This window comes from Kribbella sp. NPDC051770, assembly GCF_040681455.1.
Lineage (GTDB): Bacteria > Actinomycetota > Actinomycetes > Propionibacteriales > Kribbellaceae > Kribbella.
Genome location: NZ_JBFAYT010000003.1, coordinates 57303 through 113327 on the forward strand (window position 1 = coordinate 57303; position 56025 = coordinate 113327).

General features: G+C 69.4%; 53 protein-coding genes and 1 pseudogene (2 of these 54 running past the window's edge). 34 read left to right on the plus strand and 20 right to left on the minus strand.

All coding sequences use genetic code 11. The features are described 5' to 3' along the window. Window positions 1-1295, plus strand: the 3' portion of a protein-coding gene (locus AB0M01_RS11665) for an FAD-binding oxidoreductase (RefSeq protein ID WP_363668229.1). 76 nt of this gene lie to the left of the window's left edge; the window shows 1295 of its 1371 coding nt (coding positions 77-1371); the start codon falls outside the window, past its left edge; the stop codon is at window positions 1293-1295. Here AB0M01_RS11665 and AB0M01_RS11670 read toward each other — a convergent pair. From AB0M01_RS11670 to AB0M01_RS11680, 3 genes are all read right to left on the minus strand, one after another. Next, window positions 1292-1966: a methyltransferase domain-containing protein gene (locus tag AB0M01_RS11670; protein ID WP_363668231.1), complete on the minus strand. Its 675-nt coding sequence runs from the start codon at window positions 1964-1966 to the stop codon at window positions 1292-1294. The two genes, AB0M01_RS11665 and AB0M01_RS11670, sit on opposite strands and share 4 nt — an antisense overlap. A 95-nt stretch (window positions 1967-2061) precedes the next feature. Beyond that, window positions 2062-2601 carry a dihydrofolate reductase family protein gene (locus tag AB0M01_RS11675; protein ID WP_363668233.1) on the minus strand — a complete coding sequence of 180 codons (540 nt, stop codon included), beginning with the start codon at window positions 2599-2601 and terminating at the stop codon, window positions 2062-2064. Between the two features lie 15 nt (window positions 2602-2616). After that, window positions 2617-3186, minus strand: a complete 570-nt coding sequence (locus AB0M01_RS11680; protein WP_363668235.1) for an NAD(P)H-dependent oxidoreductase — start codon at window positions 3184-3186, stop codon at window positions 2617-2619. A gap of 118 nt (window positions 3187-3304) precedes the next feature. On the opposite strand from AB0M01_RS11680, the gene AB0M01_RS11685 reads away from it, so the two are divergent. Then, window positions 3305-6331 (plus strand): BTAD domain-containing putative transcriptional regulator, encoded by a 3027-nt coding sequence (locus AB0M01_RS11685; RefSeq protein WP_363668237.1) that lies wholly within the window; start codon window positions 3305-3307, stop codon window positions 6329-6331. Here AB0M01_RS11685 and AB0M01_RS11690 read toward each other — a convergent pair. Further along, on the minus strand, window positions 6320-7237 hold the full coding sequence (locus AB0M01_RS11690) for a cysteine synthase family protein (RefSeq protein WP_363668239.1): 918 nt from the start codon (window positions 7235-7237) through the stop codon (window positions 6320-6322). The genes AB0M01_RS11685 and AB0M01_RS11690 overlap by 12 nt on opposite strands. Before the next feature lie 4 nt (window positions 7238-7241). Next, window positions 7242-7673 carry a MarR family transcriptional regulator gene (locus AB0M01_RS11695; RefSeq protein WP_363668242.1) on the minus strand — a complete coding sequence of 144 codons (432 nt, stop codon included), beginning with the start codon at window positions 7671-7673 and terminating at the stop codon, window positions 7242-7244. Window positions 7674-7766: 93 nt separating this feature from the next. Between AB0M01_RS11695 and AB0M01_RS11700 the strand changes: the two genes are divergently transcribed. Then, window positions 7767-9281: an LLM class flavin-dependent oxidoreductase gene (locus tag AB0M01_RS11700; RefSeq protein WP_363668244.1), complete on the plus strand. Its 1515-nt coding sequence runs from the start codon at window positions 7767-7769 to the stop codon at window positions 9279-9281. A gap of 21 nt (window positions 9282-9302) precedes the next feature. Here the strand turns inward: AB0M01_RS11700 and AB0M01_RS11705 are convergent, their stop codons facing one another. Continuing rightward, window positions 9303-9929: a DUF6308 family protein gene (locus AB0M01_RS11705; protein WP_363668246.1), complete on the minus strand. Its 627-nt coding sequence runs from the start codon at window positions 9927-9929 to the stop codon at window positions 9303-9305. 225 nt (window positions 9930-10154) lie between these two features. Here AB0M01_RS11705 and AB0M01_RS11710 point away from each other — a divergent pair, with 225 nt between their 5' ends. The 3 genes from AB0M01_RS11710 to AB0M01_RS11720 all read left to right on the plus strand — a co-directional run bounded on the left by AB0M01_RS11710 (window position 10155) and on the right by AB0M01_RS11720 (window position 15775). Further along, entirely contained in the window at window positions 10155-14297 is a 4143-nt protein-coding gene (locus AB0M01_RS11710) for a DUF6531 domain-containing protein (RefSeq protein WP_363668248.1), read from the plus strand. Continuing rightward, window positions 14276-14674 carry a hypothetical protein gene (locus tag AB0M01_RS11715; RefSeq protein WP_363668250.1) on the plus strand — a complete coding sequence of 133 codons (399 nt, stop codon included), beginning with the start codon at window positions 14276-14278 and terminating at the stop codon, window positions 14672-14674. Before AB0M01_RS11710 ends, AB0M01_RS11715 begins: the two co-directional genes overlap by 22 nt. Window positions 14675-15418: 744 nt before the next feature. Beyond that, window positions 15419-15775: a hypothetical protein gene (locus tag AB0M01_RS11720; protein ID WP_363668251.1), complete on the plus strand. Its 357-nt coding sequence runs from the start codon at window positions 15419-15421 to the stop codon at window positions 15773-15775. Between the two features lie 121 nt (window positions 15776-15896). On the opposite strand, the gene AB0M01_RS11725 is transcribed toward AB0M01_RS11720, so the two are convergent. From AB0M01_RS11725 to AB0M01_RS11735, 3 genes are all read right to left on the minus strand, one after another. After that, window positions 15897-16520, minus strand: a complete 624-nt coding sequence (locus AB0M01_RS11725; RefSeq protein WP_363668253.1) for a LysE family transporter — start codon at window positions 16518-16520, stop codon at window positions 15897-15899. A gap of 318 nt (window positions 16521-16838) precedes the next feature. Continuing rightward, window positions 16839-21080 carry a UvrD-helicase domain-containing protein gene (locus AB0M01_RS11730; RefSeq protein WP_363668255.1) on the minus strand — a complete coding sequence of 1414 codons (4242 nt, stop codon included), beginning with the start codon at window positions 21078-21080 and terminating at the stop codon, window positions 16839-16841. Between the two features lie 84 nt (window positions 21081-21164). Then, window positions 21165-24260, minus strand: coding sequence for a PD-(D/E)XK nuclease family protein (locus AB0M01_RS11735; RefSeq protein ID WP_363668257.1), 3096 nt, complete (start codon window positions 24258-24260; stop codon window positions 21165-21167). 222 nt (window positions 24261-24482) lie between these two features. On the opposite strand from AB0M01_RS11735, the gene AB0M01_RS11740 reads away from it, so the two are divergent. The 11 genes from AB0M01_RS11740 (at window position 24483) to AB0M01_RS11790 (ending at window position 32687) form a co-directional block, all read left to right on the plus strand. Next, on the plus strand, window positions 24483-24680 hold the full coding sequence (locus tag AB0M01_RS11740) for a hypothetical protein (protein WP_363668259.1): 198 nt from the start codon (window positions 24483-24485) through the stop codon (window positions 24678-24680). 7 nt (window positions 24681-24687) lie between these two features. Beyond that, a complete protein-coding gene (locus AB0M01_RS11745; protein WP_363668261.1) occupies window positions 24688-25083 on the plus strand; it encodes a VOC family protein in 396 nt (131 codons plus the stop codon). Between the two features lie 124 nt (window positions 25084-25207). After that, on the plus strand, window positions 25208-27958 hold the full coding sequence (locus AB0M01_RS11750) for an FtsK/SpoIIIE domain-containing protein (RefSeq protein ID WP_363668263.1): 2751 nt from the start codon (window positions 25208-25210) through the stop codon (window positions 27956-27958). Beyond that, entirely contained in the window at window positions 27955-28632 is a 678-nt protein-coding gene (locus AB0M01_RS11755; protein ID WP_363668265.1) for a hypothetical protein, read from the plus strand. Before AB0M01_RS11750 ends, AB0M01_RS11755 begins: the two co-directional genes overlap by 4 nt. Before the next feature lie 16 nt (window positions 28633-28648). Next, window positions 28649-28909, plus strand: coding sequence for a hypothetical protein (locus tag AB0M01_RS11760; protein ID WP_012922179.1), 261 nt, complete (start codon window positions 28649-28651; stop codon window positions 28907-28909). Between the two features lie 10 nt (window positions 28910-28919). Beyond that, the gene (locus tag AB0M01_RS11765; RefSeq protein WP_363668267.1) at window positions 28920-30254 is read left to right on the plus strand and encodes a hypothetical protein; all 1335 of its coding nucleotides are present in this window, start codon (window positions 28920-28922) and stop codon (window positions 30252-30254) included. After that, a complete protein-coding gene (locus AB0M01_RS11770) occupies window positions 30254-30721 on the plus strand; it encodes a hypothetical protein (protein WP_363668269.1) in 468 nt (155 codons plus the stop codon). The genes AB0M01_RS11765 and AB0M01_RS11770 overlap by 1 nt, the downstream gene beginning before the upstream one ends. A gap of 3 nt (window positions 30722-30724) precedes the next feature. Continuing rightward, a complete protein-coding gene (locus tag AB0M01_RS11775; protein ID WP_363668272.1) occupies window positions 30725-31186 on the plus strand; it encodes a hypothetical protein in 462 nt (153 codons plus the stop codon). Window positions 31187-31188: 2 nt separating this feature from the next. Further along, a complete protein-coding gene (locus AB0M01_RS11780) occupies window positions 31189-31647 on the plus strand; it encodes a hypothetical protein (protein ID WP_363668274.1) in 459 nt (152 codons plus the stop codon). Window positions 31648-31851: 204 nt separating this feature from the next. Then, entirely contained in the window at window positions 31852-32079 is a 228-nt protein-coding gene (locus AB0M01_RS11785; RefSeq protein WP_363668276.1) for a hypothetical protein, read from the plus strand. Beyond that, entirely contained in the window at window positions 32076-32687 is a 612-nt protein-coding gene (locus AB0M01_RS11790; RefSeq protein WP_363668277.1) for a hypothetical protein, read from the plus strand. The genes AB0M01_RS11785 and AB0M01_RS11790 overlap by 4 nt, the downstream gene beginning before the upstream one ends. A gap of 96 nt (window positions 32688-32783) precedes the next feature. On the opposite strand, the gene AB0M01_RS11795 is transcribed toward AB0M01_RS11790, so the two are convergent. Then, window positions 32784-33098 (minus strand): hypothetical protein, encoded by a 315-nt coding sequence (locus AB0M01_RS11795; RefSeq protein WP_363668279.1) that lies wholly within the window; start codon window positions 33096-33098, stop codon window positions 32784-32786. Window positions 33099-33259: 161 nt separating this feature from the next. Here AB0M01_RS11795 and AB0M01_RS11800 point away from each other — a divergent pair, with 161 nt between their 5' ends. Beyond that, window positions 33260-34252 carry an NAD-dependent epimerase/dehydratase family protein gene (locus tag AB0M01_RS11800; RefSeq protein ID WP_363668281.1) on the plus strand — a complete coding sequence of 331 codons (993 nt, stop codon included), beginning with the start codon at window positions 33260-33262 and terminating at the stop codon, window positions 34250-34252. Between the two features lie 4 nt (window positions 34253-34256). Next, on the plus strand, window positions 34257-34748 hold the full coding sequence (locus tag AB0M01_RS11805; RefSeq protein WP_363668283.1) for a metallophosphoesterase: 492 nt from the start codon (window positions 34257-34259) through the stop codon (window positions 34746-34748). Here AB0M01_RS11805 and AB0M01_RS11810 read toward each other — a convergent pair. Next, window positions 34745-34900, minus strand: a complete 156-nt coding sequence (locus AB0M01_RS11810; RefSeq protein ID WP_344182890.1) for a hypothetical protein — start codon at window positions 34898-34900, stop codon at window positions 34745-34747. The genes AB0M01_RS11805 and AB0M01_RS11810 overlap by 4 nt on opposite strands. Before the next feature lie 18 nt (window positions 34901-34918). Here AB0M01_RS11810 and AB0M01_RS11815 point away from each other — a divergent pair, with 18 nt between their 5' ends. The 3 genes from AB0M01_RS11815 to pyrE all read left to right on the plus strand — a co-directional run bounded on the left by AB0M01_RS11815 (window position 34919) and on the right by pyrE (window position 37691). Then, on the plus strand, window positions 34919-35551 hold the full coding sequence (locus AB0M01_RS11815) for a hypothetical protein (protein ID WP_363668285.1): 633 nt from the start codon (window positions 34919-34921) through the stop codon (window positions 35549-35551). An 84-nt stretch (window positions 35552-35635) separates the two neighbouring features. Next, window positions 35636-36868, plus strand: a complete 1233-nt coding sequence (locus AB0M01_RS11820; protein ID WP_363668287.1) for an exonuclease domain-containing protein — start codon at window positions 35636-35638, stop codon at window positions 36866-36868. 304 nt (window positions 36869-37172) lie between these two features. Next, window positions 37173-37691 carry an orotate phosphoribosyltransferase gene (gene pyrE / locus AB0M01_RS11825; protein ID WP_363668289.1) on the plus strand — a complete coding sequence of 173 codons (519 nt, stop codon included), beginning with the start codon at window positions 37173-37175 and terminating at the stop codon, window positions 37689-37691. Window positions 37692-37794: 103 nt separating this feature from the next. Here the strand turns inward: pyrE and AB0M01_RS11830 are convergent. The 3 genes and pseudogenes from AB0M01_RS11830 to AB0M01_RS11840 all read right to left on the minus strand — a co-directional run. After that, window positions 37795-38433, minus strand: a pseudogene (locus AB0M01_RS11830) (DUF429 domain-containing protein); the annotation flags it as partial. 32 nt (window positions 38434-38465) lie between these two features. Beyond that, the gene (locus AB0M01_RS11835) at window positions 38466-38720 is read right to left on the minus strand and encodes a hypothetical protein (RefSeq protein ID WP_363668291.1); all 255 of its coding nucleotides are present in this window, start codon (window positions 38718-38720) and stop codon (window positions 38466-38468) included. Window positions 38721-38805: 85 nt separating this feature from the next. Continuing rightward, window positions 38806-39294 carry an FBP domain-containing protein gene (locus tag AB0M01_RS11840; RefSeq protein ID WP_363668293.1) on the minus strand — a complete coding sequence of 163 codons (489 nt, stop codon included), beginning with the start codon at window positions 39292-39294 and terminating at the stop codon, window positions 38806-38808. Between the two features lie 181 nt (window positions 39295-39475). Here AB0M01_RS11840 and AB0M01_RS11845 point away from each other — a divergent pair, with 181 nt between their 5' ends. The 4 genes from AB0M01_RS11845 (at window position 39476) to AB0M01_RS11860 (ending at window position 43426) form a co-directional block, all read left to right on the plus strand. Beyond that, window positions 39476-40030 carry a YceI family protein gene (locus AB0M01_RS11845; RefSeq protein WP_363668295.1) on the plus strand — a complete coding sequence of 185 codons (555 nt, stop codon included), beginning with the start codon at window positions 39476-39478 and terminating at the stop codon, window positions 40028-40030. 164 nt (window positions 40031-40194) lie between these two features. Beyond that, window positions 40195-40701, plus strand: a complete 507-nt coding sequence (locus AB0M01_RS11850) for a hypothetical protein (protein ID WP_363668297.1) — start codon at window positions 40195-40197, stop codon at window positions 40699-40701. Between the two features lie 119 nt (window positions 40702-40820). Then, the gene (locus AB0M01_RS11855; protein ID WP_363668299.1) at window positions 40821-42485 is read left to right on the plus strand and encodes a hypothetical protein; all 1665 of its coding nucleotides are present in this window, start codon (window positions 40821-40823) and stop codon (window positions 42483-42485) included. Beyond that, window positions 42482-43426, plus strand: coding sequence for a hypothetical protein (locus AB0M01_RS11860; RefSeq protein ID WP_363668301.1), 945 nt, complete (start codon window positions 42482-42484; stop codon window positions 43424-43426). Before AB0M01_RS11855 ends, AB0M01_RS11860 begins: the two co-directional genes overlap by 4 nt. Window positions 43427-43552: 126 nt before the next feature. On the opposite strand, the gene AB0M01_RS11865 is transcribed toward AB0M01_RS11860, so the two are convergent. Beyond that, window positions 43553-44113, minus strand: coding sequence for a hypothetical protein (locus tag AB0M01_RS11865; RefSeq protein ID WP_363668303.1), 561 nt, complete (start codon window positions 44111-44113; stop codon window positions 43553-43555). A gap of 215 nt (window positions 44114-44328) precedes the next feature. On the opposite strand from AB0M01_RS11865, the gene AB0M01_RS11870 reads away from it, so the two are divergent. From AB0M01_RS11870 to pgm, 6 genes are all read left to right on the plus strand, one after another. Next, window positions 44329-44799: a hypothetical protein gene (locus AB0M01_RS11870; protein ID WP_363668305.1), complete on the plus strand. Its 471-nt coding sequence runs from the start codon at window positions 44329-44331 to the stop codon at window positions 44797-44799. 9 nt (window positions 44800-44808) lie between these two features. Next, window positions 44809-45987: a sensor histidine kinase gene (locus tag AB0M01_RS11875; protein ID WP_363668307.1), complete on the plus strand. Its 1179-nt coding sequence runs from the start codon at window positions 44809-44811 to the stop codon at window positions 45985-45987. An 8-nt stretch (window positions 45988-45995) separates the two neighbouring features. Continuing rightward, window positions 45996-46634: a response regulator transcription factor gene (locus tag AB0M01_RS11880; protein WP_363668309.1), complete on the plus strand. Its 639-nt coding sequence runs from the start codon at window positions 45996-45998 to the stop codon at window positions 46632-46634. A 12-nt stretch (window positions 46635-46646) separates the two neighbouring features. Further along, complete coding sequence (locus AB0M01_RS11885) at window positions 46647-47000, plus strand: MmcQ/YjbR family DNA-binding protein (protein WP_363668311.1); 354 nt, start codon at window positions 46647-46649, stop codon at window positions 46998-47000. Between the two features lie 18 nt (window positions 47001-47018). After that, on the plus strand, window positions 47019-48509 hold the full coding sequence (locus tag AB0M01_RS11890; protein WP_363668313.1) for a fused MFS/spermidine synthase: 1491 nt from the start codon (window positions 47019-47021) through the stop codon (window positions 48507-48509). A gap of 63 nt (window positions 48510-48572) precedes the next feature. After that, window positions 48573-50195 (plus strand): phosphoglucomutase (alpha-D-glucose-1,6-bisphosphate-dependent), encoded by a 1623-nt coding sequence (pgm, locus tag AB0M01_RS11895; protein WP_363668315.1) that lies wholly within the window; start codon window positions 48573-48575, stop codon window positions 50193-50195. On the opposite strand, the gene AB0M01_RS11900 is transcribed toward pgm, so the two are convergent. Together AB0M01_RS11900 and AB0M01_RS11905 are read right to left on the minus strand one after the other, a co-directional pair. After that, window positions 50192-50590 carry a DUF3037 domain-containing protein gene (locus tag AB0M01_RS11900; RefSeq protein WP_363668317.1) on the minus strand — a complete coding sequence of 133 codons (399 nt, stop codon included), beginning with the start codon at window positions 50588-50590 and terminating at the stop codon, window positions 50192-50194. The genes pgm and AB0M01_RS11900 overlap by 4 nt on opposite strands. Then, complete coding sequence (locus AB0M01_RS11905; RefSeq protein WP_363668319.1) at window positions 50587-51324, minus strand: HipA family kinase; 738 nt, start codon at window positions 51322-51324, stop codon at window positions 50587-50589. Before AB0M01_RS11905 ends, AB0M01_RS11900 begins: the two co-directional genes overlap by 4 nt. A 70-nt stretch (window positions 51325-51394) precedes the next feature. Between AB0M01_RS11905 and AB0M01_RS11910 the strand changes: the two genes are divergently transcribed. Then, window positions 51395-52435, plus strand: a complete 1041-nt coding sequence (locus tag AB0M01_RS11910; RefSeq protein WP_363668321.1) for a glutamate--cysteine ligase — start codon at window positions 51395-51397, stop codon at window positions 52433-52435. Here the strand turns inward: AB0M01_RS11910 and AB0M01_RS11915 are convergent. The 3 genes from AB0M01_RS11915 to AB0M01_RS11925 all read right to left on the minus strand — a co-directional run bounded on the left by AB0M01_RS11915 (window position 52432) and on the right by AB0M01_RS11925 (window position 55607). After that, entirely contained in the window at window positions 52432-54222 is a 1791-nt protein-coding gene (locus AB0M01_RS11915; protein WP_363668323.1) for a glycerophosphodiester phosphodiesterase family protein, read from the minus strand. The genes AB0M01_RS11910 and AB0M01_RS11915 overlap by 4 nt on opposite strands. 141 nt (window positions 54223-54363) lie before the next feature. Beyond that, window positions 54364-54702: a hypothetical protein gene (locus AB0M01_RS11920; RefSeq protein ID WP_363668325.1), complete on the minus strand. Its 339-nt coding sequence runs from the start codon at window positions 54700-54702 to the stop codon at window positions 54364-54366. Between the two features lie 296 nt (window positions 54703-54998). After that, window positions 54999-55607 (minus strand): hypothetical protein, encoded by a 609-nt coding sequence (locus AB0M01_RS11925; RefSeq protein WP_363668327.1) that lies wholly within the window; start codon window positions 55605-55607, stop codon window positions 54999-55001. Window positions 55608-55769: 162 nt separating this feature from the next. On the opposite strand from AB0M01_RS11925, the gene AB0M01_RS11930 reads away from it, so the two are divergent. Beyond that, window positions 55770-56025 carry the 5' portion of a hypothetical protein gene (locus AB0M01_RS11930; protein ID WP_363668329.1) on the plus strand. It continues 146 nt past the right edge of the window, so only the first 256 of its 402 coding nucleotides appear in the window; its start codon is at window positions 55770-55772; its stop codon lies off the right edge, out of view.

The following is a 56025-nucleotide window of genomic DNA, read 5'->3' on the forward strand; positions in this document are numbered from 1 at the left end:
ACGAGGCGCGCAAGGTCTACAACGCGATGATCGACAGGCACCCACGCGTGGTCGTGCGGTGCGAGAACGCGGGCGACGTGATGGCGACCGTCGCGTTCGCGCGGGAGAACGGGCTGGATCTGGCGGTCCGGGGTGGTTCGCACAGCGTGCCGGGCTTCGGGACGGTCGACGACGGTGTGGTCTGCGACCTCGGCGCGATGCGGGCGGTGCGGGTCGATCCGGTCACCCGGACGGCGCGGGCGCTCGGCGGGGCGACGTGGGGTGACTTCAACGCCGCCACGCACGCGTTCGGGCTGGCGACGACCGGCGGCATCATTTCGACCACCGGCGTCGGCGGGCTGACGCTCGGCGGCGGCATCGGCTACCTGGCGCGCGGCCTCGGGCTGTCCTGCGACAACCTGATCTCGGCCGACGTGGTGACCGCGGACGGCCGGTTCCTGATCGCCAGCGAGAAGGAGCACGAGGACCTGTTCTGGGCGCTGCGTGGCGGCGGTGGCAACTTCGGCGTCGTGACCGCGCTGGAGTTCCGGCTGGAGCCGGTCGACCAGGTGTACGGCGGCCCGATGCTGTTCGAGATGTCCGACGCGGCCGCGGTGGTGGCCGGATTCCGGGACCTGATCAAGGACGCGCCAGAGGCGCTCGGCGGATTCCCGGCGTTCCAGCTCGCGCCGCCGCTGCCGTTCATCCCCGAGGACCGGCACGGCGAGCCGTTCTGCCTCATCGTCGGCTGCTGGGCGGGCGATCTCGGCGAGGGCGAGGCGAGAATCGCCCGCTTCCGCGAGTTCGCGCCAGTGGTCGCCGAGCACGTCGGCCCGATGCCGTACCCGGCGCTGAACGCGGCCTTCGACGGGCTGGTCCCGCCCGGCCTGCAGCACTACTGGAAGGCGAACTTCGTCACCGAGCTGACCGACGAGGCGATCCAGGCGCACCTGCGGCACGCGCCCGGCCTGCCGGCGGTGAACTCGACCGTGCACATCTACCCGATCGACGGCGCCTGCCACCGGGTCCCCGCCGACGCGACGGCCTTCGCGTACCGGGACGCGAACTTCGCGACGGTGATCGCGGGGATGTGGCCGGACCCGGCGCGCAACGACGCGAACGTCGAGTGGGTGCGCTCGTACTACGACGACGTCGCGCCGCACTCGGAGTCCGGCGGCTACATCAACTTCATGGCCGACGACGACCAGGGCCGGATCGCCGACAACTACAAGGACAACTACGCGCGGCTGGTCGACGTGAAACGGGCCTACGACCCGGACAACCTCTTCCACCTGAACCAGAACATCGCACCCTAGGTCGCGTCCCAGATCATCGCGTGGGCGTTGCCGACCCGGGTGAAGGTGGCGTCGGGGAACGCTTCGGCGTACAGCTTCTCGAACTGTTCCCGGCTCAGGTAGCGGTCGCTGACGCGGTGGTCGAGCCAGGGACCGGTCGACAACCGGAAGATCTCCCAGGCCTCGCGGGCGTCACGGCGGACGAGGTTGCGCAGCAACTTGCGCACCTCGTTCCCGTACAGGCGCCAGCGGGGGTTGGCCGCACGCGGCGAGACGGTGTCGACGAGGACCACCCGGCCGCCGGGGCTGGTCGCAGCCCTGATCCGGGAGAGCGCTCCCTCGAGATCAGTGACGTGGTGGAGAGTGGCGACGCTGAGGACCAGGTCGTAGCGGCCGTCGACGTCGCAGAGATCGCTCTCCAGGTAGAAGATGTTGCTCCGGGCCCGTTTCCCGCGGGCCAGCCGGATCATCGCGCCGGACAGGTCGTATGCGTCGACGCGGTCGAAGCGCTCAGCCAGGAGAACGCTGTGCCGGCCGGCGCCGCAGCCGAGCTCGAGCGCGTTCGCCGTACGGCGTACGTCGCCGAGAACCGACGGCAGCCAGACGCCGACCGGGTCGTCGGTCAGCTCCGCGAGCCGGTCGTAGCGCTCGGCGAGCCGGTTGAACGACTGCGCTTCTTCCCAGGTCAGCATCCGGTTCTCCCTCATGGAGATGAGATGCCTGGGGCCCCGGATCCGTTGGCTGCCGCGGGAACGGATCGTCGACTCCGTTCCCGCGCGGCCGGTGATCAGGCCTTCGGGGCCAGCTTGTGGACGACGATGCCGGACTTGAAGGTGGTGGTGTCGAGCAGCTCCAGGTGGGTGGCGGCCAGGTCCTGGCCCTGGAACATGTGCTCGCCCTGGGCGACCACCGGGAAGATCCAGAAGTGGTACTCGTCGACCAGCTTGTTCTCCAGCAGGGTGCGGGAGAACTCGCCGGTGCCGAACTTCAGCAGGTCGCCGCCCTCGCCCTCCTTGACCTTGCGGACCGCTTCGGCGGTGTCGCCCTGCAGCAGCTCGGCGTTCCAGGTCGTCTCGGTCAGCGTCCGGGAGGCGACGTACTTCGGCATCGAGTTGAACTTGTCGGTGTACGGGTCGCCGCTGCGGGTCGACCAGACCTCGGCGAAGGACTCGTAGGTCTCCCGGCCGAGCAGCAGGGCCTCGGTGTTCTCCATCAGCTTCATGCTGTAGCCGGAGTGGTCGTCGTCCCAGTACGGCGCGCTCCACAGGTGCGGGTCGGAGATGACGCCGTTGAGGGAGACGAAGGTGCTTTCGATGATCTTGCGCATGACAGGTGGTTCCTCTCAGGGTTGGTACGGCGTGTGGAGGCGGGCCGTGCGGAGTGCGGCGGCCCACCAGACGAGCTGGTCGAGCGTGGTCTTGACGGCGTGCTCGTAGCCTGACCCCGGGCGGGGCCAACTGCCGTCGGCGGCGAACTGCTCCCAGTAGCAGGGCAGGGCCACGGTGTTGCGGATGGCGACAGCGTGCAGCTCGGTGAAGACCTGCCGCAGCTGCGCGGCGGCGTACAGGCCACCGGTCTCGCGGCCGTAGCTGACGATGGCGACCGGCTTGGCGTGCCACTCCTCGTAGTACCAGTCCAGTGCCGTCTTCAGCGGTGCCGGGAAGCTGCTGTTGTACTCCGGCGTCACCACCACGAAGGCGTCCGCGGCAGCGAGCCGGGGAGCCAGTACGGCGACCTCGGCGGGCATCGGCTCGTCGGTGTCGGTCAGTACCGCCGGCAGCTGGGTGGCGGCCAGGTCGATCAGGTCGATGGTGAGCTCTGCTCGCTTGGCTGCCTGGTCGGCGAACCAGTGGGCCACCGTGGGGCCGAAGCGTCCGCTCCGGGTGCTGGCGACGATCACTGCGAGTCTCATGTCCACCTCCTTCGTTCTGGCGTCTTGCTGCGTCTTGCTGCTGAGGAGGACTCTGCCGGAGAGGGTTTACGGTTTCTTTCCGGTCCGTTGCGGACGGCCCGAAATGTAGGGTGCGGCCATGCGATTCGGGGTGCTGGGGCCGGTGGCGGCGTGGACGGACAGTGGCGAACCGGTCACTGTGCCGGGCCTGAAGGTGCGGGCGCTGCTGGCCGACCTGCTGCTGCACGAGGGGCGTCCGGTGCCGGCGGACCGGTTGCTGGACGACCTGTGGGGCGACGACCTGCCCGGCAACCCGTCCGGCACGCTGTCGGCGAAGGTGTCCCAGCTGCGGCGAGCGTTCGACGACGCGGAGCCCGGTGCGCGGGCCCTGGTGGTCTCCGGTCCGGCGGGCTACTCGCTGAAGGTCGACAGTGCCACGTACGACGCGCTGCAGTTCACGGCGTACCTGGAGCAGGGGCGGCTGGAGGAGGCGCTGGCGCTGTGGCGCGGACCGGCGTACGCGGACTTCGCTGACGAGGCGTTCGTGTCAGCAACCGTCGCGCGGCTGAGCGAGCTGCGGCTGGGAGCGCAGGAGTCCTGTTGTACTGACGTCAGCGTGCTGGCCTCGCTGGTGGCTGAGCATCCGTTGCGGGAGAAGCTGAGAGCCGCACACATCAAGGCGCTCTACCAGGCTGGCCGGCAGAGCGAGGCACTCGACAGCTACGAGCAGCTGCGGGTGCTGCTGGCGGAGGAGCTCGGGCTGGACCCCAGTCCGGAGCTGGTTGCGCTGCAGCAGTCGGTGCTGACGCAGGACCTGCCGCGGCGTCGCAACAACCTCCCGGCGCAGCTGACGTCGCTGATCGGCCGGGACGAGGCGCTGGCCGAGATCGACCGGCGGCTGTCGGAGGACCGGCTGGTGACGCTCACCGGCCCCGGTGGGGTCGGCAAGACCCGGCTGGCGATCGCTGCGGCCACTGCCGCGGCTGGGCGGTTCCGCGACGGGGTGACGCTCGTGGAGCTGGCCGGTATCGCGTCGGACGCGCTGGACATCAGCGGATCGTTGACCGACGCGCTGCAGGTTGCGCTGGATCTGCGGGACACGGGTGGGGTCGACGCCGTGGACCACTTGGCCGGCGTACTGGGGGAGCGGTTGCTGGTGCTCGACAACTGTGAGCACGTGATCGGTGAGGTTGCTGCGCTGACCGATCGGTTGCTGGCGGCTGCGCCGTCGCTGCGCGTGCTGGCGACCAGCCGGGAGCCACTGGGGCTCACTGGCGAGGCAGTGTGGAACGTGCCGACGCTGGCGGTTCCTGCGCCGGGCTCTGCTGTTGAGGAGTCCACTGCTGTGCAGCTGTTTGTGGCAAGGGCCTCTGCGGCGGACCGTGCTTTCCAGCTCTCGGTTGAGAACGCGTCGGCGGTCGCTGTGCTGTGTCGGCGGCTCGACGGGATTCCGCTGGCGCTGGAGCTGGCAGCGACCCGGGTGCGGGCACTGGGCGTTGCTGGGCTCGTGGCTCGGCTCGACGACCGGTTCCGGTTGCTGGCGACCGGGCATCGGGGTGCGGCGCCGCGGCAGCAGACGCTGATGGCGATGATCGACTGGTCGTGGGAGCTGCTGAGCCCTGAGGAGCAGGTGGTGCTGCGGCGCCTTGCTGTGCACGCTGACGGCTGTACGCCGGAGGCGGCCGAGGCGGTCTGCGGGGGCGATGTGCTCGACGTACTGGTTCGGCTGGTCGACCGGTCGCTCGTCGTACCGGTGGCTGGTGCTGACGGGATGCGCTACCGGTTGCTGGAGTCAGTGGCGGCGTACTGCGTGGACAAGCTGCACAAGGCCGGCGAGTACGAGTCGATGCGGGCGCTGCACCGGCAGTACTACGTGGAGTTTGCTGCCGTCGCGTCTGCTGGTTTGTACGGCGCTGAGCAGGGTGTGTGGCTGCAGCGGCTGGATGACGAGTCCGGGAACCTGCGGAGTGCGCTGGACGGGGCTGTTGCTGCTGGGGACGACGTGCTGGCTCAGCGGCTGGTGTCGTCGCTCGGCTGGTACTGGTTCCTGCGCGGGCGCTTCGCTGAGGCTCGGCGGTCGATCGAGTCGGTGCCGGAGACGCCTGAGCTGACAGCGTGGCTGGCGGGGTACCTGTATCTGCAGGGCGACAAGGAGGCTTTCGCCGTACGGGACCGGTGTCTGGCGGAGGTCGGACCGCGGTCGGTGCTGTGGATGGCCTTGCACTGCAGCGATTTCGGCGACCTGCCACAGGCGCTGGCGATGCTGGAGCGGTGTCTGGTGGAGTTCACCGAGTCTGGCGACCGGTGGGGGACTGCTGCGGTGCTGGCTGCACGGGCGAAGCATGCGCATGTCGCTGACGACCTGCCGGCGCTGCAGAAGGATGCTGCGGAGAGTGCTCGGCTGTTTCGGGCGCTGGGCGATCGGTGGGGGCTGCTGCAGGCGACCAGCTGGCTAGGGGCGCATGCCGAGCTCGTGGGCGACTTCCGTGGCGCCGTGCGGTTGCACACCGAGGGGCTGCGGATGGCCGAGGAGCTGGGGCTGTGGCCGGACGTGGCGGGGGAGTACGGCTGGCTGGGGTGGACGGCCGTGCGAGAGGGCGACTACGCGCAGGCGGCGGCGTACGGGGAGCAGGCGTTTCAGCTGGCGATGGAGCAGGGCAACCGGCCGCTGGAGTCGCTCGGTGCGTTGGTGCTGGGGTTTGCTGCTCGGCGTAGCGGTGATCTGGTCGCTGCGGAGGAGCGGTTGCAGGCGCTGATCGACGAGGCGCGGCGGCAGAGCGAGCCGGTGCTGTACCTGTCGATTGTGCTGGACGAGCTCGGGTTCCTGATGGAGGTGCGTGGGGAACTGGCGCGGGCTCGTGCGCTGCATGCGGAGGCCTACGAGCTGTCGGCGGAGCAGCAGTCGCGTCGGGCGATGTGCTGGTCGCTGGAAGGCATCGCGGGGACGCTGGTGCCCGGCTCCCCGGCTGTCGCCGCACGCCTGCTCGGCGCGATCGCCGCAGCGCGGGCGGCCGACGGAGGCCCTCCGGCCACGCCGGCTGAGGAGGCTGACGGGCAGCGCATCGCGCTGGCGACTCAGTCGGCGCTGGGTTCGCAGTACGCCGAGGCGTTCGAGGCGGGCCGGTTGCTGACGCTGGAAGAGGCCTACGCGCTCTCAGGCGTATAGGTCTCCGTTGAGGTACTTGAGCCCGGTGTCGGCGGCTACAGTCACGACTGTCTTCTCGGGCGGTAGCTCGGCGGCTAGCTGGATCGCGCCGAGGATGTTGAGGGCTGACGAGGTACCGGCGAAGACGCCGTCGCGCTGAGCGAGTGGCTTCACCAACTGGCGCGCCTCGGCCTCGTCGATCGCGCGGGCTTCGTCGTACGCCGTGCTGGTGAGTAGTGGCGGGACGATCCCGGTGGCGAGGCCCTCGACGCGGTGCGGGCCGCCGTACCCGCTGGTGAGGATCGGGGAGCTTGCCGGCTCCAGTGCGACGAGTCGGCCGGTGCTGGAGCGGATGGTCTGGCCTACGCCGACCAGCAGGCCGCCGGTGCCGACGCCGGCGGTGAAGACGTCGATGCTGGGGAGCTCGGCGAGCAGCTCCTGGCCGAGCACGTTGTAACCGCGGAGAGCGTCGGTGTTGTTGAACTGGTCGGTCCAGAAGGCGCTGTCGCGCTCGACGACGCGATCGACCTCCGCGCGCATCCTGACGAACAGGTCGGGGGTGATCCTGCCGTGCTCGCTCGGTACGACGATCAGGTCGGCGCCGAACGCACGGATCGTGCGCAGCTTCTCCTCGGCGAACGCGTCCGACGACACGACGGTCAGCGGGTAGCCCTTGACCGCGCAGACGAACGCGAGCGACGAGCCGGTGCTGCCGCCGCTGAACTCGACGACGCGCTGCCCCGGTTGGAGGATGCCTTTCGTCTCGGCGCCCTCGATCATGGCCAGCGCCATCCGGTCCTTGTAGCTGCCGGTCGGGTTGCCGCCCTCGAGCTTGACCAGGACCTGCGCGACGCCGTCGGGCACGGTGTTGCTCAGGCGGACCAGGGGAGTCGCGCCGATCGCCTGGAGGGCGGAGTGCAGGATCATCTGGTCAGTCTGCGAAGACAGCGGGGGCGTCGGCAACTATTCGCCGCAACGTCCCGGTGAACTGGTCCCGCTCCGCCGCGGGAAGTTCAGTGAGGAGCTGCTCCAGCTTCTTGGTCAGCTCGTCGTGGAACCGCTGGAGGGCGTCCATGCCTTCGTCCGTCAGCACGACCTTCACCGCGCGCCGGTCCTGCGCGTCCGGCCGGCGTACGACGAGACCGCGGTGCTCGGCGCGGTCGACCAGGCCGGTCAGGCTGGAACGCTCGACGCCGAGCGTCGCGGACAGCTCGGCCATCCCGGTCGGGCGGTTGCCGAGGGAGCAGAGCATCTGCGCCTGGGCGGTGGTCAGGTCGCAGCCGCGGCCGACCTCGGCGTACAGGGTGTGCACGAGGTGGGTGAGGCGGACCAGGCTGCTCGCGGTGCTCAGCGTCTCGTCCATGGTGGTGCTCCCTGACTTGTGATTGTTCGTGGTGCGAAGTAATTTGTTCGTCAGGGTAATAGTACGTGGTACGAACTAGTTGTGGGAGTGGACGTGGATTACGGGCACGAGTTGGTCTTCGGAACGTTCCTGACACCGGCGATCGATCAGGTCGACCGCGTGATCGCCCTCGCCCAGCTGACCGAGCAGGCCGGCCTCGACCTGGTTACGCTGCAGGACCACCCGTACCAGCCTCGGCTGGCCGACGCGTGGACGCTGCTGAGCGTGATCGCCGCCCAGACGCGAACCGTCCGCGTCGCGACGAACGTCGCGAACCTGCCGTTGCGGCATCCCGTCGTCCTCGCCCGCAGCGTTGCGTCCCTCGACCTGATCTCCGGTGGTCGCGTCGAGCTCGGCCTGGGGGCAGGCGGCTTCCGCGAGGCCGTCGCCGCGAACGGCGGCCCGTCGTTGACCGCCGGCCAGAGCATCGCCGCCCTCGAGGAGGCGCTGGCGATCATCCGCGAGGTCTGGAAGCCCGAAGGCGGCGGCATCCGCCTCCCCGGCAAGCACTACTCGCTGACCGGCGCCAAGCGCGGCCCCGCGCCGGCCCACCCCGTCGAGATCTGGCTGGGCGCCTACAAGCCCCGCATGCTCGCCCTCACCGGCCGCCTGGCCGACGGCTGGCTCCCCTCCAGCGGCTACGTGGGCCCCGAAGCCCTGCCGTCTCTCAACAAGCAGATCGACGAAGCCGCTGTCGCCGCCGGCCGAAACCCGTCAGCCATCCGCCGCCTCTACAACCTCTCCGGCACCTTCGCGGGCTCCGGCGGCTTCCTCCAGGGGCCTGAGTCGTTGTGGATCGACCAGCTGACCGAGCTGACGCTGTCGGAGGGCATGAGCACGTACATCCTCGCCTCCGACAACCCGGACGACATCCGCCGCTTCGCTGAAGTAGCTGAGGGTGTGAAGGAGTCGGTTGCTGCGGCTCGTGCTGGTGAGAAGAAGACGGCGACGGTTGCTGCACCTGTTGCGAGCAACTTCACCGTCGTACCAACTGCTCCGCCAGCGTCGCGGCGAAGCGCAGTACAGGTCTGGGACGAGTCAGCTCGCCCCACTGGACCAGCGCTCGACCCCGAGCGCACCTATACGCCGTACCAGCTCTCCTCGGGCGAGCACCTCATCCAGGTGCACGACCACCTGCGAGCTGAGCTCGAGCAGATCCACGACCTGGTGGAGCAGGTGGCAGCCGGCCAGCTAGGCGTCGGCGCCGCCCGCTCCCACATCAACACCATGACCATGCGCCAGAACAACTGGACCCTCGGCACGTACTGCGAGTCCTACTGCCGCCTCGTCACCACACACCACTCCATCGAGGACGCCTCGCTCTTCCCGAGGCTGCGCCGTGCCGACGACCGCCTCAAACCAGTCGTCGACCGCCTGCAGGAGGAGCACCTCGTCATCCACGACGTCCTCGAGAACGTCGACAAGGCGCTGGTGAACCTGGTCTCCGGCGAAGGCACCCTGGACGACCTCCGCGCTGCCGTCGATCTGCTCGACGACACCCTGCTGTCCCACCTGTCCTACGAGGAGCGCGAGCTCGTCGAACCGCTGGCCCGCCTCGGCGTCATCTAGACCGCCGGTACGCCGTACCGCCTACTTCGCCTCACCCAGCAGCGACGCGAGGATGTCCAGCAACCGCAACGTCGGCGCCTCCGACAACACCTTGGCCGCCGAAGTGGCCGGCTCCGCGATCAACCGCACCTGTAGCGCCTTGAAGTCCCGTACGTTCGCCGGGTGCACCAGATCCCGGTGTACCGCCGCGAGGAACTCCGCCCCCGCGGAAGCGTCGCTGTACGTCATCCGGATGAAGCTGTCGCTGACCGGGAAGAGATAAGGCCGCTTCAGGTGCAGCAGCTTCGCCTTCTTCGCGTGCCCGAACCCGCGATGCCCCGAGAACTTCTCGTCCAGCGCGATCGCCGCGTCGAACAGCTCCGACCCCGGCGCCGCGTCCTCCAGCTTCGCGTCCACCGGAATCGCCGCGAACTCCTTGTCCGCGTCCACCTCCAGCAACCACGGGATGTCCAGCGCGCGCAGGTCCGACCCGATCACCATCGTCCGCGCGAGATCCTCCAGCGTCACCTTGTCCGGCTCCGACCCACCGACCGTGGTCAGCCCCGGAAGCCCGTCGTAGTACCGCAGCACCGCGCCGTTGGACTCACAGTAGATCCGCAACTGCGCGATCGCCTCATCCACGACGATCTTCCGACTACCGATGTTCATGAGCCACACCCTCACACTCTTGGTGGCGAACCCGCCAGCCGGATTGGGCGATCCGACCGGGAATCCGATCAAATCCGGATGCGGTGCATCGTAGGGGAAAGCACCCCCGCCCCGCCCACAGGGTGACGTCCACCTCCGTCCACAGCCCGCATCTCCCACCCCCGTAACCGCCAGCAATCCCCGTAAACTCTCTGTGACCAGATTCCCGGCGATCGGAGAGAGCAAATGCGGCCTGCCCAACGCGCACTCTGTCTCCTCCTCGCGCTGCTGCTCGTCCTCCCGTGGACCACCCAGCCCGCTGCAGGCGCTCCGCGCGAGGACGGCCTCTGCATCCACGTCGACGTGAGCGTCACCGCGGACGGCGAGTTGCTCACCAAGGGCCCGCAGATCGCGAGCGACGGCGGTTTCGGTCACGCCGGGACCGGTCAGACGTTCACGTTCACGGCCCGCACGTTCGCCGCGTCGATGAGCATCTGCGCCATGCTGGAGACGGACGCCCGCACCTGGGAGATCAGTTCCTGGCCCTGCGCCAACCAGCCGAGACCGAAGCCTGCCCGGACTCAGTCGCTGACCTGGTCGGTGGATCTCCCGCTCGACTGCGACGTCCCGTCCTCACCCGGCCTGCTCGGTGCGTCCGTCACCAACGGCAAGGCCGCGGCGAGCGGCGAGGTGTTCATCTACGCCGGCGCCCCAGGCTTCGCCCTCCCCGACAAGCAGGCGCGAGGCCTCTTCGGTCCGTTCGCGATGCAGTCGGATCCGGTGAACTCCCTGACTGGCGGCCTCACAGCAGTCGAGACCGATGCCGCGGTCACCGGTCTCGGCGTCCCGCTGAGCGTCGACCGAACCTACAACTCGAACGACCCGGCCACCGGCCCGCTCGGCCCAGGCTGGCGTACGTCGTACTCGGACAAGCTCGTCCTGGCCGCCCGCTCCGCGACGTACCAGGCTTCGGACGGCCGCGAGATCGCCTTCACGCAGAGCGGCACCGGCTTCGTGATCGAGCCAGGTGCCGCGCGCCTCACGCTCACGCGCTCGGGAACCGACTACCTGCTGACCGACATCGACCAGCAGCAGATGCGGTTCTCGTCGACCGGCGAGCTGCTGTCGATCCTGGACCGTAACGGTCAGGGCGTGACCATCACCCACGACTCTGGTCGCGTCAACACGGTCACGAACGGGCAGCGATCGCTCGAGTACACCTACGACAACACCGGTCTCCTCACCGCGGTGGTGCTGTCGGCGCCCTCGACCGAGCCGCGCAGAGTCCAGTACGAGTACGCCGACGGCAAGCTCGCCGCCGTCACGTCGCCGGGTGGCTTGCGCACGGAGTACGGGTATGACGATGGCCGGCTGACCACCGAGAAACCTGGCGACGCGAGCCGCCCGACGGTGACGACCGAGTACGACGGCGAAGGCCGGGTGGTCAGCCAGACCGATGGCAAGGGCGCCAAGAGTTCGTGGACCTGGGAGACCAGCGGGATCCGTGGCAGGTCCACGATGACCGACCCGACCGGCGGTCGCTGGATCAACGAGTACGAACGGAACTGGCTGGTCCGCCAGACCGACCCCACTGGCGTCAAGGTCACCTTCCACTACGACTCCATGGGCAACCTGATCCGTGTCTTCGACCCGCTGGGTCACGGCGCCCGGCACACGTACGACAGGTTGGGCCGTGTCACCAGCTCGACCGACGCAGGCGGCTTCACCACTCGACGCGCGTACGGTGCCTCGAACGACCCGGTCTCGACGACAGATCCACTTGGGCGCCGGTCGACCTTCAGCTACGACAGCCGTGGCAACCTGGTCGCTTCGTCCTCCGCAGGCAAGACCTCGTCGGTCACCTACGACACTCGCGGCCTGCCGCTGTCGACGCGCGACGTGCTCGGGCGAACGACTCGGTTCGCCTACTCGCCTTCCGGTGATCTGACGGCCGTGACCGATCCGGCCGGGAACGTCACGAGGTACGAGGTCGACGGGTGGGGCCGGATCGTGAAGGTCACCGGCCCGCGCAAACAGACGACCATGCTCACGTACTCGGCCGACGACCAGCCCCTCGAGTCGCACGGTCCGTTGGGCCAGAGCTCCCGCCTGGACTACGACAGCCGTGGCCGACTCTCCACCTCGACCGACGCCCGCGGTGGCACGACCCGCTACCGGTACGACGACGCCGGCCAACTGGTCGGCGTCACCGCACCATCCTTGCCAGAAGCGACCGCTGAGTTCGACGCCTCGGGCCGCGTGACCAAACGGACCGACGCGAGCGGCCGAGCCCAGACCTCCGAGTACGACGCCGCCGGGCGGCTCACCGCAACGACGTACGGTGGCCGCACCTGGCGCTTCACCCACGACAAAGCCGGCCGCCTCATCCGTACGACGCTCCCGTCCGGCAAGTCGGCGTCCTTCACCCTCGACGCCCGGGGCGCGATGACCCGCGTCGACTACTCGGACAAGACGCCGTCGAACACCTTCACCTGGGACGCCGCGGGCCGCCGTACGACGATGACCGACGCTGGTGGCACGACCCGCTTCACCTACGACGCCTTCGACCAGCTGACCTCCGCCAGTCGACCCGGCTCGACAGTCGCGTACAGATGGGACTCTGCCGGCAACCTCGCAGCCCGCACCGCCGCCGGGCACACGGAGAGCTATACCTGGGACGCCGTCAACCGCCTCACCTCCGCCAAAGTCGACGGCAAGCCCGCCGCCACCTACACGTACGACGTAGCGCGCGGCAAGATCACCAGCCGGCGCCCGTCCGGCCTGACCGAAACCCGCAGCTACGACCTCCGCGGCCGCGAAACCGAGCTCCGCCTCACCCAGCCCGGCAAACCCGTCCGCACGGTCGTGTCGTCGTACGACCCCGCAGGCAACCTCGTTCTCACCAACGACTCCGTCGCAGGCAAATCCGCCTACACCTACGACCCCCTCAACCAACTGACCGCCGTCTGCTACGACGTCGACCAGTGCACCGACGACGCCAAGGACTACATCCGCTACGCCTACGACGGCGCCGGCAACCGCACCTGGGAAGAACGCCCCACCAGCACCAAGTGGTCCCTCTTCGGCGCCGGCAACGAACTCCAAGCCTCGATCATCGCCCCCAACACCTACCCGCGCGACCCGCCGCGCGCCACCTTCAACACCTACGACCCCGACGGCAACCTCACGTCCGACGGCACCACCACCTACACCTGGACCGCCTCCGGCAAACCAGCCACCTCAACCACCGCCACCACCAAAACCACCTACACCCACACCGCGGACGGCCGCCGCCTCACCCAGTCCACCGCAGGCAAGACCACGAGCTACCTCTGGGACCCTCTCTCACCCCAGATCCTCAGCACCACCACCGCCCAATCCACCACCCGCCACACCTACGCCCGAGGCCTCCTCACCACCACAACCTCCGGCCGATCAACCACCCACACCACCACGCCCACCGGCACCGTCCTCCCAACCACCACCGAACCCCACCCGTACGAGCCCTTCGGCGCCAAACGACCTCTCACACCCACCCACCCCTCGGTCCCCACCCCACCGGCTCCCTCCCCAGCCTTCACCGGAGCCCTCCAACTCCCCACCGGCAACTACCTCCTCGGCCAACGCGAGTACAACCCCACCACCGGCACCTTCCTCTCCCCAGACCAAGGCGCCTCCTCCCACCCGTACTCCTACGCCGGCAACAACCCCCTGACCCGCACCGACCTAACCGGCCTCGACGACATCAACGGCACCCTCACCGACGTCTCCAACATCTCCGGCTGGATCTCCATCGGCACCATCGCCGCCGCCGTCGGTTGCACCATCTACCGGCCTTGCGCGCCGGCGATCCCGATCTTGATGCAGGTGTCGTCAGCAACCGGTGTCGTGTCCGGCGTGGCCGGAGGCGCCCTGTCGGCAGAAGCCTGTGTCGTCAAGGGCAACTGTTCTCATCTCGCAGGAGAACTCGCGATCGCCGGGCTGGCGAGCCGCCTGCCAGGTGGAAAGGTGGCTGGACGGTTCCCGACGATGTCCGGCCGCGCAGCGTTTGGTGGTGCGGACCACGCGATGAAGAACATGCTCAAGTACTCTGATCGAAATCCGAAGGAAGGGTTCTACGACATCCTTGGCCACGGATCCCCTGATGACATCGCTGGTCAGTCGGCGAGCGAGATCGCTGCAAAGGTGAGACCTGTGTACGGCGGGCAGGACATTCGGCTGCTGTCCTGCTGGACTGCCTGTCCATCGGGGTCCTTCGCCCAAGACCTGGCCGACGAACTTGGTGTGCGCGTGCTGGCGCCGACTACCGAGATCGGTGCATCCAACAGCGGCAAGACTCTGGACATCTACGACGGAGGGACCTGGCTGTGGTTCGAGCCGAGAAAGTAACCCTGAGGCTCATCGGCTACTGGCAGGGTCCAATGGCCCAAGATTGGCCAGACGTTCACGACTTCGTTGACCCGGATTGGGACGCCGAGGAGCGCGAAGCCGTTGGAGAATACTTGGCGACCGGAGTCGTCTTCCGCGGATTCGGTGGGGTCTCCACCTGCCGCTTCTGCGGAGAGCCGAACGGCGCACTGGAGTTGACGGATGGTCAGTGGTACTGGCCGGATGGTCTGCAGCACTACGTCACCGAGCACGACGTCCGCCTTCCGAACGCTTTTGTGAGTTACGTGCTCGCGAGGATGGATGAACTCGAGGTCGTCGAAAGAGACGTTGATTGGTGGCGATCTCAGTCACCAGCGAAAGACGCTGACGGGACATAAGCCCCCAGGTCGCCGACTTGAGGTAGAGGCGGCGCCGGTTGCCGGCGCGGAGACAGTGTCCAGTCCGTCCCGCCAGCGAGTACTCCGTCCGCTCCACCCAGCGCGGGTGTCAGCTCCGTAGGTCCGCCGGCGCTTCCTTGAGCGGGGCTCCGGCTCCGTCCAGGTTGGTGCCCTTAAGTTGGTCCAGCATATTGACGCTGCAGGCGAGCAACTGCCTGGTCGACCCAGGGGTCTGGGGCGGCTTCAACCGAGCGATCGCAAATCTTCTGGTTGGACCGCCGATGACCAGACTGGGTTCTCGTCCATCCAGGGAGTCGCTGATGAAGTTGGCCCGCATCGGTTATTGGTCAAACGGCGACGGACGGATCGTTCGGCGTCGTGACAATCCTGACGAAGCAGGTGCTGTGATGTTCGAGTGTCCGGTGTGTTTCACCGAGGTTCTGGGGGTGAAGCCGTACGAGATCTGGCCGCCGCCTCCTGGGCTGATCATCCATCCTCCGTACCAGGACTACCTCGGACGTCCGTCGTACGAAGTCTGTCGCAGGTGCGGATTCGAGTTCGGAAACGATGACAATCCGGGGACTGCCCCACCGTCGACATTTGAGGAGTATCGGGCCGAGTGGGAAGCCGAAGGCCGCCCATGGTTCGACCGGCGAACGGCACCGGACTGAATTCTCCTTCCCTGCCAAGATCGCTGTTTGACCTAGATGGGTTCTGGGTTCTCTTCCATCCGAGGAGTCGCTGATGAAGCTGGTCCGTATCGGTTATTGGGACGACGGCAACGGCTCGTGGCCTGACGTTCGCTCGTCCATCGACCCGGCCTGGGATGAGGACGAGCGCGACATGACGGCGGTCTATCTGCGTCATGGGCTGGTCGCTCGGGCTTACATGGGCCCGGCGACCTGTCGGGTCTGTGGTCGGCGGAACGGGTCGGTGGAGCTGACCGACTTCGTTTATGTCTGGCCGGAGGGTCTCAGTCACTACCTCCTCGAACATCAGGTCCGGCTTCCTGAGGTGTTTGTTGAGTATGTTCGGACGCAGCAGGCGAAGTTGGATGACTGCGAGATCGACGACTCGTGGTGGCGCGGCGAGCAGCGTTAACGAAGGCTGAGGGCGGGCGTTCTTCAGGCTTACGTGATCGTCGGTCGGTGTGGCACAGAGAGCTCCGGATACGTTGATCGTCTCTGCTTGCTCGCCGAGTCGCGCGCGGTCAGTTGCGTCGTCAGGTGATGAGGATTCGTAGTGCCAGGGCGGTGATCACCGCGCTCGAGGTCAGGGCTGTCGCGAGGCGGGCTTTGGGGGTCGTGAGGATTCGGCCCAGGAGGGCGCCGCTGGTCGAGAGGAGGAGTTGCCAGGTGGTGGAGGCGATGAAGGCTGCGGTGATGAAGATGGCTTGTTGGGGGCGGGTGGGGGTTGTGGAGTCTTGGGCGCCTAGGACGAGGGCTGTGAAGTAGAGGATTGTGGTGGGGTTGAGGAGGGTCATGCCTAGGAGGGTGAAGTAGGCGCTGACTGGGGTGGGTGGGGGTGGGATGGGTTTGGTGGTGTGGATTCGGCGGTGGTGGGTGATGGCTGTGGTTGCGCCTCGGGCGGCTAGGGCCAGGAGGACTGCTACCGAGATCCACTTGAGGGGTGTGGTGATGGGAGCCAGGGCAGGGGCGATGGCTGAGCCGCCGATGGTGGCGATGAGGGCGTAGAGGCCGTCGGCGGTGGCTACGCCGAGGGCGGCTGCGGCGCCGACCTTGAGCGTCGTACGGGCGGTGAGGGCTACGAGGTAGGTGCCGATGGCGCCTACGGGGATGGCGATGCCGTAGCCGGCGATCAGGCCCGCGACGAGCGCGGTGATCACGTGCGGGAGGTGATCGCTCCCAACGGTCGGCCGAACTGCTGCTTGGCCGCCACCGAACGATCGGTGGGAGGCAGCAGCAGGTGGGCTTTCGTCGTGGTCATGTACTGATCGTCGGGCTGTGCGTGGTCGTCGGCAAGTGAATTACGGGGATCCCGAGCAGGCGCGGGCCGAGGGGCGAGGGCATCGGGTTCTACGACCGGCTGGTCGCGTGAGGCGCGGCCTGGCACAGGGAGCTTGACGTCGTCGACCTGGACGCTCACTGGTTGTTGGGGCCGTCGCGCGGACCTCGCGGTCCTGGTTCTTGCTTCGGGCAAGTGGTTATAGGTGGTGGGCGTGGGACTTGGTGGGGGTGAGGAAGAGGAGGGTTGCTTTCGCCTTGGTGGGGAGCATGGTGGTGTAGGCCTGGAGCTGCGGGGTGTAGTGGGCGATGCGGGCTTCGAGGGCTGCGGCGGGGATGGCGTCGGTTTTGTAGTCGACGATCATCAGGGTGCCGTCGTCTTCGCGGTACAGGAGGTCGATGAAGCCTTCGAGGATGGTGCCGTCTGGTTGGGGGATGCCTACGAAGGACTCGCGCCAGTGGTCGCGGGTGGCGGCTCGTTGGACGATCTCGGAGGCCAGGGCAGAGCGGACCAGGGCTTGGACGACGTCGGCGTACTCGACGATGCCCTCGGCCAGGCATTGGGAGTGGACTGTTGGTTCGAGGCCGGCCGCGGTCTTGAGGTCGATGACCTGGAGGACGGCATGGACGGCTCGGCCGATGGCTGTGCCGTAGCGGCCCTTGGACCAGGGTGGGAGGTCTATGTCGCGGGCTGCTTTTGCTGTGCCGGGGTCGGCTTGGTGGAGGGCTACTTCGGGGGTGGTGCCTTCCAGGCCGGAGGGGCTTTGGGTGGAACGGCGGCGGCTGGCGGCGCGGGATTCGGTGATGCGGGACTGCCACTCGGCTCGGTTGAGGGGTGGGGAGATGGTTGGGGAGGCCGAGAGGGTGGAGGTTGGCTGAGAGGCTCCGTCGGCAGCGGCAGCGGCAGCGGCAGCGGCAGCGGCAGCGGCAGCGGCAGAGGCAGAGGCGGGAGCGGCGGTGGGGGTAGGGGTGGCGGCGCCTGCTCCGGCCGCGGTTGGGGTGGCGGCTGCGGCTGCGGCTGTGGCTGGGGTGGACGCTCCGGCTCCGGATGGGATGAACGCTGCGGCTCCTCCTGCGGCTGGGGCTGCGGCTGGGGTTTCGGCTGGTGGGTTGGGGGCGATTGCTGGAGTGGTGGTGGCTGGGGACAGGGTGAGGTGGTGGAGGTTGGGGACCTCCAGGGCGTTGGCTGAGGTGAGGAGTTCGGCGTTGCTGGAGTGGCGGCGGGTGTTGGAGCGGTGGAGGGAGACGACGAGGTGGTCGCGGGCTCGGGTTGCGGCTACGTAGAGGAGGCGGCGGCGTTCGTAGTCGTCCATTTGCTCGTCGACCGGTTGGACCAGGTCGAAGTCTTCGGTTTGGACTGAGGACTTGAGTTTCACCGCGTAGCCGCCCTGTTGCGGCCAGAGGACCTGGACGCCTCGTTGGCGGTTGGGGGAGGCGGTCATGCCGCTGAGGATGACGATGGGGAACTCGAGCCCTTTCGCGGCGTGGATGGTCATCACGCGGACCGCGTCGGCGTCGGTTTCGGGGAGGACGGCTTCGGCTACGCGAGAGGTTTCTTCGCCTTGGTGGGCGGCCCAGGCCAGGTAGGCGCGGAGGCCGCCGTGCTGGACCTCGGACCAGGCGCGGGCTTGGTCTACGACGAAGCGGATGCGGCGCCAGGTGTCGCGGGCTCGTGGGCCGGTTGCGGCGACCTCGAGGATTCGGCGGTCGGCGACGATCTTGGCGAGGACCTCGCTGGGAGTGAGCCAGCGGGAGGCGTAGTAGGTCTTGCGGAGCCAGTCCATGGCTTCGGCTACTGGATGGGTGAGGAGGTTGTCCGGGGTCTTGGCCGTGAGGGTGAAGGTGCCGCCGTTGTGTTTCCAGGTGAAGAGGTCGTCGTCTCCGCAGGCGAAGAGGGGAGAGCGGAGGGTGGTCACCAGGGACAGCTGGTCGCTGGGGTCGCCGAGGGTGCGGGCGCAGGCGAAGAGGTCGCGGATCTCGGCGGTTTGGTAGACGAGGGAGCTGGCTTCGGCTCGGTAGGGGATGTCGGCTTTGTCCAGGGCGTCTTCGAGGAAGGGGAGGGAGGTACGGGCGGGGAGGAGGATGGCGATGTCGGCTGCTGTTGCTGCGCGCCAGGTTTTCGTCTTCTCGTCGTGGACGGTCCAGTTCTCTTGCAGGGCTTGGGTGATGACCTGGGCTACGTCGGCGGCCTCGCGTTCTCGGAGGGTCGAGGCTTGGGCGCGGGGGAGATCGTCGTGAGGGATGGCGCCGAGGATTGTTACTGGAGGGCCGCCGAGGGAGGCGGCTGGTGGGTTGTCGGGGCGTGGGTTGTCGTTGGGGGTCCAGCCGGGGATGGCAGTGGCGGCGGTGAAGGGGGTTTTGTCGTCGGGTGGGGGGACGACTGTGAGGTGGCGGCGGATGTGGGTGACAGTGGCGAGGGGGTGGTCGTCTTCTTCTGGTGCTTCATCTTCGGTGTCGGGGAAGAGGGAGAGCTGGTCGCCGGTGGCTGGGGTGGTGGGGCGCTCTGGAACGGTCGGGATGGTGTCGCTCGGGGGCGCGGTGATCGGGTCACTCGTGGTTGAGGTGGTGGGGATGCGGCCGGTGAGGTCTGCGGGGGCTGAGGTCGCGGCGGCCGAGGGAAGGCGAGATGAGGGTGGGGTGGTGGGTTGGTGGTCGGCCGGAGGTGGGCTGCTCTCGCTCGGGGGCGGGGCGATCGCTTCACCGGTGGCTGGGGTGGTGGGGATGCGGCCGGTGAGGTCTCCGGGGGTTGAGGTCGCGGCGGCCGGTGGAAAGGCGGGAGGAGGTTGGATGGGGTGGTTTGGCGGGGACGTTGGGGCGGCCGGGGACATGGCGCTATCCGGGGAAGTGGCGGGGCCCGGGGATGTGGCGGGGTGCAGGGATGTGGCGGCATCCGGGGATGTGGCGGGGCCCGGGGATGTGGCGGCGCCCGGGGGTGTGGCGGGGTGCGGGGGTGTGGCGATGTCCGGAGATGTGGCGGGGTGCGGGGGTGTGGCGTCCGGGGAGATGGCGGGGGTCGGGGAGGTGGGGGCGGGCGGGAGTGCGGGTGGGTTGGGGCGGTGGGGGGTTAGGGGGTGGTAGGTGGGTTGGGCTTCGGGGGCGGGGGTGATGAGGGTGGTGAAGACGGTGTTGATCCAGGTGAGGATCGGGGGGAGGGTGCGGAAGTTGGTGGTGAGCGTGACTGTTTCGCCCAGGAGGGACTGGGCGGTGAGGTAGGTGGCGATGTTGGCTCGGCGGAAGCGGTAGATGGATTGTTTGGGGTCGCCTACTACGAAGAGGGAGCCTTCGGGGATTTCTACGTCTTGCCAGTTTTCGGGGGTGGCTGCGGCGCCGGCGGCTATGCGGACTGCCAGTTCTATTTGGATGGGGTCGGTGTCTTGGAACTCGTCCAGCAGGAGGCGGTGGTAGCGGGACTGGAGGGTGGAGCGGACCGCGGGGTTTTGGCGGAGGAGGTTGCGGGCGAGGACGAGGAGGTCGTGGAATTCGAGGCGGCCTTCGGCTCGGCGGTGTTCGGCGGACTCGAGGACTCGTTCGGCGATCCAATGGGAAAGGTGCCTTAGGCAAGAGTCTAGGAGGAGCTCGACGAGGGAGCCGGCGACGTCCACGACCTCGGTGCAGTCGGAGCGGAGGTGGGTGATGTCGGGCCAGTTTTCTTTGCGGCCGGTTTTGCCGATCTTCAGGGTGCGGAGGGCCTGGAGGACGGCGAGTTGGGTTTCGGCGTCGGTGGCGGCGGCGAGCATGAGGCCCAGGTCTCGGACGCGGTGGAGTTTGGGGAGGAGGCGGTCGTCGTTGGAGCGGCAGTCGACTGCGGCGGAGCCGATCTTGGCTGCGGCGGCGATCAGGCCGGTGAGGTCGGGCATGGCGACGAGCTCAGGTGGGTCGACGAGGACTCGGTCGGTGATCAGGTCCCAGTCGTTGCCGAACAGGCGGGCCAGGGAGCGGAGGTGTTTGAGCTCCACACCGACGGCCATGGCCAGCAGCAACGGTTCGGCGATGGTGTCGTCGTCGAGGAGTTGCTGCTGGAGCTCGGACCAGCGTTCTTCGAAGGCGACCGAGGAGCCGACCTCGTCAAGAACCTCGATCAGGGGTGGGAGGCCGGCCTCGATCGGGTGGGCGAGCAGGATCTGCTGGGCGAAGGAGTGCAGGGTGCCGATCGAGGCGGAGTCGAGGTCGTCGAGGGCCTCGTCGGCACGCTCCCGGTCCGCGGTCTTGCGGGCCTTCTCGAACTCGACGCGGAGGCGGTCGCGCAGCTCGGCGCCGGCCTTCTCGGTGAAGGTGACGGCGGCGATCGTGCGCAGCGGTACGCCGTCGCGCAGGACCAGGGTGATCACGCGTTCGACCAGGGCGTGGGTCTTGCCGGAGCCGGCACCGGCTTCCACGAAGAGCGTGGTGCCGGTGTCGTTGCGGATCTGCTCGCGGGCGTCCGCGTCGAGCAACTCGGTCATCGGATCCTCTTCCGCACAAGGGGCGGCGTACCGGAGATGCGGCGGGCCACGGTGTGCGACGCCGAGGCCTCCGGGTCGAGCAGGTCAGTCATCGAGGCTCAGCTCCTCGAAGGTCGGCAGGGCGGTGGGATCGATCAGCCGCACGAGGCGCTCCAAGGTCGGGTCGAAGCGTTTGCGGTCGTACCGGGCACGGGCCTCGCTGTGGCCGATGCCGTCGGGATTGCAGTACGGGCACTGGGTCCAGAGGAAGTCCGGGATCTCGGGGGCCTTGGCAGGGAAGTGGCCGGCGGCGATCGAGGAGACGATCACGTCGAGGGTGTGCACGTAGCGGTCGGCGACCTCGGGTGTCAGCGGGACCGGGATCCGGCGGCCGCCCTTGCGGACGAACCAGTACGACGCCTCGACGGGCGTCGACTCCTCACCGAGCCGGGCGCGGGCGGCGTACGCGTAGACCGGGAGCTGCAGCTTGGTCCCGGCGGCCACCGGGTCGGCCTCGATCGCTTCGTACCGGGAGAAGCCGCCGGTCTTCACATCGGTGACGTAGATCGTGCCGTCCTCGCCGAGGTCGACCTTGTCGGCCGAGCCGCGGAGCAGGACGCGACCGGAGGGGATCGCAATCTCGACCGGCGGTTCACCGTCGAGGCCGAAGCGGAGCTCGCTGGCGACCACCGAGGCGTTGTGCTCGGCGCGCCAGTGATCGTCGTCGTCGAGCAGGACCAGCAGGTCGCCGAGGATGCGCAGACGTTCGCGCTGCCACAGGCGGGGATGGCCGGTCAGGCCCTCGGCCTCGAAGCGGTCGGCGAAATCGGCACCGATCGCCAGCAGCAGCGATCGTTGCTCGGCGGTCCAAGGTTCGCCGTACCCGGGGAGCGAACCCGCGAGACGGCTGACGAAGGCGTCCAGGCTGTTGTGGATCAGGTTGCCGATCTGGACCGGTGAGATCACCAGCAGGTCCTCGGGCGCCTCCAGCGGCTCGACCTGGAGGAGCCGCTCGACGAAGTACGCATGCGGGCAGGTCGCGTACGACTCCAGCAAGGTGGGTGAGGCGACCCGGTCCTCGAGGGCGTAGTCGGGGAGGCCGTCGACGCCTGAGAGGTTGCCGTCGAAGCGGGTGAAGCTGTCGCCGGCGCGGGCCCACAGCAACGACCGGGCGCCGTCTACCACGCTGTCCGCCAGGTTCAGCCCGGCCGTCGCGGCGCGGACCTGCCAGTCCTGCTCGGTGGCCGGCATCCTTGCCGTGGTCAACGATCCCGCGTACGACGCGGAGGTCAGCAGGCGATCGCCGTACGACGTCTGGTCCCAGAGTGTGGCGGCCAGCGCGTGGTCGCCGCTGAGATCGCGCAATGTCCCGAGCAGCCAGCGGGTCGGCAGGCGACGGCTCGATCGGCGGAGGTCGCCGCGTGGGAACGACGCAACCACCCGCGCCGATCCGGCCGAGAACGCGGCGAGAAGATGCCGCTGCTTCTCGTCGAGACGATCGCGTGCCGAGGCCAGCTCGGGCGCCGCCGCTTCGCGGACGTGGTGCGGGAGCAGAGCGTCCTCGTGCAGGCGGCCCGGGTAGAGGTCTTCGGCGAGCCCGACCACGTAGACGACGTCGACCGACAGGCCGACGGCAGCTGAGAGCGGAGCCACCAGGACGCCGGTGCCGAACGTCCCGATCCGGGGTAGCGACTGCTGCAGCTCCAGATCCAGTACGTCGCGCAGCACGCTCAGGCTGGCCGGAGTACCCAGCTCGTCGAGCGTCGACAGCCCGCGCAGCGATCCCTCGACCGCGACGGCCGCGTACTGCTCCTCGACGGGCAGTGTTGCGTAGTCGCCGAGCAGGTCGTGGAAGAGCCGCAGCACGACCTCCGACAACTGCGTCCAGCTCTCCATCACCGCAGCGGCACCCAGCCTGCGGCGCAGCTCGACGGCGAAGGTGTGCAGGCGATGCGCGTGCGACGCGTTGTACTGCGCGCGGCGGATCACCGCGGGGCGCGGATCGTCGGTGAGCTGCTCCTGCTCGGCGGTCCGCCGCTCGGCCTCGGCGTACCGACCGAGGCGGATCTCCCAGTCGTCGCCACGGACCACACCGGCAGCGCGCGAGAGCCGCTCCCACTGTGGCACCGGGATTCGCTCGCCGGTGAAGTCACGGGTCGGAGCGTTGGCCAATGCACGGAACAGATCGGCGCGCGGGAGGTCGCGGTCGACCAGCGCGAGGACCTCCAGCAGCGTCCGCGCCAAGGCGCGCTCGTGCACCGGGCGGGTGCCGGGACCGTTGGCGGTGATCTTGGCGGCTGCGAGGTGCTCGTGCAGCAGTCGGGCGTACGGCGAAGCCGCGGTGTACAGCACGGCGACGCGGTGCGCGGGCGTCTTCTCGAGCACGGTGACGAGATCCCTGACGACGCACCGAACCTCGTCGTCGGCGTCCGAGGCGTTCAGCACCTCGGTGGCGACCGGGTAGTTCTTCGAGATCGACGGCGGCAGATCGATCCCGATCCTCTCCAGCGACCGGCGGACCGCGCGGTCGGCCCGGCGGACGTCGGTCAGCCCGACGACGACGGTCAGATCGGCGGCGGCGATCCCGAGCGAGGCGACGAACGACGCCTCGGCCTGGCTCAGCTCCTGCGGCAGGTACAGCACCAGGGAGCCGAGCTCGGCGACGACGGCCGGCTCGGCCTCGGCACGGGCGGCGGCGGCCTGGAGCAGGTCGGTCTCGTCGTACCAGTCGCTGCTGAGCTCGTCGCGGACCGTGCGGTGCAGGCGGATCAGCGACGGGCCGAGACCGGAGGCGGCCGAGACCTTCTCCAGCGCGGGATCGCTGAGGTCGCGCAGCTCTCGGTGCGCTGCAGCAAGCGCTTGGATGGTGGACGGGTGGTCGGCGACCTCCTCGAAGATGCCTGGTGCCTTGGACAGCGCGGTCCGCCAGGTCGCGGCGACGATCGGCCGGGTCGCGGGTCGTCGAGGCGCCAGCAAACCGGCCGCCAGCTGCTCGGCGAGACGGGACAACGTCGCCAGGTACAACGCCGCGATGCCTGTGGAGGCAAGGAAACGACGCGCCACCACACCGGTCAGGTTGTCGGGGAGCAGCAGCGTGACGGGCTTCATCGGGTCGTCGGCCTTCAGCCGCGCGACGACCTCGGACAGCCGCTCCAGCGCGGCCGCGCCGTACGCCGTGGTCTCGATCCGGGTCCCGCTCACTGTGCCCCCGATCCTGTTTCCGTTGTCCAGAAAGACGTTAAACCCTGCTACGGACAATCTTTCCCAGGCGCTGCGGCCCGGCCCAGGACCTGAACCGGCCCTCTACCGGAACTCTTCGGGACTCGACCGGAACTTCGCGCCGAACGGCCGGAAAACGCCGCTGGAAAAGGGGAAGGCGCGCCGTGTCGCTGCGAGCGCGGCGATCGGCTCGGACAATGAAGTATGACCAAGGAGACCACCGTGGCGCGGGCACTGCTGGTGCTCGTCTTCGCGCCTGCTGGTGGGCTCTTCGGGAAGGCGGTCGCGACCGCCGCGGCCGGGCACGAGTGGTGGCCGTGGCTGGTCGCCGCGACGGTCTGGCTGGTCGTTTCCGGGCTGGTCTCGATGGCGGTGTCGACCCGTCTCGACGAGCACAGATAATGCTCCGATGGCCGCCGCGCTGCACCACGTCGAGATCTGGGTCCCGGACCTGTCCCGCGCCGTCGAGAGCTGGGGCTGGATCCTCGGCCGCTTGGGCTGGAAGGACGGCGACAGCTGGCCGGGCGGGCAGATCTGGACCGCGCCCGACGGCAGCTACCTGGTGGTCGAGCAGAGCCCTGCGCTGAGCGCCACCGAGCACGACCGGCTGCGGCCCGGGATGAACCATCTCGCGCTGAACGCGGACAGCCGGGCCGAGGTCGACGCGATCGTTGCCGAGGCCTCCGACCAGGGGTGGACACTGATGTTCGCCGACCGGCACCCGTACGCCGGCGGGCCGCGGCATTACGCCGCGTTCCTGCACAACGGCGACGGCTACGAGCTCGAGATCGTCGCCCCGCTCTGAGGCGGCGGACGGAGGGGTCGGCAGGTGAGACTTGTGGTGCCTGGAGTGACACATGGGACGGTTGGTGTGACATGGTTGACCGCGGCAGTGAAGGTCGCGGGGCGAAGGTGGAAGGACGGTGCTCGTGACGGAGGCGCCTGACGGGGGAACGACGCCCGGACCGGTTTCTCCGGAGGTGCTGGAAGCCCGGATCCGCGGTCTGCAACACGCACTGGCGCAACTGCTCGAGAACGCCCACCAGCTGACCCGTGGCGAGCACCAGCGCGCCGTACAGCTGCACCGTCAGCTGCAGGAGCAGACGGCGATCGCCCGGCGTGAGTCCAGCGGGCTGGTGGAGGCCGCTACCGCTGAGGCGCTGGCCAGTGCTGAGCCTGCTGCGCGGCTGCTGGCCGACCGACTCGCTCCCGGACTCGCTTCCATCCCTCCGAACGACGCCCGCTGGCGCTCCCGCCAGCTGGTCGGCGCCGGCATCCCGTCGTACGTGCGCGTCGGCGAGCTCGACGCCGGTACGCCGGTAGTCGCGCCGCTGCTGCGAACGAACGGCTGGCGAGTCACCGCCGACCGGCCGGAGGCGGCCCGGCAGTTGCTGCAGAGCACCGCGTTGCGGCTGATCGCGGCGGCGGAGCCGTTCCGGCTGCGGATCGACTCGTTCGACCCGCGACTGACCGGCATGATGGGCCTGCTCGGCCACTTGACCACGAAGTACCCGCAACTGGTGCCCAGGGCAACGCACACCGCCGAGCAGCTGCACGCGGTGCTGTCCAGCCTGGTCGACGTGTCGTCGCTGCGGGCCAGCCGGCAGGCGCAACTCGGGCACAAGCGGTTCGAGGAACTGATCCGGGAGACCGGGCGCGTCACCGACCCGTACCGGCTGATCGTGCTCTTCGACTACCCGGCAGGCATCGACACGCTCGCCCAGCGCGACCTGCTGCGGCTCGCTGCGACCGGTGGCGAGCGGGGCATCTGCTTCCTGGTCCACCACGACCCAGCGATGGCTGCTGACTCCGACGTGGACGCACGTCAGCTGCTCGACCTGCTCACACCGGTATCGGTGACCAACGGCAAGGTCGAGGTCGCGCAGCTCGGCAACGTGCAGGCCAAGGCGGATCCGCCGTTCGAGGCGAACGTTGCCACCGGCATCTGTGACGTGGTGGCCGAGCTGGCCGAGATCGCCGTCCTGCCGACGATCGACTTCGAGCGGACGCTGCCGGATCGCTCCAGCTGGTGGCAACCGGTCCGGGACGAGCTGAGCACAGTCATCGGGTACGACGACCGCACGCCTGCGCTGATCCGTCTGCGGAGCGGCAACCCGGCGCTGCCGCATGTACTGGTCGGCGGTGCGGTCGGGCAGGGCAAGTCGAACCTGTTGCTGGTGATGATCCACGGTCTGGCCGCCCGCTACGCGCCGCAGGACTTGGAGATGTACCTGCTCGACTTCAAGCACGGTGTGGAGTTCTCGGCGCTCGGGCCGGCCGCGGAGCGCGACCACTGGCTGCCGCACGTCCGGGTGCTCGGTATCCACAGCGACAGGGCATTCGGCCTCGCTGTGCTGCGGCACCTCTCCGACGAGCTGGCTCGGCGCAGCGAGATCTTCAAGGCACACGGCAACGTTGCTGACATTGCTGAGCTGGCTCCTGGGCCGGAGCGGCCGCCGCGGATCCTGGCGGTGCTGGACGAGTTCCAGGTGCTGCTGGAGGACGACGACGAGCTGGCTGACGAGGCGGCGCGGCTGCTGGAGCGGTTGGTCCGGCTGGGCCGTGCGTACGGCGTACACGTCGTGCTGGCGACGCAGACGATCGAGGGGGTCAAGCGCCTGTCGACGAGGCGGGACTCGATCTTCGGGCAGGTGCCGTACCGGATCGCGCTCAAGACGACTCCTGCCGACTCGCAGGCGATCCTGCGGACCGCGAACACGGCTGCTGCCGAGCTGCAGTTCCGTGGTGAGGCGGTGCTCAACGCCAACTTCGGCTCGCCGGACGACAACCAGCACGTGCTGGTCAGCTTCGCCGACAAACCAGTGCTCGACGAGCTGCGGCACGAGCTGTGGCAGCGCTCCGGTACGACGCGGGCGCCGCGTGTGTTCCACCTGGCTGAGCCGGCGCGGCTGACTGACACTGCCGCTGCGGTGAAGGCGGAGCTCGGCCGGCCGTGGATGGGGCTGCCCATTGCGGTTACCGAGGAGCCGGTGGCGATAGAGGTGCAGCCGGAGCCGGGTGCTGGTGTGCTGGTGCTCGGAGACGGGCCCGCTGATGCGCTGGGTGTGCTGACTGGGCTGGCGGTGTCTGCTGCGGCTGCTGCCGCCGTACCGCCGCGGTTCGTGCTCCTGGACGGGACCGACTCGGCTCCTGCCGTTGCTGAGGGCAAGGGGGCGCTGATCCAAGCGCTGCGGTCCCTTGGCTGCGAGGTGGAGACGGTGGACAAGCACGGCGATGTCGCGCCGAAGCTGTTCGCATTGCGCGACATGGTCAAGGAGGGGCGCGTCGGCGGTACGACGTACCTGCTGGGCTTCGGGCTGCACGCCGTACCGAAGATGCAGGTGCACGCGGAGGGCTTCTTCGAGAGCCCGTCGAACGCGCTGCAGGAGATCGTGCGAGATGGGCCGACGCAGGGGCTGGTCACGTTTGGGTGGTGGAACCGGCTGCACGTCTGTACTGAGCAGCTGGGGTACGGGCGGGCCAACGTGGCGACCCACCTGTTCCTGCGGCACCCGCAGGACGGCGTACGGGCTGTTGCTGGACCGCTGGTGCGCTGGGCGTCGGAGCCGCACCGTGGGCTGCTGTGGGACGGGCTGCACCCGGAGGCGCAGGTCGTGGTGCCCTATGCCCCGCTGCGCGTGGACGAGGTCGACCGCTACCTGGAGCTGGTGCGGCGATGAAGACTGAAGAGCAGGAGTGGGCTGAGTACGCGCGGGCGCTGCGGCAGGTTGCTGGAGCGCGTACGGATGCGCAGCAGGAGCAGGACCGGCGTACGGCGACCAAGACCCAGGCGGAGGCGACAGCGCTGGCAGAGGCCAACGCCATGGCCGAGCGGGGCCACAAGCTGGAGGTCCGGCTCAACGGGCTTGCGGAGAAGGCTGCTGTGAGCCTGCAGCGAGCAGGACTGCCGCCAGACGGGAAGCGGACTGCCGTACCGCTGCCGGAGATCAGGGCGATCGCCGACATCGAGGTGGTCGCCGCACGGATCACCAAGCAGCTCGCGGAGACGGTCGACAAGCTGGAGGAGGTCCGGGCAACAGCCCTGGCCGAGCAGGAGCGGCGCAAGCGCCGTACGATCAGCGCCGCCCTGACAGTGGCCGCCCTGCTCGTGGTGTGGGTGGCGCAGTCGTTCCTGGCCGGTGTGGAAGCCGCGGCGATCGCTGCGGTGACGATGCTGGCGGCGTCCCGGGTGCTGGGCCTGCCCCGGTTGCCTGGAGCACGCTGGTGGGGCTGGGGTGGCGCCGGGCTGGTCGTCGTACTGATGGCTGCCGGGCTGCCGTGGTGGCTGGCGATCGGCGTACCGGTGGTGGTGTCGGGTACGGCGATCGTGCTGCCGAAGAAGCGCAACTCCTAGGGAAGAGGCAGTCGACGTGTCGGACGTACAGCGGCTCAAGGAACAGCTGCACCAGGTATCTGCCGAGGCCAAGCAGGCAGCAGGCGGGCTGGCCGGGTTCAAGCTGCGGTTCACGCAGCACAGTGCGCAGGTGGAGAGCCTGATCGCCGGTACGGCGACCGGCGTGGACCGGGACATCTCGGAGATCCTCGACGCGGCCGGCAAGGCGGTCGAGCAGGCCGCTGAGGCGCTGGAGATCGCGTCGGCCGGCTGCAAGAGCTACGCGGACCAGATCTAGGTCTCAGCGCGTGCCGTCTGATCTGCAGCGGGTGGCCCGGGGACTGGTCGAGTGCCTGGACGAGGTGCCGCAGGTGGTGCAGCACCTGCAGCGGACGGCGGACCGGTGCCGGGAGAACGCAGCGCTGGCGATCGTGGCGTCGCAGGGGCGGGCGACGGTTGCTGCGCAGCAGCTGGATGCTGCCGCTCGGGCCTGTGAGGCGGCGGCGCACTACCTGTCGATGGCGCCGCCTAAGGCGCGGGCGTGGGCAGAGCGGTTGGTGGGGGACGGGCGGTCGTCGTCGCGGCCGGATGAGGGGTCTGCGGATCGGAACAAGGCGACTGGTGGGGGCGACGATGTCGCTGAGCAGGATGTGTTCGGGCGGACTCGGCGGCTGACTGCCCGGTTCAAGCCGTTGGAGGCGCCGGAGGAGGGGGAGCCGCCGCTCGTGCGGGTGGCGCGGAAGGCGTTCGAGAAGCTGCGGAAGCGGCAGGAGAAGGACGCCGAGGAACGCGAGAAGGAGCAGCCGGAGGAGGAGCTCGAGGTCGAGATCGTGGTCGACCCGAAGGGGGAGCTGCGGGCTGCTGCGAAGGAGTCCTCGGACTCGGACTCGTCGGAGGAGGATGGGGAGCGCGAGGAGCCGGAGTACGAGATCGCGGTCGACCTGGGGGAGGCGGCGAGGGAGCTCCTGGAGGCGATGACTGCTGCGGGGGAGCAGGCGTGGGAGCGGGCTGAGCTGGTGATCGCGGTGGATCGGGTGACGGCCAGCTTTGAGTACGGCGAGGCTGTGGTGGTGCCGGAGGTCGTCGTACCGGTGGTGGATGTGGAGCTGCCGGCGTACGAGGAGGGGGAGGCGCCGGGGGTGGTGGAGGTGCCGGAGATCGCGGTCGAGGTGGGGGAGACGGAGTTCGATCCGGCGTTCACGCCGCGGAGTTTCGGGGTTGACTTCTCGCCTGCGGTGCACGACCCGTTGGAGAAGTTCGACGAGAAGGAGCAGGCGATCGCCGATCGGCTCGTGATCGAAGGATGGCGAGTGGACGCGCGGCCGGAGAACCACGAGAAGTACGGGCTCAAGAACCCGGACGCCATGGTTCGTCGCGATGGGACGGACCCAGGACGGGTCACGGAGTTCAAGAGGCTCGACAGCGCGTCGCCCAACGGAGTGAAACGCAGCATCGAGCGAGCGACCGACCAGGTCGAGGGTATCGGTGAGGTCGTCATCGACGGCCGGATGGTCGATCTCGGGTACGGCCAAGCTCTGCGCGCTTTCCGCCGTGCGTGTGCGCAGGCAGGTAGAACTGTTGCACCAGTCGTCCACGTGATTCTCGGCGACGGACGGTTGGTCACTTACGAGAGGGAGAACTGATGTCCGACAACGGAAGTCTGTTCATCGGGTCGGACGAGACGGTGGGCGAGGTCGCTGGGTGGTTGGGGGCGGCGCTCGGGACCGAGGTGTTGAGTTGGTCGCCGGTGGAGGTTGGGTTGCGGGCGCGGGCGGTGAGTGTGGACGACGGCTGGGTGGGGTTCCTGGTGCGGGCCAACGGGTACATCGAGGCGGATCCGGCGCCTGAGGACGTCCAGGCGCTGGATGGGTATCCGGTCGAGGTCGACGTGCAGTACCTCGGGAAGGACGAAGAGGTGCTGCGGGCGGAGGCGAAGGCAGCTTTCGAGAGGGTCGTGGCGGCTCGGCCTGATTTGCCGGTGTTGTTGTGTCACAACCTGGCGCTGTTGGTTGCGGCGTATCTGCCGGGGGCGGGGATTAAGTACTTCGAGGCCGGTACGACGCCTGACGGGCCTGATCTGGCGGTTTGGGAACCGTGGGTTGTGAGGTGAGCGGTGGCCGCCAGCGATGAGGTGTTCCTGGCGAGCGATGCGCCGCTGGCTGACGTTGCGGCGCGGGTTGCGGTGGCGTTGGGGCTGGAGCACATGGGCGTGGTCGGCGCTGAGCTTCAGTACCGGGCGCGGGGGCGGTCGTTCGACGGGTGGATCGGGGTGTTCATCGGACCGAACGACCACTATCCCGAGCCTGGGGAGGTGCAGGCGATGGATCGCTATCCGGTGCTGGTGGACATTCAGAGCCGTCGGTTGAAGGAGACGCAGCCTGAGGAAGCGCGGCTGGCGTTCGAGGTATTGACGCGGGAGCTGCCTGACGTGCCGGCGTTGTTGTCGCACAACCTGGAGCAATTGGTGGCGGCTAGTCGGCCGGGGGTTGGGATGCACTACTTCGGTGACGGTGTTTGGCTCGATCCGCCTGAGGTGGAGCCGTGGGCGCCTTGGGTGTTGCTGGGGGAGGACTGAGGTTGTCCGACAACGGGAGTCTGTTCGTCGGGTCGGATGAGCCGATCGACGCGGTCGCGGTTTGGTTGAGTGACGTGTTGGGGCTCCAAATCATGGCCGGGGGCGGTGATGAGGTCAGGCTCCGGGGGCGGTCGAGTGGTGGCGGCGACTGGATGGGGTTTGTGGTGCGCCGCAACGGGCATGTCGAGGTGGATCCGGAGCCTGAGGATGTTCAGGCGATCGAGGCGTATCCGGTGGAGGTCGACATCCGCTTCCGCGGGGACGAGGTGCTTCGGCGGGAGGCGCTGGTGGTGTTCGAGAAGGTCGTCGGTGCTCGGCCGGATCTGCCGGTGCTGCTGCTGCACAATCTCGCGCTGCTCGTGGCTGCGTATTTGCCGGGGGCGGGTACGAAGTACTTCGGGGCCGGTACGACGCCTGACGGGCCTGATCTGGCCGTGTGGGAGCCGTGGGTTGTGAGGTGACCTAGCGCTTCCTGCCGGCGGTGTGGGTGGACTGAAAAAGAAATCTCAGAAGTCGCGTCATGAAGTGGTGATGGGGTCGTCACTATCTGTGAACCCATCCCCACAGGGAAGTGGAAGTGATGACGTGATGTGCGAGTCGATGTCGCTGGTGGGTAGGTCACGGGGCTGCGTGGTGGGCCTCCTGGTTTTGCGTCGGGTGCACTGATGGGCGGGGACCATGCGGGGCCGCAGCGGCGGCGGGTGCGGGTCTGGTTCGGGGAGCACGCGGTTGCGGACTACTGCGCTGAGGCGGAGTTGGCGGACCGGTACGCGGCGGCGATGTCGCGGCGGTTCGCGGGGCTTCGGGTGACCAGTGAGCCGGTGGCGGCAGGGGACCCGGGGACCGGGCGGCCGTTGCCGGGGGAGCGGTTGTGGGAGGTCGCGCCGAAATGAGATCTCGCCGGTTTCGGTTGATGCGGCACGAGGACGTGTCGGGGGTGAGCGGGACGGGGGCGGTTGCCGAAGGGGTGCAGTTCACCGACGGGGCTGTTGCCTTGCGGTGGTACGGCGACTATCCGACGACGACGGTGTGGGACGGGATCGAGTCGGTGATCGCGATCCACGGGCACGGCGGGGCGACCGAGGTGGAGTGGCTGGATCCTGATCCCGGTCCGGACCCGGAGGTACTGCGGCGGGAGGATCTGCCGCCGCAGCCGTGGCCGGAGTTGCATCCGGCGCCGGAGGCGGAGGACGACGGGCCGGGGCCGAGCTTGAACCCGCCGGGCGGGGACAGCCGGGCGGCGGAACCGGGCGGGGACGGCCGCGGGGGCAGCCGCGGGGCGCAACCGGGCGGTGCGGACGCCCGGCGAGGCGAGCCGGGCTCGGGCGGCAGCGAAGGCCCGGGGCGGCGAGCGACCAGGCCGATCTTCCCGGCCGAGCACGGCTCAGCCGGGCCGGTGTTCCCCGCGGAGCACTCCGGGTTCGCTCCCGGCAAGGACCTGTTCTCCGAGTTCATGGACAACGGGCTGAGTGCCACGGGCCAGCGCGGGCTGACCAGATGACTCCATGACCACGACCGGGTCCGGCGCCGCGGACCCGGTCCTCCCGCCGAGCGGGCCGAGCACCGAACTCCCTCCGGTGCCGGCCCGCTCGCTACGTCAGGGCTGGTACTCCTCCACGTCCTGCCGGTCGAAGTTGCGGAAGGTCGGCGGGCCGTCGCACAGCTCCGCCAGGGTGGCCGCGAACTCGCCGGTGTCGGAGCGGTTGGAGTTCTCCATCGCCTCCTCGTACGACGCGAACTCGATCACCGCGCAGTACCGGCCCTCCTCGTCGCGGTCGGCGCACGACATCGCTCTGGTCGGGCTAGGCCCGTCGGCCGCGGCTTGCCGCTTCTCGCGGAAGTCGCTCATCAGCGCGGCGATCTCCTCCTGCCGCGACGTCCGGTACTCGATGAACTGCACGAAGCCGGTCATGACATCCCCCTTGGTGTAGGCCTCTTCTGCTGACAGTGCGCCGCGACCAGGTGCTCCGCAAGACCCCGTACGCCGTGGTGACTGGCTGCTGGCGGCAGGGCGCTCTCTGCTGTCAGCAGAGGCGGTGGGAAACGCTGCAGCGAGCTGCTTGGCTGGGAGGCATGCAGATTCTGGTACTGGGCGGCACGGCCTTTCTGGGGCGCGAGATCTCGGCGCAGGCACTGGCCCGCGGACACGCGGTCACCTGTGTGGCGCGCGGCGAGAGCGGTGGCGTAGTGGAGGGCGCCACGCTCGTCACGGCTGACAGGAGCCAGCCCGGTGCGTACGACGGCGTACCGGAGCAGCAGTGGGACGCGGTGTTCGAGGTGTCGTGGCAGCCGGGCTTCGTCAGGGAAGCGCTGGAGGCGTTCGGCGTACAGGCGAAGCACTGGACCTACATCTCCACCGGCAACGTCTATGCCGACTTCAGTACGCCGGGCGCTGACGAGTCAGCCGCACTGCGTGAGCCCACCGCGGCGCTGACCGCCGACCGCGACCAGTACGGCGAAGCGAAGGTCGCCTGCGAGCAGGCCTCGACAGCTGCTGTCGGAGACCGCCTGCTGATCGCCCGGGCCGGCCTGATCGGCGGACCGGGCGACCGGAGCGACCGGGGCGGCGCCTGGGTCGCCCGTGCGGCCAGGGCGCCACAGGAGCCGTTGCTGGTACCTGACACGCCGGAGCTCGCCACCTCCATCATCGACGTACGGGACCTGGCCTCCTGGTTGCTGGACTGCGCTGAGCAGGGGGTGACCGGGACGTTCGACACCGTGGGACCAGTGGTGCCGTTCGGCGAGTGGATCGAGGCGGCGCGGGCTGTCGGTGGCCACACCGGTCCGGTGGTGCTGGCCCCCAGGGAGTGGCTGGAGGAGCAGAAGGTCGAGCAGTACATGGGACCCGACTCACTGGCCATGTGGCTCACGGAGCCGGGCTACGAGGGCTGGTCGAACCGTAGCGGCCAGGCGGCGGCTGAGGCCGGTCTGAAGCACCGGTCGCGGGAGGAGGTCCTCCGGGACACGCTGGCGTGGGAGCAGGAGCTGGGACTCGACCGGGAGCGCAAGGCGGGGCTCAGCCCGGCGCGGGAGCGCGAACTGATCGCGCAGCTCGGCACAGACTGAGGGCATGAAGCTGCTGCTGATCTCCGACACCCACCTGCCGGTCCGGGCGAAGAAGCTGCCGCAGCCGGTCTGGGACGCGGTCGACGCCGCCGACGTGGTGATCCACGCCGGCGACTGGGTGAACGTGGAGCTGCTCGACGAGCTCAGCGAGCGCGCCGAGCGGCTGATCGGTTGCTGGGGGAACAACGACGGGCCGGAGCTGCGCAGGCGGTTGCCGGAGGTCGCCCGGGAGACGCTCGACGGGGTGCGGCTGGCCGTCGTACACGAGACTGGTGGCAAGCAGGGGCGCGAGCTGCGTGCGGAGAAGGCTTACCCGGACGTGGACGTGCTGGTCTTCGGGCACAGTCACATCCCGTGGGACACGACGTCACCGCGTGGGCTGCGGCTGCTCAACCCCGGTTCGCCGACGGATCGGCGCAGCCAGCCGTACTGCACCTACCAGACGGCCACGATCAGCTCGGGCCGCCTGGAAGATGTTGCCTTGCACAACCTCTAGGCGTTCGCGGCTTCCTTGACCCGCGCCTTCAGCCGGTCCCGAACCTCTTCGGGGGTGTAGGAGCGACGCTTGCGCTCGCCCCGTGCGATCACCACACCGGTCGCCGCGACACCCACCAGTCCGGCGACTCCGAGCACCTTCCATACCTTCATGAGCACTAACCTAGCGACGTGGAGACCCGGATAACGCTGGACGACGCTACGGAACTGACACGAACAGGTGACATTTGGCTGTTCCGCGGGGAGTCCGCGGCCGACCGGGCGATTCAGCTGACCACCAACAGCCCGGTCAACCACGTCGGCATGGCGATCGTCATCGAGGACCTGCCGCCGCTGATGTGGCACGCCGAGCTGGGCCGGTCGCTGCCCGACGTCTGGACCGGCAACCACCAGCGCGGCGTCCAGCTGCACGACCTGCGCGACGCGGTGACCACATGGGCGCACAAGTACGGCCAGCGGGCCTGGCTGCGGCAGCTGGACCACGAGGTCGGCAAGGAGATGGAGGACGCCGTACTGCGGGTCGTCGCGCGCCTGGACGGTACGCCGTTCCCGTCGACGGCGCGGCTGGCGTCGCGGTGGATCCGCGGCCGGGTGCCGGCGTTCCGGCGCGGGGACCGCGAGCTGGTGCTCGAGACGGCGTACTGCGCGGAGGTGGTCGCGCTGACCTACGAGGAGATGGGGCTGCTGCCGGGCGGGCGGCGGCCGAACTGGTACGACCCGGGGCGGTTCTGGAGCGGCGACGACCTGGACCTCGGGCTCGGGGCGACGCTCGGCGAGGAGATCGCGGTCGACGTACCGCGGTAGTTCGTGGCGTCAGGAATTGTCGGTGGGCTGTGATTGGCTGGTCGCAGCTGGAAACCACGGACCGATCCGGAGGAGGCGTCGCCGATGTATGCCGTCATCGACACCGAGACGACCGGCCTGCTGCCCGGGCACCGGCACCGGGTGATCGAGATCGCCGTTGTGCTGCTGAACGCGCAGGGGCGGTTCGAGGACGAGTGGGTGACGCTGCTCAATCCGCAGCGTGATCTGGGGCCGCAGCACATTCACGGGATTCTCACCGCCGACGTGCTGGCGGCGCCGGAGTTCGTCGATGTCGCGGCTCGGCTGGGTGAGCTGCTGGCGGGGCGGATGGTGGTGGGGCACAACGTCGAGTTCGATCTGGGGTTCCTGCGGGCGGAGTTCGCGCGGTTGGGGCATGAGGTGCCGTTGATCACCGAGCGGTCGATGTGCACGATGGCGCTGGCGGGGTTTCTGTTTCCGGGGTCGCGGCGGACGCTCGGGGCTTGTTGCGCTGCGGCCGGGATCGCCTTGGAGGGTTGGCATTCGGCGCTTGCTGACACTCGGGCGACGGCGGAGTTGTTCGGGCGGTACCTGCAGTCGTTCCCGTCGCCGCCGCCCTGGCAGTGGGCGTACGAGGAGATTCGGTCGTTGCCGTGGCCGGTGTTGCCGGGGACGCATCGGGAGCCGACGGTGCGGCCGGTGCACGCGGGTGGGCGGCACGGGTGGATGAGTCGACTCGTCGATCAGTTGCCACGGGTGTCGGAGCCGCCGCAGGCTGACTCGTACTTGAGTGTGCTGGACACGTTGCTCGCGGATCGGGAGATCGATGCGGCGGGGGCGGACCTGCTGGTGCATGTGGCGACGGATCTGGGGCTGACGCGGTCGCAGGTTGATCGGATGCACGGGGTGTATCTGACAGAGCTGGCTGCGGCGGTTTGGCTGGATGGTGGGCTGACCGAGGAGCAACGGGCGGATCTGGATCGGGTCGCGGCGATGCTCGGGCGGCAGGCGGCTGACGTGGACGAGGCGTTGGTTGCTGCTAGCAACGGGTTGTACGTCGTACCGGCGCGGCCGGGAGCGGGTGGGTTCCCGCGGGGGAGCACGCTGGTGTTCACCGGGGACATGGTGGAGCCGCGCGAGGTGTGGTGGGACAGGGCGGTGGCGGCTGGGTTCAGCCCGCAGGAGGCGGTGCGGGCGGAGACGACGTTTGTGGTGGCGGCGGATGTGGACAGCCTGTCGCTGAAAGCGCGGGCGGCACGGGAGCTGGGGGTGCCGATCATTGGGGTGGAGGCGTTCCGGAAGCTGCTGCCGCCGGAGGAGGAACGCAAGGCGGGGTGAGGGGAGCGGGCGCGTGAGGGTGGGAGTTGGCTCGGCGCAGCGCGGGTAGTGGCGGTGAGGGCCTGAGGGGGCGCGGGCGCTAGGGCGTGGTGGTGAGGGAGCGAAGGCCGGGGCGTGGTTGGCCAGGCGTCCCTGGTGGTTAGGGGAAGGCGTGCGGCCGGCGGTGGTGGAGTGGGCTGGTCGTCGTGCTGACGTCGTGGGCGCCGACTCGGTGGTGAAGAGGAATGGCGAGCGGCTCGTGGGAGTGGGCGTGCTGTGGGGATGGGCAGAGTGGTGTCAGGCCGGGTGAATTAGGGTCTCTGGCGTGGACAAAGCTGAGCTGGGGCGGCGGATTTATCAGGCTTCGTATCTGACGGGAGAGTTCACTCTGCGGTCGGGGCGGGTCACCGATCGGTATTTCGACAAGTATCGGTTTGAGGCTGATCCAGTGCTGCTGGATGCGGTGGGGGAGGCGATGGCTGCGTTGGTGCCTGATGGAGTTGAGGTGCTAGCGGGGTTGGAGATGGGTGGGATTCCGGTGGTGACGGCGCTGGGGCGGCATACCGGGTTGCCGTGTGCGTTCGTGCGGAAGGAGGCCAAGCGGTACGGGACGTGCCGGTTGGCTGAGGGGGCTGAGGTTGCGGGGCGGCGGGTGTTGGTGGTTGAGGACGTGGTGACGAGCGGTGGGCAGATCGTGGTGTCTACGCAGGAGCTGCGGGGGTTGGGGGCGGAGGTTCGGGAGGCGTTGTGTGTGATTGATCGGGGGCAGGGTGGGGCGGAGGCGTTGGGGGAGATTGATCTTGGGTTGATCTCGTTGCTGAAGGCAGATGATTTGAAGGAGTGAACGACGCGTCGTAGCGGGTTGCTTGGGCTGGGGTTACCGGGGCGAGGATCTGGCCTGACTCGGGAGCGCCGAACAAGCGGACCTTCGACGGGTGGGTTGCTGCGTACGCGGCGATGTAGGCGCAGACGATGCTGTCGAGGGCGTCTTCGGCGCGTTTGAGGTCGGCTTTCCGGGTGGCTCTGGTGAGGGACTGGCGGAGGGTGTGCCAGGTGGGGGTGTCCAGGATCAGAGGTGGGGTCGCCGCCGACAGGGACTCCAGACCAGTGGCCAGGCGGAGCATCTCCTGGTGGAGATGCGTGAAGTCGCGGCCGGGTTTCGCCTTGTACTGGAGGATTCGGGGGAGGTCGAAGAGGACGACCAGCGCGGGGTGGGGGTAGACCTCGGCGGCGCGGCGTTCGGCGGTGGGGGAGAGGTCCAGGCCCAGGTGCTCGATCAGGCGCAACGCTCGGGGGCCGTTGGTGAAGCTGGGGTTCGTGGTGTTCGCGGCATGGCACGAAGCGCCGTAGCGGCCGTAGTACTGGGAGATCAGGCGTTCGCAGGGGCGGTGGCCCGTGGCGTTGCGGACGATGACGGGGGCGTCGAACGCGACGAAGCACGGGCCGGCGGTCCACTGGCGTAGCCAGGCCAAGATGTCCTCGTCGGTTTGCTGGACGGTGACATCGAGAAGACGACCTGAGGAGTCGACGGCCGCGAGGCCGGTGACGCCGCGTTGGCCCCAGGCGAGGTCGACGCCGACGTACATCCGGTCAGGAGAGCCGGCGTCGTACGGCGTACTCAGTCCTCCGGGTCCTCGCGTTCGATCTCGAAGCGGAGGCTCTTGCCGGAGCGGATGCGTTCGACCGCGGCCAGGCAGGCTTCGGGGCTCATGTGGACACCGATCTCGCCGAGGCGGTTGCGGAGCACGAGCGCGGCGTCCTCGGCGGAGCGGGCGCTCGACTCGTTGATCGCGTCGATCGTCGCGGTGGTGAGCTTCTCGCGGATGTCCGGGTGGACCTCGTGGATCTCGTGGGTGATTCTGAACTCCGACATCGCGACCTCGTTCTCCCTGTCCGGCCTGATCCCAGCCTGGTTCCCCGAGTCCAGTCTGCCGGAGCCGATTCTGCCGCTCCAGGCGCTAGGCCAGTACCCGCGACACGAAACTCTCAAGCCGGTTTTCCAGCCGCTCGATCCGGACCTCCGGGCCGACGGTTTCGCCCTGCGGGACCTCCGGGTCGCGCAGTCCGCGCAGGTACAGCGAGCAGGCCAGGTCGGCGCAGATGTAGGTGCCGACGGTGTTGCCGGCGCGACCGGCCGAGCCGGCCCGGCGGGCGGCGAACAAGGACACGTCGCTGACCTGGTGCGCGGTGTGGCAGAGGTCGCACAGCCCGGTCCCACGCCGCGGCTTGCCGGTGGCCGCGGTGTTGAGCGCGATGCCCAGTACGCCGTCCCCGCGCGGTACGACGACGTACCCGCGGGCCGGTGCCTTGGCGTCGCGCCAGCCGAGGAAGTCCAGCGACTCCCAGGGCAGCTCGGTCAGCCCGGCCGGCAGCGTGATCGCCTTCACCTGGCTCTTGGACGAGTTGACGAACGACCGCCGGATCTCGTCCGCGTTCAGCGCCTGCACCACGTACTCCTCACCTGGACCGAGCCCCCACTCAAACCCGGATCGACGACGCAGGCAACTCAAATTCCGGACACCGCTGCGTCACAGCTCGATGACAGCCGCATCATGGGGTGGACTTATCAACCTGGATCTGGCACGCTAACGGTACAAACTTCAACTACCTGCCCCGGAGGATCCAGTTATGAGCACGACCGGCTACGCCGCGCTGACCGGCGACTACACGATCGACACCGCGCACAGCCGTACCGGCTTCGTCGCCCGGCACGCGATGGTGACCAAGGTCCGCGGCTCGTTCAACGAGTGGGAGGGCTCGGCCCACATCGACGGCGAGAACCCGGCGAACTCCTCCGTCAAGGTGACGATCCAGGCCAAGAGCATCGACACCCGCAACAGCCAGCGCGACGAGCACCTGCGCAGCAACGACTTCTTCGAGATGGACGAGCACCCGGAGATCACCTTCGTCTCCACCTCGGTCGAGCAGAAGAGCGACGACGTCTTCGCCGTCACCGGCGACCTGACCATCAAGGCGATCACCAAGCCGGTCACCATCGACTTCGAGTACACCGGTACGGCGACCGACCCGTTCGGCAACGTCCGGGTCGGCTTCGACGGCGCGGTCACCATCAACCGCAAGGACTGGAACGTCACCTGGAACGCGGCCCTCGAGGGCGGCGGCGTCCTGGTCAGCGAGAAGGTCACCCTGGAGATCGAGGTCTCGGCGATCAAGAACGCCTGATCGATCGACAGCAGTTCTCACCGGGGTCGCCGCTGCTCGGCGGCCCCGGTCTTTTGTCGCAGTGCGGTCACGATCGGCCGTCGACACCGGCGGGAAGGTTTTGCCGCTCCTGGGCTCTGGAAAACTCCCCGGTGAGTGACGACCTAGGGCCAGGGGGTCCGCCGATGATCGACACCAGGCTCTACCGATGGTTCCTGCCGCTGATCGGGCGCCGCCGTCCGGTACGCCGTACGCCGGAGTCGTTCCGCCCGCGCGGGACGAGCTCGCGGGTCAGCCGGCTCGCGGCCCGGTACGACGCCGACGTGGACGAGGCGCTGCAGCGGCTCTGGCCGAAGGCCCGGGTCTACCACGACCGCGAGTTCGCGCGGGACCGCGCCGACTTCCTGCTGGTGGTGCGCGGGCGGGGCGTGATGGTCGAGACGAAGGTGAAGAGCGATCCGGGCTTGTTCCGCGGATCGACGCTGCCGCCGTTGCTCGACCGGTTGCAGCGCGACGGCAGGCGCCTGGTGGTCCTGCTGAACCAGGGCGACCCGACGCCGGCCCGCGAAATGGTCGCCGACAAGCTCGGCGACAAAGCGCGGATCGTCGTCTGGTCCGGGCCGGACCAGGACGCCGAGCTGCGCGCGGCCGTCGAGGAACTGATCGCCCAGGAGTCCCGCCACCCGCTCTGACCCACGTCGGGCGATGTCAAAAGCTGCAATCCCGCAAATCCCGCGACTCCGCGTCTCGACATCCGGCAAGATGAGCCGGTATTTGGTCGAGATCTGGGGGTCCAGGGGTGGGCGGCGACGTGTTGCAGTCGACGGAGGTGGACGGCGTACCGGTGTTCTGGGCGCCGGGGGACGGGGTGCTGCGGGCCAGTCTGTGGTTCCGCGCCGGGATGGTGGACGAGTCGCTGCCGACGCGCGGCTGGCTGCACCTGATCGAGCACCTGGCGCTGCACGGGCGGGACTCGGTCCGGGTGCCGGTGAACGGGCACGTCAGCCTGCTCTACTCGAGCTTCGACGTCGAGGGCGAGCCCGAGGATGTGGTGGCGTTCCTGCGCGACGTATGCCGCTGGCTGGCCGAGCCGGACTTCAAAGACCTGGAGCACGAGCGGCGAGTACTGCGGGCCGAGAGCGAGACCCGCGGCGGCGGTGGCCTGACCGGCGGTCACCTGCTCTGGCGGTACGGCGCCCGCGGCGCGGGCCTTGGCGGGTACGACGAACTGGGGCTGTACACGGCTGAGCCTGACGGGCTCCGCGCGCTCGCCGGATGGGCGTACGCGCAGGGCAACGCAGTGCTCGCGCTGTCAGGACCACCTCCGGCCGGGCTCGAGCTGCCGCTGCAGCCGGGCCCACGAGTCCTCCCGGCTCCTGCTCGCCCCTGCGACCAGCCCACGCCTGCCGGGTTCGTCGGCCGTCAGAACACGATCGCGCTGTCCGGGACGATCGCCCGGACGACTGCGGCGACGACGATGCTGCGGGCGCTGCAGCGCGACCTGCAGCGAGGGCTGCGGCACGGGGCCGGGGTCGGCTACAGCGCCTGGTCGTCGTACGAGCCGGTCGATGCTGATCACGCCATGCTGACCGCGGGGATGGATGTCCTCGCCGAGGCGGTGCCGACGGTGGTGGACCAGAGCACGGCGGTGCTGCGCCGGCTCCGCGACCGCGGGCCTGACCCGACCGAGCTGCGCGACGACCTGAACCAGCAGATCCGGCAGTACGCCTCCCACCCGATCAATGAGTGGCTGCCGTTCCTCGCCGCACGAGATGTGCTGACCGGACGCCCGGTCACGACCAGCGCCGACGAGCTGGTCGCCGAGACCGAGGCGGTGACTGTCGCGGACGTGCGGCAGGCTGCCCACGGGCTGTGGCGCGACCTGCTGGTCTCTGTCGACCGGGCTGGTGCCGGTAGCCCCCAGCTGACGTGGCTGGACGGTCCTCCTGCTGCCGGCAAGCAGCCGAGCGGCCAGCGGTTCCGGCCGGTCGGGAGTCCCGTGGCGAAGGGTGAGCTGACGGTAGGGCGGACCGAGATCCACCGCCAGGCAGAGGATGCGGCGATCTCCGCGCAGTACGACGATCTGGCCGCGATGGTCGCCTACCCGGACGGCGGGCGGCTGCTGATCCGGCAGGACGGCTACCAGGTGACTGTCGAGCCGACGATGTGGCAGAAGGGGCAGCAGGCTGTTGCGTTGCTCGACTCGGCGGTGGCGAGGCCGCTGCGGGTGCAGCTGCCGGAGCGGGCGCCGGAGGAGATCCCGAAGAGCTCAGTGCGGACCCGCGACAAGGTGCAGTACTGGGGCAACCGCCCGATCGTGTGGGCGCCCTTCTTGGTGCTCTGTCTCCTCGGCGTGGTGCTCGCGCTCGCGACGGAGGAGATCGCCGCGCAGGCGTCGAAGTTCGTCGTGATGGGCGCGATCGTCGGGTTGGTCAGCTACGTCAAGCACCGCCGCGACGGAGGATCACCCACATGAGGCTCCGCCGTGAATCCGCACAGCAGCAGCTGCCAGAGATCGATCCCTGCATGGGCGATCCGGCCGCGCGCTCGTTCTGCGACGCGTTGAGCGCCCGCGACTGGCCGACCGCGCGCGGCATCCTGGAACGCACCGAGCATCCGGACGACCGCGCATTCCTTCTCGACACCGCGGGTTCCGCGCTCGGTGTCCAGAACTGGATCGGAGCTGTCGACGACCCGCTGGCTCAGCTCGTCCAGGGCTGCCACGCGGTCGCCTGGGCCTGGCAGGCGCGGGGCGGCTACCAAGCGCAGTACACGCGGGCCGACCAGTTCCGGCTGTTCTTCGAGCGGCTCCGGATCGCCGAGTCCTGCCTGTACGACGTGGTCGCGCGCGACCCGGACGAGGTCGCCGCCTGGGCGTTCCTGGTCCGGACGGCCCGCGGGCTCCAGCTGCCGCTGGAGGACGGCGAGTTCCGGTTCCGCCAGGCGACCGAGCGGCAACCGACGCACCTGAAGGCGCACGAGGAGTGGCTGCAGACCTTGTGCGCCAAGTGGCAGGGCAACGAGCAGTGGATGCACAGCTTCGCCCAGGATGCCGCCCGCCGCAGCCCTGACGGCAGCATGCTGCACAGCCTGGTCGCGGTCGCGCACCTCGAGGTGATGACGGATCGGGAGGGCGAGGCGGCGACGCAGTACATCAGCCGTGCGGATGTCCGGCGGGATCTGCGGACCGCCGCGGAGTACTCCATCTGGCATCCGGCGGCGCAGTTCCGCCCGGGTTCGGCGGTGTACTTGAACACCTTCGCGCTGGCGTTCAGCGTGAGTGGTGACCTGCCGGCCGCCGCGGCCGTGTTCGGGCAGATCGGCGGCAACCTCACGTCGTTCCCGTGGGGGTACCTGCCGGGCGAGCCCGCGAAGAACTTCCTGATCGGCCGGAACAGCGCGCTCGGGCACGCCTGACAAGCCGACAGCGCGGAGAGCTGGGCTCTCCACGCTGTTGGCTGGCTCCGAGTCGCGAGGTGTGCCCGAGGGCGGCGGTCCGGAGTCTGGTTCTCCTCCGGCAAGGCCCGGAGGTTGTTCAGGGGGTCAGCACTTCTGCGGTGTCGTGCTGCCGCCGTCGACGACCCAGCGGCCGTTGTGCTGCTCGACGCGCATCTCGTCGACCCAGCGGGTCGGTGACTTGGCCGGCATCATGCTGCGGCCCTTGGCGTCGACCGTGCGGGCGGCCTTGGTGTCGTAGCAGGCGCGGACGATGACGCCGGAGGCGGCGACAGTGCGCTTGGCCCAGACCACCTTGGTCGCGCCGGTGTTGCGCAGCTTGCGGGCGCGGTAGAACTTCGCCTGCGCGCTGTACGCCTTGTACAGCTGCGGGGTCATCACCGGGACCAGCTGCTTGGTCGCCTTGCCGCCGCTCTTCATCATCGTGTCGAGCGCGGCGCGGTAGTCGTAGTAGGCGTCGACGACCGGGTCGTCGGAGCCGGCGGCGGCCTCCGGCTGAGCCGCTCCGGCCGGGACATCGGTGTGCTTGGACGCCTTCTGGGCGCCGGGGGACGACGCGGCCACATCGGCCGATTCGCCGGCGCCGCAACCGGCGAGCATCAGGACCGGGATCAGCGTGACGGTCACCGCCAGGTTCCGAATGCGCATGGGTGCGAACCTCCTGTCGGGTGCCGTGAGCGTGGGACTGCCGCTACCACCGGCACTGTTCGTGTAACGCGGCGACACGGACCGTGGTCACTGTGACCTGGATCACATCACACCCAGTACCGGGGTACCGGGTCCGGTTTCGCTCCCTGGCCGGATGTGCCGAACGACGCGGATTTCTAGCGTTGATCTCGCCACCTGAGACCGAGGAGAACACGATGACGGACACCTTGACGACCACACCGGTGCTGTTGAAGATCACGCAGAGCGTTCGGTACGACGTGACGCTGGTCGTTGCGGGCCTACGCGGGCTCTGGCGCCCCTCCCGCGTCCTGGTCGCTGCACACGGCGTGCTCGGCGTCGTGCTCGGGCTGCTCAGCTGCTTCCTGCTCGTGATGTGGGTGATCGCGATCGTGCGCGGTCCGTTCTACGGCCTCGTCGAGCACGGGCCGATCGGTCCGGGGACCTGGGGCGGGCCGACGCGCGCCGGCGCGTGGGCTGTGCATGCCGCGGTGGCGGTGCCGGTGATCGTGCTGATTCCTCTCGCGCTGCACGGGATTGGCGCGCTGCATCTCGCGGTGACCCGAGGCCTGTACGGCGAGGAGATGCGCTGGTGGGTGCTCCCGGCAACGATCTCGATCGCCGCAGCCGGTGTGGTGCTGTTCGTCTCCTGGCTGCAGCAGATCTAGGGTCGCCAGATGACGGGATGGCCGCGGGGGCGCTGGAAGTGGGTCGCCGGCGCCGGTACGGCGGCGCTGCTGGTGCTCACGGCGATGGATCTGGGTCAGCACTACCGGCTGCCGCTCGGTGCAGCGCTCGCGCTGGGTGCCGCACGCGCGCTGACTCTCGCGCTGGCCTGGCTCCAGCCGCAGTCGACAGCCGGTCCCACAGGTGGTCCTGGTTGGCATCGCGGAGCAGTCAGCGTGCCCGCATCGCTGCTCGTCTCAGCGCTGACTGCTGCGGTGGCCACCCCGGTGACCGCCGACGAGCCGTGGCCGTGGCCGGTGACGAGTGTGTTCGGGCACTCGATCGTGCTGGCCGTCGTTGCGGCCCGTGGTGCGCCGAGGAAGGTAGCGGCCGGCTGGTGGATCGCCACCCAACTCCTAGGCGTCGCCGGGATGCTGCTGGCGCCGGAGCGCGGCTCCTGGGTCGGGCTGCTGACCATGGCGGTGCTGTCGCTGGTTGCCGTGGTGATCGGCGACCTGCTGTGGTCGCGGGCCGAGGCACGGCAGCAGCTGGTCGAGCAGGAGGAGCTGACCGAGGCAGAGCGGGCCGAGCGGGCGCTCTGGCAGGAGCGGGCGCGCATCGCCCGGGAGCTGCACGACGTGGTGGCTCACCACTTGTCCGTGGTCGTCGTACGGGCGGACAGTGCGCCGCACCGGTTGCAGCAGCTGCCGGAGGAGGTGCGGACGGAGTTCGCTGGGATCGCTGAGGAGGCGCGGTCGTCGCTGACGGAGATGCGGCGGGTGCTGCGGTTGCTGCGGGCTGAGTCGGGGGAGCTGGAGCCGCAGCCGGGGCTGGAGGATCTGGAAGGTCTGGTCGAGCGGGCTCGACAGGCGGGCGCGTCGATCGAGCTGCGGCTGACGGCGGTGAGCGTGGACGCAGCAGTCGGGCTGACGGCGTACCGGGTGGTGCAGGAGGCGATCAGCAACGCCGTACGGCACGCGCCTGGTGCCGCGATCACTGTCCTCGTACGAGAGAACCAGGGCGAGCTACAGGTGACGGTGTCGAACGCGGCGGGGAGCAAGGCGGTAAGCAGCGGCGCCGGGCACGGGCTGCTGGGGATGCGGGAGCGGGTGAGCCTGGTGGATGGGACTGTGAGGGCGGAGGGCACGCCGGACGGCGGGTTCGTGGTGGAGGCGGCGATGCCGTTGTGATCAGGGTGATGGTGGTGGACGACCAGGAGATCGTCCGCGCCGGTTTCAGCGCGTTGCTGGGCGCCCAGGAGGATCTGGAGATCGTCGGCGAGGCCGGTGACGGCGCTGAGGCGATCGACGTCGCCCAGCGGACCAGCCCGGACGTGATCCTGATGGACGTGCGGATGCCCGTGCTCGACGGCATCGCGGCAACCCGCGAGATCCTCAAGACGACAGAGACAAGAGTCATCGTCCTGACCACCTTCGACCTCGACGAGTACGTGTACGACGCGCTGCGCGCGGGTGCGAGCGGGTTCCTCCTCAAGCACGCCTCGCCGGGCGAGTTGGCGAACGCCGTACGGGTGGTGGCCGCGGGGGACGCCTTGCTGGCGCCGTCGATCACACGGCGGCTGGTCGAGGACTTCGCGAAAGCACGACCGGTGCTGCCGGTGCCGGACGCCCAGCTGACCCCGCGCGAGACCGACGTCCTTCGACTCCTCGCCAAGGGCCGCTCGAACCGCGAGATCGCGACCGACCTCGTGCTCGCCGAGCAGACCGTGAAGTCGCACGTGAGCCGCATCCTGACCAAGCTGGACCTCAGAGACCGCGCCCAAGCCGTGGTCTACGCGTACGAAGCCGGTGTCGTCGCCCCGGGCCCGCAGCACTGAAAGGCACACACTATGGACGGGTTGGAACGCCTCCGGGCCCTCTGCCTGGAGCTGCCCGAGGTGACCGAGCGGCTCAGCCACGGCGAGCCGACCTGGTTCATCCGGGAGAAGAAGACCTTCGTGACGTTCGCGAACCAGCACCACGACGACCGCGTCGGCTTCTGGTGCGCCGCTCCCGAAGGCATGCAGGAAGAGCTGCTCACCACCGATCCCGAGCACTTCTTCCGGCCGCCGTACGTCGGCCACCGCGGCTGGGTCGGCGTCTACCTCGACGTCGACGCCGTGGACTGGACGCACCTGCGTGAGCTGGTCCGCGACGCCTATCGCCAGGTCGCCCCGAAGACGTTGGCCGCCCAAGTGGACTAGGTCGATAGGGTGGCCCGGGTGAGTGAGACTGAGACCCGGGTGCGCGGGATCGGCGACAAGCTGGCCATCGGGATGTCGTTCGGGAGCTCGGCGGCGGTGATGGTGCTGGAGCTGGTCTCGCTGCGGCTGGTCGCGCCGTACCTCGGGCTCACGCTGGAGACCAACACGGCGATCATCGGGGTGGCGCTGGCGGCGATCGCGACCGGCGCGGCGCTCGGTGGACGGTTCGCCGACTCGGTGTCGCCGACGCGGACGCTGGGCCCGATGGTCCTGCTCGGCGGCGCGCTCGTGCTGCTGGTGCTGCCGGTCGTGCGGTGGACCGGCGAAGCGGTCCGCGGTGGCGGCGAGAACGCGGTGTTCCTCGCGGTCGCGGTCGCGATGTTCGTGCCGGCGTCGTTGCTGGCGGCGGTGACGCCAATGGTGACCAAGCTGCGGCTGTCGACGCTGACGCAGACCGGCACGGTGGTCGGCCGGCTGTCGGCGTACGCGACCGTGGGCGGGATCGTCGGGACGGTGCTGACCGGGTTCCTGTTCGTCGCGAAGGTGCCGACCAGCGTGATCGTGCTCTGCCTCGGCGGAGTGCTGGTGCTGACCGGCGCGGTGCTCACCATCTTCCTGCGCGGGATCCAGGCCGCCGCCAAGCCGCTGGCCCTCGCGCTGATCGGCACCGGGCTGACGCTGGTCGCGCCGCGGCCGTGCGAGGTCGAGACGGCGTACCACTGCGCTCGGATCGAGACCGACCCGAGCCGGGCCAGCGGTCGGATCCTGTACCTCGACCAGCTGCGGCACTCGTACGTCGACCTGCAGGACCCGACGTACCTGCAGTTCGAGTACATCAAGAACTTCGCGGCCGTGATCGACAGCGCCTCCCCGGCCGGTCAGCGGCTGGACGCGCTGCACGTCGGCGGCGGTGGCCTGACGATGCCGCGCTGGCTGACCGCGACCCGGCCGGGCACCCAGAACAAGGTGTACGAGATCGACCCGGGCGTGATCGCGCTGGACAAGGCCGAGCTCGGCGCGCAGGCCGGGCCGGAGCTCGACCTGCAGATCCGCGACGGGCGGCTCGGCGTCCGGTCCGAGCCGGCCGACAGCCGCGACCTGGTGATCATGGACGCGTTCGGCGGCGTCGCCGTGCCGTGGCACCTGACCACCCGCGAGATCGTCGCCGACGTCCACCGGGTGCTCCGGCCGGGCGGCCTGTACGTCGCCAACATCATCGACTTCGGGCCGCAGAGCTTCCTCAAGGCGGAGGTCCGGACCGTCGCCGCGGAGTTCGCGAACGTCGCGGTGGTCTCGACCGGCGCGGCGCTGAAGGGTGAGCAGGGCGGCAACTTCGTGCTGGTCGCGTCCGACCAGGAGCTGCCGCTCGCCGCGCTGAAGACCCGGCTCGGTCAGCGCGCCGACGTGGTGAGCGGCGCCGACGCCGTCCGCGCGTTCGTCGGCGACGCACCCCTGCTGACTGACGACTTCGCGCCGGTCGACCAGCTCCTGACGCCGTTCCCCGCCTGACCGGAAGTTGGGCAACCAGCGGGTGGAGTTGTGCTCCGCGCCGCGGGCTTGTTGCATGTGCACATGCACCCACGCGCAGGTCAGCCCGCCCAGCCCGAGGACCTCGTCGACGTCGACGCGATGCTCGCGGCCTACGACGGGATCACCCCGGACGTCGGCAACCCGGCCCAGAAGGTCGTCTTCGGTACGTCGGGCCACCGCGGCTCGAGCCTGGACGGCGCCTTCAACGAGGCCCACATCCTGGCCATCACGCAGGCCATCTGCGAGTACCGCACCGGTGAGGGCACCAGCGGCCCGCTCCTGGTCGGCCGGGACAGCCACGGCCTGTCCACGCCCGCCTGGCGCACCGTGCTCGAGGTGCTGGCCGGCAACGGCGTCCAGACCCTCGTCGACAGCGCCGACCGGCTCACCCCGACGCCCGCGGTCTCGCACGCGATCCTGCGACTCAACCGCGGCGACGGAGCGGGTGCCGACGGCATCGTCATCACCCCCTCGCACAACCCGCCGCGCGACGGCGGCATCAAGTACAACCCGCCGCACGGCGGCCCGGCCGACTCCGACGCGACCGGCTGGATCGCGGCTCGCGCCAACGAGCTGATCGCGGGCGGCAACCGCGAAGTACGCCGTACGCCGTTCGAGCAGGCCCGGAGCCAGGCCGGCGGTTACGACTTCCTCGGCCACTACGTCGACGACCTGCCGTCGGTGATCAACCTGGACGCGATCCGCGCCTCCGGGCTGCGGATCGGCGCCGACCCGCTCGGCGGCGCCAGCGTCGACTACTGGGCCGCGATCGGCGAGCGGCACGGGCTCGACCTGACCGTCGTGAACCCGCGGGTCGACCCGGCCTGGTCGTTCATGACGCTCGACCACGACGGGAAGATCCGGATGGACTGCTCCTCGCCGTACGCGATGGCCTCGCTGGTCGCGCAGAAGGACCGCTACGACCTGGCCACCGGCAACGACGCGGACGCCGACCGGCACGGCATCGTCACGCCGGACGCCGGGCTGATGAACCCGAACCACTACCTGGCCGCCGCGATCTCGTACCTGTTCGCGAACCGGCAGTGGGGTCCGGACGTCGCGGTCGGCAAGACACTGGTCTCGTCGTCGCTGATCGACCGCGTGGTCGCGGACCTGGGCCGGCGGCTGTGGGAGGTGCCGGTCGGGTTCAAGTGGTTCGTGCCGGGGCTGATCGACGGCTCGGTCGGGTTCGGCGGCGAGGAGTCGGCGGGCGCGAGCTTCTTGCGCTTCGACGGCAGCGTGTGGACGACCGACAAGGACGGGATCCTGCTTGCGCTGCTGGCCAGCGAGATCACCGCGGTCACCGGCGAGACCCCGTCGCAGGCGCACGCGAAGCTGGTCGACCGGTTCGGCGCCTCGGCGTACTCGCGGGTGGACGCGCCGGCCAGCCGCGAGCAGAAGGCCAAGCTCGCCGCGCTCTCGGCCGACGCGGTGACCGCGACCGAGCTGGCCGGGGAGCCGATCCTCGACCGGCTGACCAGCGCGCCCGGCAACGGCGCGGCGGTCGGTGGGCTGAAGGTGACGACCGAGTCGGCGTGGTTCGCCGCCCGGCCGTCGGGGACCGAGGACCTCTACAAGATCTACGGCGAGTCGTTCAAGGGCGCCGAGCACCTGGAAGAGGTCTTCGTCGAGGCCCGCCAGGTCGTCTCGAACGCGCTGGACTAACGCACGAAGGCGTCCACCAACCGGTCCAGGTCCGCGGCCGGGCTGCTGGTCAGCCCGCTGTGGATCGGGCCGGGGTGGACGACCGTACTGCGCGGAGCCGCGAGCCAGCGGAACCGCTCGCCGATCCGGGTCTGCGCGGCCGGGCCGCCGGCCGGGTCGCCCGCGCAGATCGCCCGGATGTGCTCCAGCGACGCGCACACCACGTCGACGTCCACGGCCGGGTCCAGCGCGCGCAGCCGGGCCGGGTCGACGTCCCAGGCGGCGCCGAGGAAGTCCATCCCGCGGCAGTAGAGCACCGCGCCGACGTTGACGAACTCGCCGCGGTGGATGCGCGGCGCGGCGCGCAGGATCACGTAGTCGAAGGGGACCAGGTCGCCCAGCTCGGGAGTGCTCATCGCGCACCGCCCGGCAGCCAAGCGGACCGGTCGGCCAGCCGCGCGGTCAGGTGCCCGAGGTACCGATCCCGGTCGCCCTCGGCGATCCACTCGTCCGGGACCAGCGCGATCACCTCGGTCAGCAGGTCCGTGGTGATCTCGGCCGCCAGCGCCGCGTCGATCGCCGGTACGGCGGCCGCGTCGTCGCGGAAGACGTGGTCGTTCGCGTCGTACGGCAGCGCGGCGAACCGCTCCGCCGACATCCAGGAGTGGTGGAAGTACAGGGCCGCGCCGTGGTCGATCAACCAGAGTTCCTTGTGCCAGACGAGCAGGTTGGGGTTGCGCCAGGAGCGGTCCACGTTGGCGATGAACGCGTCCAGCCAGAGGATCCGGGCCCGGGTCGCGGCGTCCGGCGTACCGCTGGACCCGTCGTAGCCGAACGAGCCGGGCAGGAAGTCGACCGCGAGGTTCAGGCCGGCGCTGCGGACCAGCAGCTCCTGGATCTCCTCGTCCGGCTCGGACTTGCCGATCGCGGGGTCGAGGTGGCACAGCTTCAGCTCCGGGATCCGCAGGCCGAGCCGGCGGAACAACTCGCCGGCGATCACCTCGGCGACCAGCGCCTTCGGGCCCTGGCCGGCGCCGTGGAACTTCAGCACGTAGGTCCCGAGATCGTTGCCTTCGACAACACCCGGCAGCGATCCGCCCTCGCGCAGCGGCAGCACGTAGCGGGTGGCGGTGACGGTCTGCAGACTCACCCGGGAGAGCCTAGATGGCCGTTTCTGCGCGGTGGGCGCCGGGTACCGACTCGGCGTGAAGCATCCGTCCATGGGCGTCGAAGAAGAGTTGCTGCTGGTTTCCGCGGCCGGTCAGCCGTTGCCACAGGGAAAGGAGGTGGCGGCCGAGACGGAGGGTGTCGACGTCGAGCTGGAGCTGACCAGGGCACAGGTGGAGACCAACTCGCCGGTCTGCGAGACCTCCGACGAGCTGTACGAGCAGCTGACCGCTATGCGCGCTGAGCTGGCTGCTGCCGCCGCTGCCAAGGGCGGGCGGTTGCTGGCGATCGCTGCCCCGCCGACCGGAGAGGCGGCGCACCTGGTGACCCGCAAGCCGCGGTACCAGGAGATGGAGGAGCGGTACGGTCTGCTGGCGCAGGAGCAAGCGGTGTGCGGTTGCCACGTGCACATCGACGTACCGGACCGGGAGGCCGCCGTACGGGTCAGCAACCACCTGCGGCCGTGGCTGCCGTCGCTGCTTGCGCTGAGCGCCAACTCGGCGGTCTACCTGGGTGCTGACACCCGGTTCGCCAGCTGGCGGTCGATCATGTGGTCGCGCTGGCCGTGCGTCGGGCAGCCGCCGTACTTCGAGTCGGCCGCGCACTACGACGCACTCGTCCGGACCTACGTCGACTCCGGCAGCATCATGGACGAGCGGATGGTCTACTGGGACGTCCGGCCGTCGTCGCACCTGCCGACCGTCGAGATCCGGGTCAGCGACGTACCGCTGACCGTGGACGAGACCGTGCTGCACGCGACGCTGGTCCGCGCGCTGGTGATGACCGCGCTGGCTGACGGCAGCCTGGGGCCCGAGCTGCAACCTGAGGTGCTGCGGGCGGCGTACTGGTTGGCGGCGAAGGACGGGCTGACCGGGAACAACTTGAACGTGCTGAAGGCCGAGGTGCTGCCGATCGAGCTCGTACTGCGGTTGCTGGTCGACCACGTGCGACCGGCGCTGGAGCTGCTGGGTGAGGTCGAGCGAGTGGAGACGACGATCGACCGGCTGCTGCGCGAGGGCAACGGCGCGGTGAGGCAGCGGAAGGCTCTCCGTGAGGGCGACGACGTGGTCGCCCTCACGGAGATCAGACCCTAGCTGCGGAGGAAGTCCTCGAGGCCGTGCAGGTCGTCGGTGTTGAGGTGGTCGACACCGGCGGCCGCCAGCTCGGCCCAGAGCGCGTCGCGGGCGGCGCCGCGAGTGTCCGGGGTGGCCCAGAAGCGGACCCGGTAGCCGGAGCGGTGCGCGGTGGTGACGATCTGGCGGAGCTTCTCGCGCTCGGCGGCCGGGAACGGGCCGACGCCCTGCCAGGTGAAGTTGTTCGTCCAGTTGTCGCTGACCAGCGGCATCAGCGACGCGGGCATCTTCGAGTTGAGGTCGGACAGGCGGCCGTCGTAGCCGGCGTACCGGATCTTCTGGGCCTTCAGTACGTCGAGCGGCCGGTTGCCGCTGATCACCGAGGTGACCGGGCCGCGGAACGTGTGCCCGCCGGCGAAGACGGTGCTGATCCCGCGGTACTTGCGCAGCGCGACGTCAATCGCGGCGTACGTCGTCGGGCCGTCGCTCTTGATGTCGATCAGCAGCTGGAAGTCGCGGCCGCTCTTGTAGACCTGGCCGTGGTTGGCGCGGACGCGGTCGGCGAGCGGCTTCAGGTACAGGCTCTCCAGCGTCCGGCCCGGTACGGCGTCGTCCAGGTCGTGGGCGACCCGCAGCTCGCCGTCGATCAGCCAGACGTCGGCCTCGACCGAGTTGAAGCCGCGGTCGAGGGCGTCCTGCAGCGGGCGGCGGTGGTCGTAGTCGTTGTGCGCGTGCGCCGACGCGAGCGGGCGGATCGCCGGGGCGTCGTACGCCTTGGGGAGCTTGAAGCCGTTCGCGCGGGCGACCTGACGCAGCCGGTCGGGGTAGTCGGAGATGATCCCGTCGACACCCTTGTCGATCAGCGACTCCATCGTGGCCGGGTCGTCGACGGTCCACGGCACGACCTTGATCCCGGCCCGGTGCGCCGACTTCACCATCGCCTCGGTCACGTACGGCTTGTACGCCGGGTCGCCGACCTTGCCGTCCTGCGGCGAGCCGTGCACCGGAGAGATCGCGCTCGCCCCGAACGACCGGACGGCCTTGATCAGGTCGCCGCCGAAGTCGTCGATGTCGAGCCCGCCCAGCCACGGCGACTTGCCCGGCTGGCCGACCGCGAGCATCTCCGGCGTGGTCAGCGCGACCAGCGGCAGCTCCGGCGCGACCTGGCGCATCCGCATCAGCGAGCCCCAGTCGAAGCTCTGGATGGTGACCTGGCGGCCGATCCGGGCCTTGCGGATCTCGCTCGCCACGACCTGGACGAACTGCTCGCGCGGCGCGGTCTGGGTCGGCGCGCCGGCCTCGACCTTGGTCTCGATGTTCAGCTTCACGTCGTCGGCGTGGAAGCGCCGGACCAGCGCGAACACGTCGCGCAGCTGCGGCATCCGGGCGCCCGGGTCGGGCGTCTGGCCCGGGAAGCCGGGCTGGGGGAGCGACCCGCAGTCGAGCTGCTGGACCTGCTTCAGGGTGAGCGTGTTGACGTACTTCCCGACGTACGGGTACTCGGGGTCCCCGGCCGTGTACGGCGCGGTGTCCTTGCACTTGGCGCCGGTGACCTGGCGGTCGTGGGTGACGACGGCGTACCCGTCCTCGGTGATCTGGACGTCGAGCTCGAGCGTGCTCACGCCGGTCTCCAGACCGCGCGTGAACGACGCGATCGTGGACTCGACGGTCAGGCCGAGCCCGCCACGGTGGGCCTGCAGGTCGAGCTCGCGGCCGCGGTACGCGGACGCCTCGACGGTGACCAGACCCGGCCCGAGCAGGGCGGCGGAGAGAGTGAGCGGGAGCAGCGCGCGGGAGAGGCGGCGCATGAGGGGTTCCTGTTCGTCGGCGACGGGGGCGATGGGGCCGATGGTTCAGTGCTCCGGGATACCCGGTGCCTCCTGAAGGTAACCAACCAGGGGCCGATCGGTAACCGCCCGGCGCCGTTCACCTCGCGCGCCGCCTCCCGGTCAGCACTCCTCGACGTGGCTCTTCACCGAGGCGGCGAAGTGGCCGCCGTAGATGTAGAGGTTGCTGCTGTTCTCCTTGTACCAGAGGTTGCCGTAGCTGTTGGTCAGCCAGCAGGCCAGCTGCACGCTCTTGCCGGCGGCGTACGTCTTGCGCTTGGCGCAGGCCTCGTACGGGCCGGTACGGACCGGGGACGAGTCCTTGGTCTTGGCGGTGTAGACCCAGCCGCCGCCGGGGCGGGCGCCGCAGTCGGCGCTGGTGGCGGCCGAGGCGGTGGTCGCGGTCAGGGCCGGGGCGAGCACGAGGACGCCGATGGCGCCGAGGACTGCGAGCTTGGTCATCGCGGGTCTCCTGTCGGGAGCAGCGGCCTGGGGCCGCTGGGGCGGGTGTGACAGGAGAGAACCTACAAACCGGTGGGCTCACCGGAAGGTTTCTTGCGGGGGATCGGCTGCGACGCCGGAAGATTGTGCGCCGGACCGGGAAGCGCCTCACGGCGCGTGGCCGCTCGTAGCGGCTAATTTTGGGACCCGGGGCTACCACGGCCCGACGCGTAGATCAGTGTAGCGGGTGCCCAAACCCCTTGTCCTGTTGGAGTTTCCGGGGAGCGGTTGCTAACACCACCGCGCGGTTTTCGCAACTACCAGAGCTGCCCGGCGCGTTCGGTGCGCGCCGCGGTGGCGAGCTGGTCGGCCATCTCGACCAGCTTGGACGCCGACCGGACCTGGTCGTGCCCGTCGTCGGCCAGGTGCGCGCGGCCGGTGGCGACGATCCGGGCGAACGCCGCCGCCCGGTCCAGGGTGGTCGCGAAGTCGCCGGTCGCGACACCACGCAGTACGGCGTCGACCATCGCGCGCACCTCGTCCGGGCCGGGCGGGTCCGCGACACCGGCGACGACGGCGTGCACCTCGGCGTACTTGCGGCCGGTCTCGTACTCGCGGGAGACCGCGTCGGCCTGCTTGTACACCCAGGAGCGCAGCAGGTAGAGCCGCCACAGCGACCCCGGCAGCGAGTCGGCGGGGGAGTCCGACCACAGGTCGGCCAGCTCGTCGAGACCGTAGTCGTCGGCCAGCTTCACCACCCGCGCGACCACCTCCTCGTCTTCGCTCGACCGGGCACCACGGACCAGCAGCTCAGCGGTCCGGTGCGCCACCTCGGCGACCTTCGCCGGGTCGGCCGCCGCACCGGGCAGCGACTCGAACAGCTGGTTGCCGGGCAGGATCGGCCGGCGCGGAGTAGGAACGGTCACGCAGTCATGATCCCTGACACCGCCGACAGTCGCATGCCGACCCGGTACGCCCACCACTCACCAACCTCCGTTCTCCGCCGCCTCCGGCCGTCGCTCCCGCTGGGTCGAACCGCCGCGGCGATCCTTGGTGAGTGGTGCAGGTCCGCTAGTACAGTCGGGAACATGGCGACTCCTCAGCGTGGGCGACTGGCGAAGAACCTGGTCAAGTACGGCGTCCGGTACGGGCCGATGGCGTTCGAGGCGGTCAAGCACGGGCGGGAGCCGGCCCAGCAGGCGATCCAGGCCGCGCTGGCCAAGCGCTCAGCGCGCCGCAAGGCCGTCGAGCACGCGCTGACCGTGCGGGAGGGGTCGCTGCTGAAGGTGATCAAGGACGGCTCGGCGATCTTCTTCGTGTTCAGCGGCGACGCGATCGTCACGA

Excerpts from the sequence above, each read along its gene's own strand:
- AB0M01_RS11670 (WP_363668231.1), bottom strand. The coding sequence starts at position 1,966 with ATGCTGACCTGGGAAGAAGCGCAGTCGTTCAACCGGCTCGCCGAGCGC.
- AB0M01_RS11675 (WP_363668233.1), bottom strand. The coding sequence starts at position 2,601 with ATGCGCAAGATCATCGAAAGCACCTTCGTCTCCCTCAACGGCGTCATC.
- AB0M01_RS11680 (WP_363668235.1), bottom strand. The coding sequence starts at position 3,186 with ATGAGACTCGCAGTGATCGTCGCCAGCACCCGGAGCGGACGCTTCGGC.
- AB0M01_RS11685 (WP_363668237.1), top strand. The coding sequence starts at position 3,305 with ATGCGATTCGGGGTGCTGGGGCCGGTGGCGGCGTGGACGGACAGTGGC.
- AB0M01_RS11690 (WP_363668239.1), bottom strand. The coding sequence starts at position 7,237 with ATGATCCTGCACTCCGCCCTCCAGGCGATCGGCGCGACTCCCCTGGTC.
- AB0M01_RS11695 (WP_363668242.1), bottom strand. The coding sequence starts at position 7,673 with ATGGACGAGACGCTGAGCACCGCGAGCAGCCTGGTCCGCCTCACCCAC.
- AB0M01_RS11705 (WP_363668246.1), bottom strand. The coding sequence starts at position 9,929 with ATGAACATCGGTAGTCGGAAGATCGTCGTGGATGAGGCGATCGCGCAG.
- AB0M01_RS11710 (WP_363668248.1), top strand. The coding sequence starts at position 10,155 with ATGCGGCCTGCCCAACGCGCACTCTGTCTCCTCCTCGCGCTGCTGCTC.
- AB0M01_RS11720 (WP_363668251.1), top strand. The coding sequence starts at position 15,419 with ATGAAGCTGGTCCGTATCGGTTATTGGGACGACGGCAACGGCTCGTGG.
- AB0M01_RS11730 (WP_363668255.1), bottom strand. The coding sequence starts at position 21,080 with ATGACCGAGTTGCTCGACGCGGACGCCCGCGAGCAGATCCGCAACGAC.
- AB0M01_RS11740 (WP_363668259.1), top strand. The coding sequence starts at position 24,483 with ATGACCAAGGAGACCACCGTGGCGCGGGCACTGCTGGTGCTCGTCTTC.
- AB0M01_RS11745 (WP_363668261.1), top strand. The coding sequence starts at position 24,688 with ATGGCCGCCGCGCTGCACCACGTCGAGATCTGGGTCCCGGACCTGTCC.
- AB0M01_RS11755 (WP_363668265.1), top strand. The coding sequence starts at position 27,955 with ATGAAGACTGAAGAGCAGGAGTGGGCTGAGTACGCGCGGGCGCTGCGG.
- AB0M01_RS11770 (WP_363668269.1), top strand. The coding sequence starts at position 30,254 with ATGTCCGACAACGGAAGTCTGTTCATCGGGTCGGACGAGACGGTGGGC.
- AB0M01_RS11785 (WP_363668276.1), top strand. The coding sequence starts at position 31,852 with ATGGGCGGGGACCATGCGGGGCCGCAGCGGCGGCGGGTGCGGGTCTGG.
- AB0M01_RS11790 (WP_363668277.1), top strand. The coding sequence starts at position 32,076 with ATGAGATCTCGCCGGTTTCGGTTGATGCGGCACGAGGACGTGTCGGGG.
- AB0M01_RS11795 (WP_363668279.1), bottom strand. The coding sequence starts at position 33,098 with ATGACCGGCTTCGTGCAGTTCATCGAGTACCGGACGTCGCGGCAGGAG.
- AB0M01_RS11800 (WP_363668281.1), top strand. The coding sequence starts at position 33,260 with ATGCAGATTCTGGTACTGGGCGGCACGGCCTTTCTGGGGCGCGAGATC.
- AB0M01_RS11805 (WP_363668283.1), top strand. The coding sequence starts at position 34,257 with ATGAAGCTGCTGCTGATCTCCGACACCCACCTGCCGGTCCGGGCGAAG.
- AB0M01_RS11810 (WP_344182890.1), bottom strand. The coding sequence starts at position 34,900 with ATGAAGGTATGGAAGGTGCTCGGAGTCGCCGGACTGGTGGGTGTCGCG.
- AB0M01_RS11820 (WP_363668287.1), top strand. The coding sequence starts at position 35,636 with ATGTATGCCGTCATCGACACCGAGACGACCGGCCTGCTGCCCGGGCAC.
- AB0M01_RS11835 (WP_363668291.1), bottom strand. The coding sequence starts at position 38,720 with ATGTCGGAGTTCAGAATCACCCACGAGATCCACGAGGTCCACCCGGAC.
- AB0M01_RS11845 (WP_363668295.1), top strand. The coding sequence starts at position 39,476 with ATGAGCACGACCGGCTACGCCGCGCTGACCGGCGACTACACGATCGAC.
- AB0M01_RS11850 (WP_363668297.1), top strand. The coding sequence starts at position 40,195 with ATGATCGACACCAGGCTCTACCGATGGTTCCTGCCGCTGATCGGGCGC.
- AB0M01_RS11860 (WP_363668301.1), top strand. The coding sequence starts at position 42,482 with ATGAGGCTCCGCCGTGAATCCGCACAGCAGCAGCTGCCAGAGATCGAT.
- AB0M01_RS11865 (WP_363668303.1), bottom strand. The coding sequence starts at position 44,113 with ATGCGCATTCGGAACCTGGCGGTGACCGTCACGCTGATCCCGGTCCTG.
- AB0M01_RS11870 (WP_363668305.1), top strand. The coding sequence starts at position 44,329 with ATGACGGACACCTTGACGACCACACCGGTGCTGTTGAAGATCACGCAG.
- AB0M01_RS11875 (WP_363668307.1), top strand. The coding sequence starts at position 44,809 with ATGACGGGATGGCCGCGGGGGCGCTGGAAGTGGGTCGCCGGCGCCGGT.
- AB0M01_RS11880 (WP_363668309.1), top strand. The coding sequence starts at position 45,996 with ATGGTGGTGGACGACCAGGAGATCGTCCGCGCCGGTTTCAGCGCGTTG.
- AB0M01_RS11885 (WP_363668311.1), top strand. The coding sequence starts at position 46,647 with ATGGACGGGTTGGAACGCCTCCGGGCCCTCTGCCTGGAGCTGCCCGAG.
- pgm (WP_363668315.1), top strand. The coding sequence starts at position 48,573 with ATGCACCCACGCGCAGGTCAGCCCGCCCAGCCCGAGGACCTCGTCGAC.
- AB0M01_RS11900 (WP_363668317.1), bottom strand. The coding sequence starts at position 50,590 with ATGAGCACTCCCGAGCTGGGCGACCTGGTCCCCTTCGACTACGTGATC.
- AB0M01_RS11910 (WP_363668321.1), top strand. The coding sequence starts at position 51,395 with ATGGGCGTCGAAGAAGAGTTGCTGCTGGTTTCCGCGGCCGGTCAGCCG.
- AB0M01_RS11915 (WP_363668323.1), bottom strand. The coding sequence starts at position 54,222 with ATGCGCCGCCTCTCCCGCGCGCTGCTCCCGCTCACTCTCTCCGCCGCC.
- AB0M01_RS11920 (WP_363668325.1), bottom strand. The coding sequence starts at position 54,702 with ATGACCAAGCTCGCAGTCCTCGGCGCCATCGGCGTCCTCGTGCTCGCC.